42 protein-coding genes are annotated in these 46,155 nt (G+C 64.0%); 16 read left to right on the forward strand and 26 right to left on the reverse strand.

Going from position 1 to position 46,155, the window contains the following annotated elements:
• Nucleotides 1–1,076, reverse strand: a 1,076-nt coding sequence (locus EN990_RS21100; RefSeq protein WP_206526348.1) for an inverse autotransporter beta domain-containing protein, incomplete at its 3' end; no start/stop codon positions are given.
• A gap of 257 nt (nt 1,077–1,333) precedes the next feature.
• On the opposite strand from EN990_RS21100, the gene EN990_RS21105 reads away from it, so the two are divergent.
• Both EN990_RS21105 and EN990_RS21110 read left to right on the forward strand, forming a co-directional pair.
• The gene (locus EN990_RS21105; RefSeq protein WP_245461097.1) at nt 1,334–1,900 is read left to right on the forward strand and encodes an invasion associated locus B family protein; all 567 of its coding nucleotides are present in this window, start codon (nt 1,334–1,336) and stop codon (nt 1,898–1,900) included.
• Between the two features lie 68 nt (nt 1,901–1,968).
• Nucleotides 1,969–3,207, forward strand: coding sequence for a Xaa-Pro peptidase family protein (locus tag EN990_RS21110; RefSeq protein WP_127370022.1), 1,239 nt, complete (start codon nt 1,969–1,971; stop codon nt 3,205–3,207).
• Nucleotides 3,208–3,424: 217 nt separating this feature from the next.
• Here EN990_RS21110 and EN990_RS21120 read toward each other — a convergent pair whose 3' ends face one another.
• The 5 genes from EN990_RS21120 to EN990_RS21150 all read right to left on the reverse strand — a co-directional run bounded on the left by EN990_RS21120 (nt 3,425) and on the right by EN990_RS21150 (nt 9,441).
• The gene (locus EN990_RS21120) at nt 3,425–4,867 is read right to left on the reverse strand and encodes an amidase (protein WP_127384853.1); all 1,443 of its coding nucleotides are present in this window, start codon (nt 4,865–4,867) and stop codon (nt 3,425–3,427) included.
• Between the two features lie 205 nt (nt 4,868–5,072).
• Nucleotides 5,073–6,164: a Gfo/Idh/MocA family oxidoreductase gene (locus EN990_RS21125; RefSeq protein ID WP_063169586.1), complete on the reverse strand. Its 1,092-nt coding sequence runs from the start codon at nt 6,162–6,164 to the stop codon at nt 5,073–5,075.
• 359 nt (nt 6,165–6,523) lie between these two features.
• Nucleotides 6,524–7,687, reverse strand: a complete 1,164-nt coding sequence (locus tag EN990_RS21140) for an ABC transporter substrate-binding protein (protein ID WP_027162853.1) — start codon at nt 7,685–7,687, stop codon at nt 6,524–6,526.
• A gap of 69 nt (nt 7,688–7,756) precedes the next feature.
• On the reverse strand, nt 7,757–8,617 hold the full coding sequence (locus tag EN990_RS21145; RefSeq protein WP_013528757.1) for an ABC transporter permease: 861 nt from the start codon (nt 8,615–8,617) through the stop codon (nt 7,757–7,759).
• The gene (locus EN990_RS21150) at nt 8,614–9,441 is read right to left on the reverse strand and encodes an ABC transporter ATP-binding protein (protein WP_127368508.1); all 828 of its coding nucleotides are present in this window, start codon (nt 9,439–9,441) and stop codon (nt 8,614–8,616) included. Before EN990_RS21150 ends, EN990_RS21145 begins: the two co-directional genes overlap by 4 nt.
• Before the next feature lie 337 nt (nt 9,442–9,778).
• Here EN990_RS21150 and EN990_RS21155 point away from each other — a divergent pair, with 337 nt between their 5' ends.
• Both EN990_RS21155 and EN990_RS21160 read left to right on the forward strand, forming a co-directional pair.
• Nucleotides 9,779–10,723, forward strand: coding sequence for a MurR/RpiR family transcriptional regulator (locus tag EN990_RS21155; RefSeq protein WP_024504069.1), 945 nt, complete (start codon nt 9,779–9,781; stop codon nt 10,721–10,723).
• A gap of 114 nt (nt 10,724–10,837) precedes the next feature.
• A complete protein-coding gene (locus EN990_RS21160; protein WP_127368510.1) occupies nt 10,838–12,625 on the forward strand; it encodes an NAD(P)/FAD-dependent oxidoreductase in 1,788 nt (595 codons plus the stop codon).
• Between the two features lie 204 nt (nt 12,626–12,829).
• Here the strand turns inward: EN990_RS21160 and EN990_RS21170 are convergent, their stop codons facing one another.
• Entirely contained in the window at nt 12,830–14,065 is a 1,236-nt protein-coding gene (locus EN990_RS21170) for an amidohydrolase/deacetylase family metallohydrolase (protein WP_127368511.1), read from the reverse strand.
• Between the two features lie 26 nt (nt 14,066–14,091).
• Nucleotides 14,092–14,457: a RidA family protein gene (locus EN990_RS21175; protein WP_063169591.1), complete on the reverse strand. Its 366-nt coding sequence runs from the start codon at nt 14,455–14,457 to the stop codon at nt 14,092–14,094.
• Between the two features lie 220 nt (nt 14,458–14,677).
• On the opposite strand from EN990_RS21175, the gene EN990_RS21180 reads away from it, so the two are divergent.
• Nucleotides 14,678–15,163, forward strand: a complete 486-nt coding sequence (locus tag EN990_RS21180) for a hypothetical protein (RefSeq protein WP_127368512.1) — start codon at nt 14,678–14,680, stop codon at nt 15,161–15,163.
• A gap of 10 nt (nt 15,164–15,173) precedes the next feature.
• On the opposite strand, the gene EN990_RS21185 is transcribed toward EN990_RS21180, so the two are convergent.
• Nucleotides 15,174–15,809 carry an isoprenylcysteine carboxylmethyltransferase family protein gene (locus EN990_RS21185; RefSeq protein WP_127384852.1) on the reverse strand — a complete coding sequence of 212 codons (636 nt, stop codon included), beginning with the start codon at nt 15,807–15,809 and terminating at the stop codon, nt 15,174–15,176.
• A gap of 232 nt (nt 15,810–16,041) precedes the next feature.
• On the opposite strand from EN990_RS21185, the gene EN990_RS21190 reads away from it, so the two are divergent.
• The 3 genes from EN990_RS21190 to EN990_RS21200 all read left to right on the forward strand — a co-directional run bounded on the left by EN990_RS21190 (nt 16,042) and on the right by EN990_RS21200 (nt 19,041).
• Nucleotides 16,042–16,839, forward strand: a complete 798-nt coding sequence (locus EN990_RS21190; RefSeq protein WP_127370062.1) for a hypothetical protein — start codon at nt 16,042–16,044, stop codon at nt 16,837–16,839.
• A gap of 160 nt (nt 16,840–16,999) precedes the next feature.
• Complete coding sequence (locus EN990_RS21195) at nt 17,000–17,674, forward strand: winged helix-turn-helix domain-containing protein (protein WP_013528748.1); 675 nt, start codon at nt 17,000–17,002, stop codon at nt 17,672–17,674.
• A complete protein-coding gene (locus EN990_RS21200; protein WP_127384851.1) occupies nt 17,671–19,041 on the forward strand; it encodes a HAMP domain-containing sensor histidine kinase in 1,371 nt (456 codons plus the stop codon). Before EN990_RS21195 ends, EN990_RS21200 begins: the two co-directional genes overlap by 4 nt.
• A 51-nt stretch (nt 19,042–19,092) precedes the next feature.
• Here EN990_RS21200 and EN990_RS21205 read toward each other — a convergent pair whose 3' ends face one another.
• On the reverse strand, nt 19,093–19,521 hold the full coding sequence (locus tag EN990_RS21205; RefSeq protein WP_013528746.1) for an Lrp/AsnC family transcriptional regulator: 429 nt from the start codon (nt 19,519–19,521) through the stop codon (nt 19,093–19,095).
• Nucleotides 19,522–19,636: 115 nt separating this feature from the next.
• Here EN990_RS21205 and EN990_RS21210 point away from each other — a divergent pair, with 115 nt between their 5' ends.
• Nucleotides 19,637–20,740 carry a saccharopine dehydrogenase family protein gene (locus EN990_RS21210; RefSeq protein WP_024504078.1) on the forward strand — a complete coding sequence of 368 codons (1,104 nt, stop codon included), beginning with the start codon at nt 19,637–19,639 and terminating at the stop codon, nt 20,738–20,740.
• Nucleotides 20,741–20,780: 40 nt separating this feature from the next.
• Here the strand turns inward: EN990_RS21210 and EN990_RS36245 are convergent, their stop codons facing one another.
• The 6 genes from EN990_RS36245 to EN990_RS21240 form a co-directional block, all read right to left on the reverse strand.
• Nucleotides 20,781–21,404 (reverse strand): glycosyltransferase, encoded by a 624-nt coding sequence (locus EN990_RS36245; protein ID WP_281040665.1) that lies wholly within the window; start codon nt 21,402–21,404, stop codon nt 20,781–20,783.
• Complete coding sequence (locus EN990_RS36705; RefSeq protein WP_127368963.1) at nt 21,305–21,655, reverse strand: glycosyltransferase; 351 nt, start codon at nt 21,653–21,655, stop codon at nt 21,305–21,307. Before EN990_RS36705 ends, EN990_RS36245 begins: the two co-directional genes overlap by 100 nt.
• Nucleotides 21,656–21,827: 172 nt before the next feature.
• Nucleotides 21,828–23,225 carry a dihydrolipoyl dehydrogenase gene (lpdA, locus tag EN990_RS21225; protein WP_127368962.1) on the reverse strand — a complete coding sequence of 466 codons (1,398 nt, stop codon included), beginning with the start codon at nt 23,223–23,225 and terminating at the stop codon, nt 21,828–21,830.
• A 201-nt stretch (nt 23,226–23,426) separates the two neighbouring features.
• Entirely contained in the window at nt 23,427–24,743 is a 1,317-nt protein-coding gene (locus tag EN990_RS21230) for a dihydrolipoamide acetyltransferase family protein (protein ID WP_127384850.1), read from the reverse strand.
• A gap of 1 nt (nt 24,744) precedes the next feature.
• A complete protein-coding gene (locus EN990_RS21235) occupies nt 24,745–25,758 on the reverse strand; it encodes an alpha-ketoacid dehydrogenase subunit beta (protein WP_013528742.1) in 1,014 nt (337 codons plus the stop codon).
• 3 nt (nt 25,759–25,761) lie between these two features.
• Nucleotides 25,762–26,994 (reverse strand): 3-methyl-2-oxobutanoate dehydrogenase (2-methylpropanoyl-transferring) subunit alpha, encoded by a 1,233-nt coding sequence (locus tag EN990_RS21240; RefSeq protein ID WP_127368960.1) that lies wholly within the window; start codon nt 26,992–26,994, stop codon nt 25,762–25,764.
• Nucleotides 26,995–27,345: 351 nt separating this feature from the next.
• Between EN990_RS21240 and holA the strand changes: the two genes are divergently transcribed.
• Nucleotides 27,346–28,389 carry a DNA polymerase III subunit delta gene (gene holA, locus EN990_RS21245; protein WP_013528740.1) on the forward strand — a complete coding sequence of 348 codons (1,044 nt, stop codon included), beginning with the start codon at nt 27,346–27,348 and terminating at the stop codon, nt 28,387–28,389.
• 45 nt (nt 28,390–28,434) lie between these two features.
• On the opposite strand, the gene EN990_RS21250 is transcribed toward holA, so the two are convergent.
• From EN990_RS21250 to mnmE, 7 genes are all read right to left on the reverse strand, one after another.
• A complete protein-coding gene (locus tag EN990_RS21250) occupies nt 28,435–29,223 on the reverse strand; it encodes a DUF2182 domain-containing protein (protein ID WP_127369068.1) in 789 nt (262 codons plus the stop codon).
• A 33-nt stretch (nt 29,224–29,256) separates the two neighbouring features.
• On the reverse strand, nt 29,257–29,883 hold the full coding sequence (locus tag EN990_RS21255; RefSeq protein ID WP_127369069.1) for a DUF1326 domain-containing protein: 627 nt from the start codon (nt 29,881–29,883) through the stop codon (nt 29,257–29,259).
• 511 nt (nt 29,884–30,394) lie between these two features.
• Nucleotides 30,395–31,285 (reverse strand): ParB/RepB/Spo0J family partition protein, encoded by an 891-nt coding sequence (locus tag EN990_RS21260; protein WP_013528737.1) that lies wholly within the window; start codon nt 31,283–31,285, stop codon nt 30,395–30,397.
• Between the two features lie 63 nt (nt 31,286–31,348).
• Nucleotides 31,349–32,149, reverse strand: a complete 801-nt coding sequence (locus EN990_RS21265) for a ParA family protein (protein ID WP_013528736.1) — start codon at nt 32,147–32,149, stop codon at nt 31,349–31,351.
• A gap of 52 nt (nt 32,150–32,201) precedes the next feature.
• Nucleotides 32,202–32,834, reverse strand: a complete 633-nt coding sequence (gene rsmG, locus EN990_RS21270) for a 16S rRNA (guanine(527)-N(7))-methyltransferase RsmG (protein WP_024504087.1) — start codon at nt 32,832–32,834, stop codon at nt 32,202–32,204.
• Nucleotides 32,831–34,711, reverse strand: a complete 1,881-nt coding sequence (mnmG, locus tag EN990_RS21275) for a tRNA uridine-5-carboxymethylaminomethyl(34) synthesis enzyme MnmG (RefSeq protein WP_127388380.1) — start codon at nt 34,709–34,711, stop codon at nt 32,831–32,833. The genes rsmG and mnmG overlap by 4 nt, the downstream gene beginning before the upstream one ends.
• Nucleotides 34,712–35,013: 302 nt before the next feature.
• Nucleotides 35,014–36,345, reverse strand: a complete 1,332-nt coding sequence (mnmE, locus tag EN990_RS21280) for a tRNA uridine-5-carboxymethylaminomethyl(34) synthesis GTPase MnmE (RefSeq protein ID WP_127368866.1) — start codon at nt 36,343–36,345, stop codon at nt 35,014–35,016.
• A 64-nt stretch (nt 36,346–36,409) separates the two neighbouring features.
• Here mnmE and EN990_RS21285 point away from each other — a divergent pair, with 64 nt between their 5' ends.
• Nucleotides 36,410–38,428 carry a thioredoxin domain-containing protein gene (locus EN990_RS21285; protein ID WP_127368867.1) on the forward strand — a complete coding sequence of 673 codons (2,019 nt, stop codon included), beginning with the start codon at nt 36,410–36,412 and terminating at the stop codon, nt 38,426–38,428.
• Between the two features lie 200 nt (nt 38,429–38,628).
• On the opposite strand, the gene rho is transcribed toward EN990_RS21285, so the two are convergent.
• The 3 genes from rho to hemE form a co-directional block, all read right to left on the reverse strand.
• Complete coding sequence (gene rho / locus EN990_RS21295) at nt 38,629–39,894, reverse strand: transcription termination factor Rho (protein ID WP_013528732.1); 1,266 nt, start codon at nt 39,892–39,894, stop codon at nt 38,629–38,631.
• Nucleotides 39,895–40,123: 229 nt separating this feature from the next.
• Nucleotides 40,124–40,660: a protoporphyrinogen oxidase HemJ gene (gene hemJ / locus EN990_RS21300; protein WP_063173417.1), complete on the reverse strand. Its 537-nt coding sequence runs from the start codon at nt 40,658–40,660 to the stop codon at nt 40,124–40,126.
• Complete coding sequence (hemE, locus tag EN990_RS21305) at nt 40,660–41,691, reverse strand: uroporphyrinogen decarboxylase (RefSeq protein ID WP_063173418.1); 1,032 nt, start codon at nt 41,689–41,691, stop codon at nt 40,660–40,662. Before hemE ends, hemJ begins: the two co-directional genes overlap by 1 nt.
• A gap of 405 nt (nt 41,692–42,096) precedes the next feature.
• On the opposite strand from hemE, the gene EN990_RS21310 reads away from it, so the two are divergent.
• The 5 genes from EN990_RS21310 (at nt 42,097) to dnaQ (ending at nt 46,099) form a co-directional block, all read left to right on the forward strand.
• A complete protein-coding gene (locus EN990_RS21310; RefSeq protein ID WP_013528729.1) occupies nt 42,097–42,918 on the forward strand; it encodes a pyruvate, water dikinase regulatory protein in 822 nt (273 codons plus the stop codon).
• Between the two features lie 238 nt (nt 42,919–43,156).
• Nucleotides 43,157–43,756 (forward strand): Maf-like protein, encoded by a 600-nt coding sequence (locus EN990_RS21315; protein WP_127385365.1) that lies wholly within the window; start codon nt 43,157–43,159, stop codon nt 43,754–43,756.
• The gene (locus EN990_RS21320; RefSeq protein ID WP_013528727.1) at nt 43,749–44,591 is read left to right on the forward strand and encodes a shikimate dehydrogenase; all 843 of its coding nucleotides are present in this window, start codon (nt 43,749–43,751) and stop codon (nt 44,589–44,591) included. Before EN990_RS21315 ends, EN990_RS21320 begins: the two co-directional genes overlap by 8 nt.
• The gene (gene coaE / locus EN990_RS21325; protein ID WP_127370194.1) at nt 44,588–45,187 is read left to right on the forward strand and encodes a dephospho-CoA kinase; all 600 of its coding nucleotides are present in this window, start codon (nt 44,588–44,590) and stop codon (nt 45,185–45,187) included. Before EN990_RS21320 ends, coaE begins: the two co-directional genes overlap by 4 nt.
• 210 nt (nt 45,188–45,397) lie before the next feature.
• A complete protein-coding gene (dnaQ, locus tag EN990_RS21330) occupies nt 45,398–46,099 on the forward strand; it encodes a DNA polymerase III subunit epsilon (RefSeq protein ID WP_063169604.1) in 702 nt (233 codons plus the stop codon).
• The last annotated feature ends 56 nt before the right edge of the window (nt 46,100–46,155 follow it).

The following is a 46,155-nucleotide window of genomic DNA, read 5'->3' on the forward strand; positions in this document are numbered from 1 at the left end:
GCGTAGTAGAACTTGCCGAAGGCGGCATTGGTGGCGGCGTTGATGGCGACACGCGTCGTCGTGCCGCCGGTCAGCGTCTGCGACTGGACGCGGACGCCGATATCGCCACGCACGCGCTCGTTGACGCGCTTGCGCAGGCCTTCGCTGACCGGATAGACCGGCTCCGGCCCGCTATCGGCCCCATTGGCGGCGTGGTCCGAGCCGCTGCCGGGATTGAACGGGATGTTCAGCCGCACACTGCCGGCGAACTGGGTGTCGTCGCGATTGTCGTTGCGGACCTCGCCGGCGAAGACCAGTTCCGTGTTGCTGCCGAAGACATCGCCGATCGTATACTCGAAGCCGGCCTTGGCGCCGGTGACGCTGCCGTCGTCGCCATGCGGATCCTCGAAATGATAGCCGCCGATGTCGAGCCGCAGCGAATGCTTGTCGGGCAGGTTGACCGGCACCTGCGCGCCGATCTCGCCCTCGATGCCCCATGCCGCGTAATCGCGGTGGTCGAGGACCGAGATCTGCTCGATCAGCTGGTTGCTGACCATCGATAGGGTCGAACTGGTCGAGTGATCCGTCGAATCACCCTTGATCGGCAGATAGACGTTCACATGCGCATCGAAATGAGGCGTGATCGCCTCGGCGCCCAGCGTGGCCGCGGTGAACTGGGTGGAGTTGTAGTTCTCGAGATTGAGATAGGCGTAGCCGCCGATCATCAGGTCCGGGTTGACGATGCGGCGAATGCCGAGGCCGACATCCTGGCCGGAACCGTCCTTGAAATCGTGCTTGGCCCGGACATCCAGGAACAGCACGGATTCGGCCGTCTGCTTGAGCGGGATGAAACCTTCGAGCGCGCCGTTGCCGCCATTGTTGTCGGCGCCGATGATGGCGCGGATCTGCGGCTGCCATAGCCCGTTGGGATCGCCATAGGCGGCCATGCCTGAAAGGCCGAGCGCCAGCGTCGTCAGTGCCGTCGTCTTCCAGAGATGCCTGGCGATTCGCGAACGGCGATAGCCGGCGTGCACGCGGAAATCCTCCCCACGCGCCGCCATCTCACCAACTTGCCGAGGCGTCTCGGTAGTTCCCATCCCTGGCGAGTCCTTCGGGGACTGCACGCACCCCGTGTAAAATCTTACTCGAATTCTATTGTATAGCGAGTCTCCGGCGCTTCGATTTCTGAGGGCCTCCTGCAATATTGTTCGTTGTATCCGAAAAGCCACAGTAATTTCGCCGGCTTGCTTGCCTCCTGCTCGGCTTCCGGAACAGTCGCGGGTGTTGTATCAAGCCATGCTCGGGAGAATACCGGGCGCGGCGAGGAAACATGCAAGGCATCCGGCAAAACAACATGACATTTACTTTAGCAAAGCCTAATCTACTCGGCATGGCCGCGGGGCTGGCCGCCCTGTGGCTTGCTCTGGCCACCGGCCCAGCCCTCGCCGAAGATGCCAAGCCGGCCCAGCCAAAGCCGGCTGAAAGCAATGCAAAACCGGCCGATGCCAATCCGTGGGCGATGAACTGCTCCAGCGGTTCGGCGACCACCGAGCTTCAGTGCCAGCTTTCGCAGAACCTGACCGAGGCCAAGACCGGGCAGCGCGTGCTGACCGTGACCGTGCGCCGCGACAACGGCAATGGCAGCCTCGCCATGCTGCTTGCCCTGCCGCACGGCCTGTTCCTGCCGTCCGGCGCCTCCTTCCAGATCGATCAGGGCCAGAAGACGACGATTGCCATCCAGACCAGCGACCAGAACGGCGCCTATGCCGCCACGCCACTGTCGGCGGATCTCATCAAGGCCATGAAGTCGGGGACCAATCTGAACATCGGCATGGAATCGGTCACCCGCAAGCCGGTCACCATCCCGGTGTCGCTGGCTGGCTTCACCGCCGCCGTCGCCAAGCTGGAATCGATCAAGTAGCTGTTGTCAGCGGCTTGATTGTCGATGCCCGGAATGCTCCGTTGCCGCTTCGGACAGTGGAGAAACCCATGACAGGCTTTGTCGACCGCCAGCGCGCGGCGCAACTGATGGACCGCGCCGGCATCGAGGCGCTGGTGCTGTGCGCGCCCGAGGCCTTCCACTATGCGACCGGAGCCTCGATCGGCCCGGCGGGACTGTTCCGGCGCTCCGGCGCCGGCTTTGTCGTCATCCCGGCTGGCCGAGACCTGCCGATCGGCGTCGTGGTGGCGGACTTCAATGCGGGACAATTGCAGCGGGTTCTGCCGGACGCTGTCATCCGCAGCCACCCGATCTGGATCGAAGCCGCCACGCTGGACGCCTCGACGTCAGGGCAAGGGTTGCCGCAACGCATCGAGGCCGGCCTTGCCGGCCGGGCGCCTGGTTTTTCTCGGCCCGCGACATTCGAACTCGCCCGTGCCGTCGACGAGCTGAAGCAGATCCTGACCGGGTTTGGGCTCGGGCGCGCAAGGGTCGGCGTCGACCTCGATTTTGTTCCCGCCGCCGATTTCTCGGTCATGCAGGCGCTGCTGCCGGCCTGCACGATGGTCGACGGCTCGGCCGTGCTCGACAGGTTGCGGGCCATCAAGTCGCCGCGCGAGATCGACCTGCTGCAGCAAGGCATCATCCTGTCGGAAGCCGGGCTGGAGCGGCTGCAGGTCGATGCGATGGCCGGCATGCGCCAGGCCGATCTCATTGCCCTCTACCGGCAAGGTGTCGCCACGGCCGCGTCCGGCCTGTCTCATACGGTCCAAACTGCCGAATATGTGACGCTGGGCGCTCGGGCCAAAGATGCCGATGCGAAAGCGATGCCTGGCGATCCGCTGAAGTGCGACATGGTCTGCACGGTCGGCGGCTACGCCTCCGACATGTCGCGCAACTTCACCTTCGGGCCGCCATCCGCCGAGCAGGCCGAACTGCACGCCATCGCCGAGCGGGCCTTTGACGACGGCCTGGCGTCCCTTGATGCGGGAACCACGCTCGCCCACGTGCATCGCGTCGCCACCGACAGCCTGGCGCGGCAAGGGCTGCGCACCTACCGCCGCGGCCATTTCGGCCATGGCGTCGGCCAGTCGGTGTTTTCCGAACAATGGCCGTTCATCGCCGCCGACAGCGATGTCGTGATCGAAGCCGGCATGGTGCTGGCCTTCGAGATCCCGCTCTACATAGACGGCCTCGCTAGCTTCAATCTCGAGGACCAGTTCCTGATCACGCCGGACGGGCCCAAGCCGATGAACAGGCTGCCGCGACGGCTGGAGAGGATTGGATAACGAGGCGGGTCACTGCAGGGACAGCGCTCTACGCCCCCCTTGCCCTACCGGGCATCTCCCCCTCAAGGGGGGAGATTGGCAGCTTCGCCGTCTCGCCCACCTTACCGTGTAGATGATTTGGCGAAGGCTGTTGAGCGCGTAATCTCCCCCCTTGAGGGGGAGATGTCCGGCAGGACAGAGGGGGCGCCACGGAACTCGGCGGTGGGCTGCCAAGCACCTAACCACTCACCGCCGGCCTTCTCCCCCTCCACGGCATCTCTTGCTCCAGCTGCGCCGACGCGGCCAGCACCGTTGCCTCGTCGCCGTAGCGGCCGACCAGCTGCACGCCGATCGGGACGCCGTCTTTCGACCAGCCGAGCGGCAGCGAGATCGCCGGCTGGCCTGAGATGTTGAAGGGGAAGGCAAACACCGAGTCCGCCCATTTGGCGTTGTAGCGGTCGATATCGGTTTCCGACATGTCGTAATAGCCGAGCGGGCGCGGCAGCTGCGTCAGCGTCGGGGTGATGAAGACATCGTAGGCGCCAAGGTCGCCGACGATGTCGCGGCCGACCTGCCTGAGCTGCTCGACGTCGGAGATGTGCCTGGTGCCGCTGGTCGCACGGCCACGCTCGATGATCGCAAAGGTCACCGCCTCGACATCGCCCGGTGTCACCGGCCGCCCCATCACCGTTTCAAGGTAGTCGAAGGTCGCCGCCGTCTGCACGCAGGTCATGTTGGTGTAGGTCTTCCACACAGCATCGGCGTCGAGCGGCATGTCATGCTCCTCGACATGGTGGCCGAGCCGCTCGAGCGTCCCCACGGTCTCCAGCACCGCCGCCTTCACCTCCGGATCGATCGCGGTGCCGTTGGGCGGCGTGACGGAAAAGCCGATGCGCAGCTTCGTTGGCGCCCGCGCCGACAGGCTGAGCCAGCTGCCATCAGGAACCGGCGGCGTGTAGGGGTCGCCCGGCAGCGCGCCGGCGACCGCGTCGAGATAGGCCGCCGTGTCACGCACCGTGCGCGAGCAGCAAAGAAAATAGGCGCCGCCATACCAATAGTCGCCGAACGGCGCGAGGCTGACGCGGCCGCGCGACGGCTTCAGGCCGACGATGCCGCAGCAGGAGGCCGGGATGCGGATCGAGCCGGCGCCATCGCTGGCTTCGGCGATCGGCACCATGCGCGAAGCAATCGCCGCGGCCGCTCCGCCGCTGGAGCCGCCGGGCGTGATGCCTTCCTTCCACGGGTTCTTCGTCGCGCCGTAGAGCTTTGGCTCGGTGGTGATCGACCAACCGTTCTCCGGCGCGTTCGACTTGCCGACCAGCACCAGCCCGGCCGCCTTCATGCGGCGAACCACTTCGGTGTCGAAATCGGCGACGACATCTTTCAGGTAGAATGAGGAGTTGGTGTTCGGCGCCCCGGTCCAGGACGAGGCCAGCTCCTTGAGCAGGAATGGCACGCCGGCGAAGGGCGCTGATGTGTCGACCGTCTGCGCCTGGGCGCGCGCCATGTCGTAGAGGCGATGGATGACCGCATTGAGCGTCGGGTTGAGCCGATCGACCAGCGTGATCGCCGCTTCCACCAGCTCCGCCGGGGTAACGTCGCCGCGCTTCACCAGCGCCGCAAGGTCCAGCGCGTCGGACTCGGCATAGGTTTTCAGCAGACTGTCGGTGACGGCGGCCATATCTCTCTCCTTCGGCGGATAGCTTGTGTTGATGCTGCTCCTGCGGAGAACTGTATTGGGGCATCGGCCCCCTCACCCAGCCTCCGCTTCGCTCGGCTGACCTCTCCCCGAGGGGAGAGGAGACTTGCAGCGCCAGCGCCACCCTCTTCTCCCCAACGGGGAGAAGGTGGCCGCGAAGCGGCCGGATGAGGGGGCTGGCGCGACTTCAGGCCAGGTCGATGGTGCGCCCCAGTGCGATGCTCTGCTCGGCGGCCAGCACGATGCGCAGACTGTTGACCGCCGCATCCATCTGCTCGGTGAGGTCGAGATCCTCGCGGATGGCGCGCAGGAAGAAGGCCTGCTCGCGATCGCACAGTTCCTGGTGGCCGGGTTCGTCCTCCATGCTGACGATCTCGTCGGGTTTGGAGAAATTCTTGTCGCCGTCGACAGCGGCATAATGGATCTTCAGCGCATCGGTCTTGGTGTGGCGGTCGATGTCGGCGGAATTCGAAACCTCTGCCAGCTCGGCAACACTGCTTGCCTGCTGGCCGGCGACGATCGACACCGCGCCCTTGGGGCCGACGACGTCCTTCACGAAATAGGCCGTCTCGCTCATCATCGGGCCCCAGCCCGCCTCGTACCAGCCGACCGAACCGTCATCGAAGGTGACGTGCAGATGGCCGTAATTCTGCTTGTCGGCTTCCGCCCAGAGCTTGGCGCCGATGCCGTGCACGCGCACCGGCTTGGCGCCGGTCAGCTGGCACATGACGTCGACATAGTGGACGCCGCAATCGACGATCGGGATCAGCGAATCGATCAGGTTCTTGTGCCAGTGCCAGGCGCTGCCGCTGCTCTGCTGGTTGAGGTTGAGCCGCATCACCAGCGGCTTGCCGAGCGTCTTGCCGACCTCGATGAACTTGATCCACGACGGATGCACGCGCAGAATATAGCCGAGCACCAGCTTGCGGTTCTTGGCCCGCGCCGCCGCGACCACCTTCTCGGCATCCTCGTTGTTGGTGGCGAGCGGCTTTTCCATGAACACATGGCAGTTGGCGGCGATTGCCTTCAGCGCGTATTCGGCGTGGGTGTTCGGCCAGCTGTTGATCGAGACGGCGTCCGCTTTTGTTTCCTTCAGCGCCTGGTCGAAATCCTCGTAGAGTGGGTAGCCGGCTAACTCTTCCGGAATCTTCGTGTTGCTCTTGATCGACCGGCTCATGATGCCGACGATCTCGAAACCGTCGAGCCGGTGATAGGCGCTGGCATGCGACGCACCCATATTGCCGAGACCCACCACCAGCACTTTTACCTTGTCGGACACCGAATATCTCCCAGGTTTTGATTGAATTGTGCGCGGCGATCGGTTGCCGCTCGTATGTCTATCCGAGACAATCACCTCAGGTCAGCGCCGCCGCTCATTGCCCGGCCCTTTCCTCTCCCCCGTCGATCGGGGGAGAGGTGTCGAGCGAAGCTCGACGGAGTGGGGGTCGAGACCCTCGCCGCGCGCTTGAGGTCTCTTGCTCGTCAGATTGTGCCTGTCTTGTGGCGACTGCGCGTTTGACGAACGCCTTTCCCCACTCCGTCGCCGCTTCGCGGCGCCACCTCTCCCCCCTCCGGAGGGAGAGGAAAGGAGCCAAGGCAGGGTAATGGAGGGCGGCCGACATGACCCGTTGCGCAGCCCTACTTCACCGCCGAATCGAACAGATGCGCCTTGATCTTCTCGACATCGAGCGCGGCAAAACCTTCCGACAGCTTGACGCCGTCGGCATCGGCCTTGACCTTGGCCTTGTCGAAATCATTGGCCGGGCCGATCAGATCGTTGGTGCAGACATCCTCGGCCTTCACCGGAGCGGTGATCTGGCCGATCTTGTGGATTTCGTCGAAGAAGCCCTGCCAGCTCGCCATGTCGTGCGAGCCCCAGCCGCCGCGCTTGTCCATGTCGCCGCGGAAAACGTTGATCTGCTGCAGGATCGAGGTGGTGCCGAGCTCCGGCCCGAGATTCTTGGCCAGCGTCGGGAACTGCTCGAACACCGCTTCGACCGCCGCGCGTGGATTCTGGTAGCCGAATTCGAGGCCCATCGCCCAGCCGCGCAGGTACTTTTCCAAAAACGCCTTGCGGTCGGGATCCTCGAGATCGGCGGCACGCACGACGAAGGTGTTGGCCGGCAGCTTCGAATTCTGCACGCCGAGCCAGTATTCGAAGTCGAGCCCCTTGGCGATCCATTCGGCGCGCAGCCCTTCCCACGACAGGGCGGCGTCGCCCTGGCCGCCGGCCAGCGCCGTTCCCCAGGTCGGCCAGCCGGCCTCGACATATTTCACCTTCTTGATGTCGACGCCCTGCGCGGCCAGCAGCGGGTCGGTGATCGACTGCCAGGCGGCGGAGCCGAGCAGGATGGTCTTGCCTTCCAGCTTCTTCAGGTCGTTCGATCCCTCGCCCTTGCGGAAGGCGATGCTGAACGTGTCGCGCGCGCCCATATGGAACACCGACTTCAGCTTCATGCCGTTCTGGATGGCGAAGGAGAACACGCCGGGCGACGGGAAGCCCATATCGGCCTGGCCGACATCGACGAACTTCACCGTCGCGGTGCCGTCCGATGGTCCCGGCTGCATGTCGGTGTCCAGCCCGTCGAAATAGCCGGCCTTCTTGGCCGCCCAGTAGGGATAGTCGTCGAGCACTTCGAGCGTGCCGCGCGGCGAGATCCAGGTGAATTTTCCGTAGGGTTCGGCCCTGGCCTTCGGGCCGGTGGCGCCAAGCGCCGTCGCCGTCACCAGCCCGGCGCCGGTGACCTGCAGGAAGTAGCGGCGGCTGATCCCCGCCGGGTTGATCGAGTTCTCTTTGGTCATGGCATTCCCCTTTTTTGTTGATGTCAGTCTCTTGCCGCCCGCCTCCCGGGCGCCGTCATATCCCTGTGTTCAAGCCTCCCAGCTCGCCCATTTCTTGCCGATCAGGAAGAACAGCACGTAGATCAGGATGCCGAGCGTCGACAGGATCAGCACCACCGCGAAGAACTGCGGCATCTGGATCATCGACGAATAGGTGGTCAGCCGGTTGCCGAGGCCGAAACCGCCGCCGACCATTTCCGCGCCGACCGCGGTCAGCAGGCCGAAGATGGCGCCGATCATCAGCCCGACCAGGATCATCGGCAACGCCATCGGCGCACGGATCTTCCAGAAGATCTGCAGGGTGCTGGCGCCATAGGAACGCGCCAGCGCGATCTTGGCGCTGTCGACGCGGCGAAAGCCTGTCGCCGCATTGATCATCACCATCGGCCCGGCGGCCAGTGCCACCGCGATGATGCGCGGCGTGTAGCCGAAGCCGAAGCGCAGGATCAGAAGCGGCACCAGCGCCAGCATCGGCGTGGTGACCAGAAGCAGGATGTAAGGCGCGACGATTTTTTCCGCGAACGGGAATTGGGTGATGACGGCGGCCAGCACCAGGCCGATGATGGCGCCGATGGTGAAGCCGGACACCAGCTCGACCAGCGTGTAGCCGAGATGCGGCGCGATCAGCGGAAACTCGTCGAACAGCGCATAGGCGATCGAGCTCGGCGGTGGCATGATATAGAGCGGCACGTGGAACAGCCGCAGCGCCAGTTCGATGCCGCCGATGATGATCACCGCCACGGCAAGAATGGCCGCCACCTCCTTGCCCGACTTGATGCCGGGGCCGCTGGCGAAGGCGGACAGGTTGGTCAGGCTGACCTCATGGCCATCGCCCGCCTTGGCGCCCGACTTGGACTTTGAGAATTCCGGAATGGCATCGCCCCCGCTCACGGCCTGATCCTCACGATTTCGGCGCTCGGGCGCTCCGGCGCTTTTGGCCGCGTGCGTTCGCCGACAATGTCCATCTTGATCCGGTTGGTGAGGTCGAAGACCTCCTTCGTCGCCATGATCTCCAGCGAACGCGGCCGTGGGAACGGCACGCGGTATTCCTTGGCGACCCGTCCCGGCCGGGCGCTCAGCACCACCACCCGGTCCGAGAGAAAAATCGCTTCCTCAATCGAGTGGGTGATGAAGACGATGGTTGTCTTGGTGTCGAGCCAGATCTCCTCGACCAGCCGGTTCATCTCCTCGCGGGTGAAACTGTCGAGCGCGCCGAACGGCTCGTCCATCAAAAGCACCGAGGGCTTTAGCGCCAGCGCCCGCACGATCGCCGCGCGCTGCTGCATGCCGCCCGACAGCTCGCGCGGAAACTTGCCGCCGAAGCCATCGAGTCCGACCCGGTTGAGCAGATGCGCGATCCACGCCCGGTCCGGCTTCTCGCCCTTGATCTCGAAGGGGAAGCGGATGTTGGCGTCGAGGTTGCGCCACGGCAGGAGGTTCGCCTCCTGGAAGACGATGCCGATATCGGGATGCGGACCGGTGATGGCCTTGCCGTCGAGCCGGATCTCGCCGCTGGTCAGGCTGTGCAGGCCCGACATCGACCACAAAAGCGTGGTCTTGCCGCAGCCGGAAGGGCCGACGATCGAGACGATTTCATTGACGCTGACATCGACGCTGCAGCGGTCCAGCGCCAGCAGGTCGCCGGAGGCCGTGTGATAGATCTTGGTCGCTGCCTGCACGCCAAGCTTCGGCTTTTTTGCATCGCCCGTGTTCATCTGCCCCCCGGGAAGATTGCGCGATGATCCATTGGCTCATCCCCAGCGAAAATCAGTCTGTAACTATCCTACTTTCCTGTCAAGCGCCGACGATAGCAGCCGTATCACGAAAATCGATTAGTATACCTATCATGTTGTTTTAATGTCGGTTTTACGGCCTTGAAATGCATGTTGCTTTCCTACATACTTCGGAACTGACACGGACCGGAGAGGAACGGAGGAAGGTGAGCTTTCCCCAACGACACGCTGCGGTTGCGATCCGGTCGGGCACGTGGAGCCAGGGCGTGCAAACATGCTAAGACGACAGCCTCGCAACCCAGGGAAAGACCAGGACCCCATGACCGACGCTGGCAGCCAGGACGAGCCTGTTCCAGGCCCCGATACCGAGGGACGCGATCCTGTCCGGCGCATCCCCGACATCATCTCGCTGGTCAAGGATTCCTACAGCGAATTGCGCCCAGCCGAACGGCGTGTCGCCGATGTCGTTCTCGACGACGTCAAATATGCCGTCGACGCCTCCAACGCCGCCCTTGCCCAGCGCGCCGGGGTCAGCGAACCGACGGTGACCCGGTTCTGCCGCGCCATCGGCTGCGAGGGCGTGCGCGATTTCAAGCTGAAGCTGGCGCAGAGCCTCGTCGTCGGCGCGCTCTACCTGGCCAAGTCGCCTTCCGTCAGCAATGACAATGGCATGCCGTTCTGGAACGCCGTGTTCGGCGAGGCGCGCCGGGCGCTGCAGGAGGCCGAGCGGCAGCTCGACCCTGCGCAGCTGCAGAAAGCCGCCGAGCTGATCGCCAAGGCGCGCCAGGTCACGGTCTTCGGCCTCGGCGGCAGCTCCTCGGCGCTGGCGCAGGAAACCCAATACCGGCTGTTCCGCTACGGCATCACGGTCAGCGCCCAGTGCGATCCCTATCTGATGCGCATGACCGCCTCGACGCTCAAGCCCGGCGATCTGGTGATCGCCATTTCGGCGACGGGACGCACCCGCGAGGTGATCGAGGCCGTCGAGCTCGCCAAGCATTACCGCGCCAATGCGATCGCCGTGACCGCGCCCGACACCGAGCTCGCCCGCACCTGCGACGTCAGGTTGACGGTGGCGGTGCCGGAATATCCCGACACGCTGAAGCCGACGGCATCCCGCTTCGCCTTCCTGGCGGCGATCGACCTGCTGGCGGTGGCCTCCGCCTACAAGCTCGACGGCTCGGCCCGCGAGACGGTGCGCCGCATCAAATACAACGCCCAGATCCACCGCACCGGCAAGGAGATGGAGCCGCTCGGAGACTAGCTCCCTTCTCCCCGTTCACGGGGAGAAGGTGCCGGCAGGCGGATGAGGGGCAGCGCCGGGTTCGACAGTTGCCATTCCAACACAGATTAGACGCACGCAGGAAGAGGGAAAGAGATGCTCGAAATAGCACCCACGAAACAGGCAGCCGCATGGCTCGAATCCCTGGCGCAGGCACTCGCAGCCGGCGACGTGGCGGCGGCGAGCAACCTCTTCGTCGACGATTGCTACTGGCGCGATCTCCTGACCTTCACCTGGAACATCACGACCATGGAAGGCCGCGCGGCGATCGCCGACATGCTGGCGACGACGCTGGCGACGGCCAAGCCGAGCGCGTGGCGGCTGACCGGCGAGGCGACCTCGGACGACGGCACCATCGAGGCGTGGTTCAGCTTCGAAACCGTGGTGGCCAGGGGGGAGGGCATCATGCGGCTGCGCGACGGCCGCTGCCGGACATTGTTCACGGCGATGGCCGACCTCAAGGGCTTCGAGGAGCGCAAGGGCGCGGCGCGGCCGCTCGGCGTGCGCCACAAGGCCGATCCCCAGCGCGAGACCTGGTCGGAGGCGCGGGCGCGCGAGACGCGCGAACTCGGCACTGATGAACAGCCCTATTGCCTGGTCATCGGCGGCGGCCAGGGCGGCATCATGCTGGGGGCGCGACTGCGCCAGCTCGGCGTGCCGGCCATCGTCATCGAGAAGAATGCCAGGCCGGGTGACTCCTGGCGCAACCGCTACCGCACGCTCGTGCTGCACGATCCGGTCTGGTACGACCATCTGCCCTACATTCCCTTCCCCGAAAACTGGCCGGTGTTCACGCCCAAGGACAAGATGGGGGACTGGCTGGAAATGTATACGCGCGTCATGGAGCTCAACTACTGGGTCGCCACCAAATGCCTCAGCGCCAGCTATGACGAGGCCGAAAAAGTCTGGACCGTGGTCGTCGACCGCGTCGGCCGGCAGATCACGCTGAAGCCCAAGCACATCGTCTTCGCCACCGGCGCCTACGGCCCGCCACGGCGGATCGATCTGCCGGGTGCCGGCCGGTTCAAGGGCGAGTTGCTGCACTCCAGCCAGTATGCCAGCGGCGACAAATTCCGCGGCAGGAAGGTCGCCGTCATTGGCGCTGCAAGCTCCGGCCACGATGTCTGCGTCGACCTCTGGGAGAGCGGCGCCGAGGTCACCATGATCCAGCGTTCGCCGACGACAGTGGTCAAGTCGGACACGCTGATGGAAGTGGGCTTCGAGATCTTCTCGGAAGACGCACTGGCGCGCGGCATCACCACCGAGAAGGCCGACATGATCGTCGCCTCGACGCCGTTCGCGCTGGTGCCCAAGGGCCAGCGGGCGCTTTACGAGGTGATCAAGGCGCGCGACGCGGCCTTCTACGACCGCCTGCGCGCCGCCGGCTTCGCCATCGATTTCGGCGACGACGAGACCGGCCTGTTGATGAAGGCCTACCGCACCGGCTCCGGCTACTACATCGATGTCGGCGCCTCCGACCTGATCATCGACGGCAAGATCGGCATCCGCAGCGGCGTCGCCATCAAGTCGCTGACCCCGAGCGGCATCCTGTTCGAGGACGGCAGTGAACTCGCCGCCGACGCCATCATCGCCTGCACCGGCTATCAGTCGATGAACGAGAATGTCGCCGCGATCGTCTCGCGCGAAGTCGCCGACAAGGTCGGCCCGTGCTGGGGTCTTGGCTCGGGCGTCAAGGGCGACCCCGGCCCCTGGCAAGGCGAGCTGCGCAATATGTGGAAGCCGACGGCGCAGGAAGCGCTCTGGTTCCACGGCGGCAATCTGGCGCTGTCGCGCTTCTATTCCAAATATGTCGCGCTGCAGGTCAAGGCGCGGATGGAAGGCATTGAGACGCCGGTTTACGGGGCGGTGAGCAACGCCGGGTAAAGTCGACCCCCACTCTGTCGAGCTTCGCTCGCCACCTCTCCCCCGATCGACGGGGGAGAGGAACGGCGCGAGTTCATCGGCCTTGGCTCCCTTCCTCTCCCTCCAGAGGGGGGAGAGGTGGCGCTGCGAAGCGGCGACGGAGTGGGGGAAGCCGTTCGCCAAACGCGCAGCCGCCCCAAGACAGGCACAAGCTGGCGAGATCAGCTAGTCGTGCCGATGCCCAAAGTGCCTCGCCGCAACCTCGACATGGGTATGCGCGGCATGCGCCACAAACCGCTCAGTCTCGCTGACATCGTTGACCGCTTCGTTCGGCCACCAGGTGCCGCCGATAACGATGCCTTCGCACACCAGCCTCTGGTCGGCGACCAATGACGCGCCGACCGCGTCGACGAAGGTGAAGCGGCCCGGGCGCTGACGGAGCACGGCGACGTCGCCGACCGTGCCGATGGCCAGTGTGCCCAGGTCAGGCCGCGCGATCGCCTGCGCCGGCGCTTGCGTGGCGGCGCGCAGGACCTCGACCAGCGGCATGCCGAGCGCCAGGAGCTTCGACATGCAGACGAGGATGTCGAAGGCGGGACCGTCGACGCAGTAGAGATGCACGTCGCTCGAGATCACGTCGGGCGCCAGCCCTTCTTCGAGCATGGCGCGGGCGACGGCGAAATCGAACGAGCCCATGCCGTGGCCGATGTCGAAGATGACGCCGCGCTCGCGCGCCAGCCGCATGTCGGGCCGCACCGCGCCGGAAGCGAACACCGGCGCATTCGGGAAAGGCCGGAAGCAATGGGTGAGAATGTCGCCCTTGCGCAGGCGCGGCAGCACTTCCGAGCGGCCGGGCGGCGGTTCGTCGATATGCGCCATCAGCGGCAGGCCGGCCTGGTCGGCGGCCTCCAGCGCCAGATCCACCGGCGCGATGCCGCTGGTGCCGCCGGCATGCTTGCCCGAGCGAACCTTTACGCCGACCACGACATCGCGGTGCTCGCGCACCGCAGCCACAACCTCGCGCGGCTCGCAGAGCCTGAGATCGCTGCACTCGCCGACCGACACCGTCTGCGAGAAGCCGAAAATGCCGGCAAAGGAAATGTTGACATAGGCCAGGATGCGAACCTTCGAGCGCTCCATGACATGGCGGCGGAAGCCGAGGAAATTGCCGGCGCCCGCACTGCCGGCATCGATGAAGGTGGTGGTGCCGCTCTTGGCGGCCAGCCGGTCGGCATCGACGCCAAGCGACGTGCCGCCCCAATAGACGTGGCTGTGCAGGTCGACCAGGCCCGGCGTGACGATGCAGCCGGCGGCATCGACGATCTGCGCGGCGCTGTCCGCCGGGATATCGGCGTCGACCGCGGCAACGCGGCCATTGGCGATGGCGACATCGCGCAGCGAGTCGAGGCCAGCGGCCGGATCGATCAGCCGTCCGCCCTTCAGCAGGAGGTCGAATTGCATGGGGTAACCTCCGCTCGTTGCTTTGCTTACAGAGGCCGATAGGCGACCGCCTCGACCTCGATCTTGATATCGATCATCAGCCGCGATTCGACCGTGGTGCGGGCCGGCGGGTTCTTCGGAAAGTGCCTGGCATAGACCGCGTTGAAGGCGCCGAAATCGCGCGCGTCTTCCAGCCACACGGTGGTCTTCACCACATCGTCCATGGTGCAGCCGGCCAGCGCCAGCGCGGCCTTGACGTTGGCGAGCACCTGCTCGGTCTGTTCCGATATGCCGCCCTTGACCACGATGCCGTCGCTGCCGACGGGAACCTGGCCCGAGACATAGACGAGATCGCCTGCCCGCACGGCGGGCGACAACGGCACATGCGACGTTCCAAAACACTGTTTCGGCAAGGGACAAGCCTCCTCTGATGACAGGACGGGGTGCCATTGCAGCGCCCGCTTCGATCGACATTTACGCCGATCCGGCCGATCCTCATAGGGGCCTTGTTGGAAAGCAACATTCTTGGAAATCTGCGTTGCTTTATTACAAGAGCCCTTGCATCGTACGCGCTGACGGGCGGCTTGGAAGCCGCACCGCACAGACGCATTTGCCAGAGCGGAGATACCAGCAATGACCTACGACAAGAACCCGTTTCCATCAGGCGATGCCGATCGCCACGCGCTCTGGGAAATGCTGGTGCGGCGCGACATCGACGCTTTCATCGGCCAGGACTGGGCTATGGTCGAGGATGATTTCGTCGCCGAGAGCTTCTTCGGCATGCATGCGCATTTCCTGCACAACGCCGACGCCTGGCGGCTGCAGTTTCCAAGGCTCGAAGTCTATCGCGACGAATGGCTGCGCCAGGCCGAAGAGACGGCGGCGACCAAATTCGCCGAGCCGCTGCGCGAGGCGCTGTTTCGCGTCACCAACATGCGAGACATCGACGTCGACGGCGACCGCGCCGTGCTGCACAAGAAGTTCGACGGCTCGGTCGCCAAGGCGGACGGCAGCGTCGACCGGCTGAAATGGCAGACGCTGTATTTCTGCAGCAAGGTCGGCGGCAGCTGGAAGATATCAGGCTTCGTCGGCTACATGCCGCATCCGCTCGGCAGCTAGAGCCAGCTGATCAGTAGAGCGTGACGAAGGCCGGAAACAGCATGCCGGTCGCCCGGAAATGCTCGACCAGTTCGATGGCCGGGAAGATGGCGAGGAAATAGAGCCCGTCGAAAAACGTGCGCTTCAAAGCCCGCGTCGAGAACTGCAGTTCGTCATCGTCGCGGTAGAGCAGCGGGTTTGGCCAGAACCGGGGCGTGCTCTTGGTGTAGGCAAGATAGGCCGGGCCGAACTTGCCGAGCAGAAATTCGGCTTCCTTGCGCGCCGTGACGCGAAAGATGAAAAAGCTGGCAAGGCCCAGCGCCACGGCCGCCATCAGCGAGCCGTAGAGCAATCCAATGCCGACCGCGCCGACCGTCGAGAAGAAATAGAGCGGGTTCTGCGTGGTCGAGAACGGTCCCGTCGAGACCAGTTCCTCGTTCTTCTTGCCGCCGACATAGAGAATGCTCCACAGCCGCCCGACGACACAGACGAGCACCAGGCAAAAGCCGAAGAATTCGATCGTTTCGTGCCCGTCGGAGCCCTCGCTCAGCCCCGGCTTGGTGAGAAACAGCAGCAACACCGCCAGCGCCGCCGCAACTCGCACGAAGATCAGGCGCTTGCGCTGCTCGAAGGCCTGGGAAACCGGCTTGAGGGTAGCGTAGGTCATTTGGTGTTTCCTGGGGCACTGACGAGTGCCCGTGAGCAATGGGCATGACATTGATGCCGGATGAAAGGCGCACGCCCTCTATCGGCGCAGCGCCGGGCGTTCGTAAAGGACCTTTGCGCGGCCCACGACCATTCTTACGAATTTGTATGCCGCCGGACAGGCCGGCGTGAACTCGTTTGCTTACGCTGCGCGGATCGCCACCGCCGCAACCGTCGACCTCAGGACTTCAGCCATGCTCGCGCCCAACAGGCAACAACCCGCCCCACCGAGCCACAACAGGGTTCCCGACGTCACTCTCGATTTCTGGGTGATCAAGTTGATGGCGGTCACCACCGGCGAGACCGCGGCGGATTATCTTGCCGACACGATCGGGCTTGGGCTGACCGTCACCTCGCTGATCATGACCGGCATCCTGATCGCTGCCCTCGTCCTGCAGTTTGCGCAGAAGCGTTACGTGCCGTGGGCCTACTGGCTGGCGGTGGTGCTGATCAGCATCGTCGGCACCCTGGTGACGGACAATCTCGTCGACACTTTCGGCGGGCGCCTGCAGACCACGACCATCGCCTTCTCGGTTGCGCTCGCCGCGACATTCGCGGTCTGGTACGCCAGCGAACGGACGCTGTCGATCCACACCATCTTCACCACCAGGCGCGAAATCTTCTACTGGCTGGCGATCCTCTTGACCTTCGCGCTCGGCACCGCCGGCGGCGATCTCGTCGCCGAAAGCTTCGACATGGGCTACCTCACCACAGGCCTGCTGTTCGGCGGCGCCATCGCGCTCATCGTGCTGGCCTACTGGCTGCTCAATCTCGACGGCATCCTGGCCTTCTGGCTCGCCTATATCCTGACGCGGCCGCTCGGCGCCTCCTTCGGTGACCTGCTGTCGCGATCGGCCAGGCATGGCGGCCTGGGCTTCGGCACCATCTTCACCAGCCTGCTCTTCCTCGGCTGTATCATTGCGCTCGTCCTGCACATGACCCTGAAGGGGACAACCGACGAAGCCGATGAACTGTTGCTGGACCTGGACTAGGTGCAGGGCGGATGCGCTAGCATTGACAATTGCCGAAAACCCCACCGCTTCGGCCAATCGTGAACGTTCTAGCGCCACCATCCCTGCGCCTTCGTGACATCCTAGGAACAAGCCCGTGCCGGTGATAGCCTGTCCATCTCGGCAACGGACCGGACCTTTCATGCGACTGCTTCTCGTCGAGGACGACCACAGGACGGCCGACTATATCGTCAGGGGACTGACCGAGGCCGGCCATGTCTGCGACCTCCTGCGCAACGGCCATGACGGGCTGTTCGCGGCGACCCGGGGCAAATACGACGTGATCGTCGCCGATCGGATGATCCCCGGTCTCGACGGCCTGTCGATGGTCAAGGCGGTGCGCGCCGCCGGCGTGCGCACGCCGGCGATCTTCCTCACCTCCGTCGGCGGCATCGACGACCGCGTCGAGGGGCTCGAGGCAGGCGGCGACGACTATCTGGTCAAGCCCTTCGCCTTTTCCGAACTCCTCGCCCGCATCAACGCGCTTGGCCGGCGGCCGGCGGCGCAGGAGCAGAAAACCGTCCTGCGGGTCGCCGACCTCGAAATGGACCTGATCATGCGCCGCGTCACGAGGCGGGGCCAGCCGATCGACCTGCAGCCGCGGGAGTTCAGCCTGCTGGAAGTGCTGATGCGCGGCGAAGGCCGCGTCATCACCCGCACCATGCTTCTGGAGCGTGTCTGGGATTTTCATTTCGATCCCAGGACCAGCGTCGTCGAGACCCATATCAGCCGGCTGCGGGCCAAGGTCGACAAGCCCTTCGAAACCCAGCTCATCCACACCGTCCGCAACACAGGCTACAGCCTGCACGCGCCATGACCGGAACCTGGTCCCGCCTGCTGCGCAGCACGCCATTCCGGCTTGCCCTGACCTTCGCCTTCCTGTTCGTGCTGGCCTTCGTCCTGTCTGGCGCCATCGTCTACCAGATGATGAGCGCCGATCTTGCCGAGCGGCTCGACGACACCATCAAGGAAACCTACGCGGTCGTCGCCGCGACCTATGCCGAGAACGATCTCAAGGAGCTGGTTGAGACCGTCGGCAGCCACTCCCTGCGCAGCCTCAAGAAGGAGCAGCTGTTTTCGCTGACCGACGCAACGGGCAATCGCCTGGCCGGCAACTTCACCGCCGCGGGGCTCCCCGACGGCTTCTCGATGTTCGACACCGAAATGCCCGGCGTGCCGCCCGGCGCCGAGTACCGCGCCTATTCCGGCCCGGTCGGCGGCAACACGCTGACCGTCGCCTTCAGCCTTTCCGAGACGGAGGAGCTGGAGAGAATCGTGCTGATGAGCTTTGGCTGGGGAACCCTGATCATCACCGGGCTGGCGGTCGCCGGCGGCGCCCTGCTCGCCTCGCGCGTCCAGCGCCGTCTCGACGGCATCGCCGCCACCATGGTGGATGTCTCGCATGGACGGCTGGACACCCGCATTCCGCTGACCGGCAAGGGTGACGACATCGACATCGTCTCCAGCCAGGTCAATGCCGCGCTCGACCGCCTGTCGGCGCTGGTCGAAGGCATGAAACAGGTCAGCGCCAACATCGCCCACGATCTGAAGACGCCGCTCAACCGGTTGCAGATGATCCTCGACACCGCGTCGGAAAAGAACCTGTCGGGCCGGAAAATCGCCGCTGAACTGGCGGAGGCGCATGCCGAGAGCCTGCAGATCAACGAGACCTTCGATGCCCTGCTGCGCATCGCGCAGATCGAGGCCGGCGCCCGCCGGGCGCGGTTCACCGATGTCGATCTGGGCGAGGTGCTGCAAACCATCGCCGAGATCTATGCCGATGTTGCCGAGGACGACGGAAAGTCGCTGTCGTTGGCGCAACCACAGGAAACGACGGACCGGATCCATGGCGATCGCGAGCTGCTGACGCAGATGTTCGCCAATCTGGTCGAGAACGCGTTGCGCCATTGTCCATCGGGCACGACGATAAAGCTGTCGGTAGCGCGCCAGGACGAACGCGTCGTTGCGGGCGTCGCCGACAACGGTCCCGGCATTCCGGCGGCAGAGCGCGAGAAAGTGTTCCAGCGGCTCTACCGGCTGGACCACAGCCGCTCGACATCAGGCAGCGGCCTCGGGCTCAGCCTTGTCCGGGCCATAGCCGATCTGCACGGCGCATCGATCACGCTCGAGGATTGCCGACCGGGACTTGCGGTGGTGGTGCGTTTTCCGCTGGCTATGGATTAGCCGGCGAAACGGCTGGTGCTGTTCAAGCCCAGCTTGGGTTGAGAGGTCCCCTCACCTATCTATCCGCGTCGACAGGATGATCGATGACAGCGTCCGCTCGACTCCGTCCATGGCGCCGATCTGGTCGAGCAGCATGTCGAGGTCGCGGATCGATGGCGCGTCGACGATGACGATCATGTCGAAATTGCCGCTGACCGAATGCAGCGTCCGGACCGTCGCCAAACCGCGCAGGCCGCGCACCACCTTGTCGGCAAGCTTGGGCGTCACGGTGAGCAGCACATGCGCCCGCACCAGCCCCTGCTCATAATCCGGCGCCAGCCGCACGCCGTAGCCTGATATGATGCCGCGCTGCTCCAGCCGTTCGATCCGGCTCTGCACGGTTGTCCGCGAGACGCCAAGCCGCCGCGCCAGCTCGGCGGTCGAGGCGCGCGCATTCTCGCGCAGCAGCGAAAGCAGGGTCTGTTCGGCATCGCTGAGCATTTCGACGATTCTTCTCGGCGGACTGACCAATCAATGGGTTCGTTTCGTACAGAACCACGCTTCCTTTCGACGGGCAAGCTGCGAATCTGTGCTCACAACCAGTGAGGGATTTGTCATGAAGAAAATTGTCGTTGTCGGCGCCGGCAAGATCGGCTCGACCATTGCCGAGATGCTCGCCGCCACGGGAGATTATCAGGTCACGCTCGTCGACCGCTCGGCAGCACAGCTCGCTGCTGCCGAAGTCCCGGCCACGGTTGCGACGCTGGAGCTCGACATCGAAGCATCCGGCACGCTTGAAGCCGCACTCGCCGGCAAATTCGCGGTGCTCAGCGCCGCTCCCTTCCATCTGACCACCCGCATCGCCGAGGCGGCGGCCAGTGCCGGCGTGCACTATCTCGACCTGACCGAGGATGTCGTCTCGACCCGCCGCGTCAAGGAACTGGCGCGTTCGGGCAGAAGCGCCTTCATTCCGCAATGCGGCCTGGCGCCGGGCTTCATCTCGATCGTCGCCAACGATCTCGCCAGCCGCTTCGATTCTCTGGAAAGCGTGCGCATGCGCGTCGGCGCTTTGCCGCAATATCCCTCCAATGCGCTGAACTACAATCTGACCTGGAGCACCGACGGCGTCATCAACGAATATTGCGAGCCCTGCGAGGCGATCGTCGAGGGCGAGCTGGTCGAGGTGCCGCCACTGGAGGAGCGCGAGGAGTTCTCGCTCGACGGCGTCACTTACGAGGCATTCAACACCTCCGGCGGGCTCGGCACGCTGGCCGAGACGCTGAAGGGCAAGGTGCGCACGCTCAACTACCGCACCATCCGCTACCCCGGCCACGCCGCGATCATGAAGGCGCTGCTCAACGACCTCGGCCTGCGCCATCGCCGCGACGTGCTGAAGGACATTTTTGAAAGCGCCCTGCCGGCGACATTGCAGGACGTCGTCATCGTCTTCGTCACCGTCTCCGGCCGCAAGAACGGCCGCCTGCTGCAGGAGACCTACGCCAACAAGGTCTATTCCCAGCGTATCGGCCAGGTGGTGCGCAGCGCCATCCAGATCACCACGGCGTCCGGCATCTGCGCCGTGCTCGACATGCTGGCCGACGGCAGCCTGCCGGCGACCGGCTTCATCAAGCAGGAAGACATCGCGCTGGACGCATTTCTAGCCAACCGTTTTGGCCGCGCCTATGCCCAGCACGAAATGGTGAGCCGGCTGGCGGGGTGAAGCGCATAATCTCCCGCTTGAGGGGGAGATTAGCATCGAGCTATTTCCGCAAGACCATCGGCCGCCCAAGCAGAAACCGGACAAAATTGCCGGCGTTGCGCGAGGCCTTGGCCGAAGTCTGCGGCATCTGCTTTTGCGTAGTCTCTTTTCGAGCCGGCGCGCGCGCATTTGTCCCGGCACCGGGCCGGCCCACGGTGAAAGCCGGCTCGGCGACCGGCTTGCCGCGCAAGACATTGGCTGCATTGTTGTCATGAATGACGATGCACCATTGAGCCTCCTTCAAGGCCGCCCCGACGGTGTTGAAACGCATCGCCATCCTCGTGTGCTCGTCGCAATAGACCCCGTTCATGGACGGTGATCGCTTCTCGACCAGAGTGCCGAAGGCCGACGTTGGATATTCGTGCTGCGTGTAGTGGTTGGTTGCCGCATCGAAATTCTGGCCGTGCGGAAAGGCGATATAGAGCGGTTGCTGGTTCACCTCGCCCTTGGCGATTTCCCGGCGCGCGTAGAAATCGACACGCTCCATGAAGGTCGGCGCCAGCGCGTCATCGCTGTCGAGCCGAGTCAGCGAAACAAATTCGGCATCCGTGTCGCTTTGGACAAACGCATTGAAGGCGACATTGTAGTTCTCGCCGGCCTTGATGAGAACCGGCCTGACATCAATCCCGGCCGCGCAGGCGCAGACGATCCGGATGTAGTTCTCATGTGTTCGGAATCGAACGCAATCAGGACCGTAAAGTCCTTCTGCGACTGGCCCTCGAGCGAGGGCGCGCAATAGGTGTCGAACAGCGCCAGCCGCTCGACCAGCCACACCGGGTCGAGATTGGCTCTGCCGTGTCCATTCCATTGGCTCGGCATGAAGCCGGTGGCGGTGTTGTAGCGAATCGCCACGTATTTCTTCAGGTCGGTGCTCATGGGAGGAGACTAGAGCATGATCCCGAAGGGTGGAATCCGGTTCTCGGAAAACATGGTACGCGGCACTTTCCCGCCAATCGCTTTGGTCGCGCCTAGATGAGCGGCTGGCGAGTTGATCGATGGGCTGGCGAGGGAAGGAAGAGAGCTGGCTCGAACAGGTTCGCCCCTTTCCTCAAATATGCAGCGCGTGTCCCAGCGCCTTCAGCGCTGCTTCCTGGAATCCCTCGCCCTGCGTCGGATGCGCGTGGATGGTGCCGGCGATGTCCTCCAGCCGCGCGCCCATCTCCAGCGCCAGCCCGAACGCCGCCGCCAGTTCCGACACGCCCTGCCCGACCGCCTGGATGCCGAGCACCAGATGGTTGTCGGCGCGGGCCAAGACGCGGACAAAGCCGTCCTCGCCCAGCTTCGTCATCGCCCGGCCGTTGGCCGCGAACGGGAACATGCCGATCTTGATCTCGCCGCCGAGCGCCTTGGCTTCTTCCGGCGAAAGACCAGCGGTCACCAGTTCGGGATCGGTGAAGCAAACGGCGGGTATCGAACGCTTGTCCCAGCTGCGCTTGTGGCCGGCAACGATCTCGGCGACCATCTCGCCCTGCGCCATCGCCCGGTGCGCCAGCATCGGCTCGCCGGTGACGTCGCCAATGGCGAAGATGCCGCGCATCGAGGTGCGGCACTGGTCGTCGATGCGGATGAATTTGCCGGCCATGTCGAGGTCGATCTGCTCGAGCCCCCAGCCTTCGGTCACCGGCTTGCGGCCGACCGTCACCAGGATCTTGTCGGCGGCGACCTTGGCGCTCTTGCCGTCGGAGGTTTCGATCAGCAGCGCGTCGCCTTTGGTCGACAGTCCCTTGGCCTTGGCGCCCAGCATCACCTCGACGCCGAGCGCGGTGAGCCGCTTGACCACCGGCCGGGTCAGCTCCGCATCATACTGCGCCAGCACGCGCGGCAAGGCCTCGATCACGGTCACCTCAGCGCCCATCTTGGCAAATGCCATGCCGAGTTCCAGCCCAATATAGCCGCCACCGACGACCGCGAGATTTTTCGGCACGTCGCTGAGCGCCAGCGCCTCGGTGGACGAAATCGCCCGACCGCCAAACGGCAGGAACGGCAGCTCCACCGGCGCCGAGCCGGTGGCGATCACGATGGTTTCAGCACGGATCACTTGGCTACCCGTCTCGGTCTCGACCGCGACCGTCTTGCCGTCGCGAAAGCTCGCCCAGCCATGCACAGTTTTCACGCCTGCCTTCTTGAGCAGGCCGGCGACGCCACTGTTGAGCCGGCTGACGATGCCGTCCTTCCAGGCGACGGTCCGGGCAAGATCGAGCGTCGGCGCGGTGACCGAAATGCCGAGCGGGCTCTTGCCGCCCGCCATGTGCGACACCTTCTCGAACTCCTCCGCCGCATGGATCAGCGCCTTGGACGGGATGCAGCCGACATTGAGGCAGGTGCCGCCCGGCTTGCCGGCCTCGACGATCACCGTATCGACGCCGAGCTGTCCGGCCCGAATAGCGCAGACATAGCCGCCGGGCCCGGCGCCGATGACGAGCAGCTTGCAGGAGATTTCTTTCATGATGGCACGCTCTTTCTGGTGGCGAAGGCCCCCTCATCCGGCCGCCTCGCGGCCACCTTCTCCCCGGTGGGGAGAAGAGGCGAGCACAGACGCCGGCGACCTCCTCTCCCCTCGGGGAAAGGTCGGATTGCCCCGAATTGCCCTTCGCAATTCGGTTTTGGCAATCCGGGTGAGGGGGCCCTTGCGACCGTTCTCATCCCCTCAATCCACGAAAATCAGCGCCGGCGTTTCCAGCAGCGTCTTGATCCGCTGGATGAACACCGCCGCATCCCACCCATCGATCACCCGATGGTCGAAGCTCGACGACAGGTTCATCATCTTGCGCGGCATGAACTGGGTGCCGTCCCACACCGGCCGCACCATCATCTTGTTGACGCCGACGATCGCCACTTCAGGATGGTTGATGACCGGCGTCGTCGCCACGCCGCCCATGGCGCCGAGCGAGGTGATGGTGATGGTCGAGCCGGACAGCTCGTCGCGTGTTGCCGTGCCGGACTTGGCCGCCTCGGCCAGCCTGATGACCTCGGCGCCGCAATCCCAGATGTCGCGCGCCTCAGCGTGCCTGACCACCGGAACCACCAGCCCCGACGGCGTCTGTGCGGCGATGCCGATATGGATGCCGCCATGCTGATGGACGATGCCGGCCTCGTCGTCGAACAGGGAATTGAGATTGGGCTGGTCCGCGATCGCCTTGACCATCGCCCGCATCAGGAACGGCAGCAGCGTCAGTTTCGGCCGCTCCACGCCAGGACGCTTCTCCTTGTTGAGCGCCGCGCGCAATTCCTCCAGTGCGGTGACGTCGATCTCCTCGACATAGGTGATGTGCGGAATGCGCGATTTGGACAGCGACATCTTCTCGGCGATCTTGCGCCGCAAGCCGACCACCTTGATATCCTGCACAGCATCGTTGCGGGCGAGGCCGGATGCCTTTGCGACCTGCGGCCCGCGCGCCAGGAACGCTTCGATGTCCTCATGGCCGATGCGACCGGCCGGACCGGATCCGGCAACCTGCCTGAGATCGATGCCGGCTTCTTTTGCCCGCAGACGAACGGCCGGCGACGCCAGCGGTCTTTCGCCTTCAGGCCGCGGCGCGCCGGGGACGGAAGGCTGCGCCGTGCTTTTCTGTGAGGCTGCCGGTTTCGCCTTGGGCTCGTCGCTCTTTGGTGATGCCTTCACGACCGGCGCAGCAGCCTCGGGCTTCGGCGTCGGAAGTTTTGCCGGAGGCTCAGCGGACACCGCTTCCGCTTCGGCGCCTTGCGGCTTGGCGTTGCCCTCGCCCGCCACCTTCAGCCGCACGATGGGCGAGCCGATGGCCACCGTGTCGCCGATCTCGGCGCCCAGCCACAGGATCTCGCCATCGACCGGCGACGGGATTTCAACCGTCGCCTTGTCGGTCATGACGGCGGCGAGCACAGTGTCCTCGCGGACGATATCGCCGACCTTGACGTGCCATTCGACCAACTCGGCCTCGGCGACGCCTTCGCCGACATCGGGCAGCTTGATGATGTGTTCGCCCATCTCAGGCTCCCATGGTTTCAAGCAAGGCACGGCCAACGCGGGCGGGACCGGGAAAATAATCCCACTCCTGCGCATGCGGATAGGGCGTGTCCCAGCCGGCAACGCGAGCAACCGGCGCTTCGAGGTGATAGAAACAGTTTTCCTGCACCAGCGCCGACAGCTCGGCGCCGAAGCCCGAGGTCAGCGTCGCCTCATGCACGATGACGCAGCGCCCGGTCTTTTTCACCGAGGCGACGATCGTATCGAGATCGAGCGGCAGCAGGGTCCTGAGGTCGATGATCTCGGCATCGATGCCTGTTTCTTCGACAGCCGCCTGCGCGACATAGACCATGGTGCCGTAGGCGAGCACGGTGAGGGCCGAGCCTGCCCTGCGGATCGCCGCCTTGCCGAGCGGCACCGTGTAGTGGCCGTCGGCCACCTCGCCCAGCTCATGCTTCGACCAGGGTGTCACCGGCCGGTCGTGATGACCATCGAACGGACCGTTGTAGAGCCGCTTCGGCTCGAGGAAGATCACCGGATCCGGATCCTCGATCGCCGCGATCAAAAGCCCCTTGGCGTCGTGCGGGTTGGACGGTACCACCGTCTTCAGCCCCGACACATGGGTGAACAGCGCCTCAGGGCTCTGGCTGTGCGTCTGGCCGCCAAAAATGCCGCCGCCGGTCGGCATGCGCACCACGATCGGGCAGGTGAAATCGCCGTTGGAGCGGTAGCGCAGCCGTGCCGCTTCCTGGGTCAGCTGGTCGTAGGCCGGGTACATGTAGTCGGCAAACTGAATTTCCACGCACGGCTTCAAGCCATAGGCGGCCATGCCGATGGCCGAGCCGACAATGCCGGATTCGTTGATCGGCGCATCGAAGCAGCGGCTCTTGCCGTATTTGGCCTGCAAGCCCTGCGTGCAGCGGAAGACGCCACCGAAGAAGCCGACGTCCTCGCCGAACACGACGACTTTCTCGTCGCGCCCCATCGACACATCCATGGCATCGCGAATGGCCTCGATCATGGTCCGTCTCGGCATGGCTCAGACTCCCGCCTGTTGGCGCTGGCGTCTGAGATGCGGCGGCATTTCGGCGTAGAGCCCTTCGAACATGTCGCGCGTCGACGGCTTGCCGCCGGCATGCAGCGTGCCGTGGCCTTCGGCTTCCTTCTGCGCCGCGATAACCGTGTCGAGGATTTCCGCCTCGGCCTGCGCGTGACGCTCGTCCGACCAGACACCGAGCGCGATGAGATGGTTCTTCAGCCGCACGATCGGGTCGCCGAGCGGCCAAGCGTCGGATTCAGTCTTCGGCCGGTAGGCGGACGGGTCGTCCGAGCTCGAATGTGCGCCGGCACGGTAGGTGACATATTCGACCAGCGTCGGCCCGAGATTGCTGCGCGCCCGCTCCGCCGCCCATTTGGCCACGGCGTGGACGGCGAGGTAGTCGTTGCCGTCGACGCGCAGCGACGGGATGCCGAAGCCGAGGCCCCTCGCCGCGAACGTGCCCGAACCGCCGCGCGCGATGCCTTGAAAGGTCGAGATCGCCCACTGGTTGTTGACGACATTGAGCACGACCGGCGCCTTGTAGGTGGAGGCGAACACCAGCGCCGAGTGGAAATCGGACTCGGCCGTCGAGCCGTCGCCGATCCACGCGGCTGCGACGCGCGAATCGTTCGATATCGCCGAGGCCATCGCCCAGCCGACCGCCTGGATGTACTGCGTCGCCAGATTGCCGGAGATCGAGAAGAAGCCGTGCTCCTTCGACGAATACATGACCGGCAATTGCCGGCCCTTCAGCGGGTCGGCTTCGTTGGAATAGATCTGGTTCATCATCGTGACCATCGGGTAGCCATCGGCAATCAGCAGCCCGGCCTGGCGATAGGTCGGAAAGTTCATGTCGCCCGGCGCCAGTGCCTTGCGGAAGGCGCAAGCCACAGCCTCTTCGCCCAGATGCTGCATGTAGAACGAGGTCTTGCCCTGCCGCTGCGCCATCTGCATGCGCGCATCGAAGGTCCGCAGCGTCATCATGTGGCGCAGGCCGGTGAGAAGCTCGTCGCTGGACAGCAGGCCGGCCCACGGGCCGACGGCCTCGCCCGTGCGGTTCAGCACGCGGATGATCGAGAAGGCATGATCGCGGATGGTGCGCGGATCGACATCGATCTCCGGGCGCGGCACCGAGCCGGCCTTGGGGATCGGCACGTTGGAAAAGTCAGGCGTTCCGCCCGGCCGCACTTCCGGTTCCGGAACATGAAACCGCAACATCCCAGCATCGGCCATGACCTTTGTCCTCCAATGTTGCCTGGAACAGATATTTGCATATCTGCGCCGCCAGTGCGAATTTGTCGGGTAGCCTGCGGACGTCGGTCCCGGCCGCGCCGGCCGATCCAGCCTCCCGCACCCAAGATGAAGATATGTCCGCGAAATTTCTTGTCGATGTTGGGCGGTGGCGCGCAATTAGAGAGAAGGTTGGGCGAGGTTTGCCGGCAGATAAGGTGATTGGTCGACGAACTCGCGCCCTTCCTCTCCCCCGTCGATCGGGGGAGAGGTGTCGAGCGAAGCTCGAGGGAGTGGGGGTCGACGGTTCGCCCAAGCTGGATGCCGCCCCCACATCATGCTAACCAGCCCGCCATGGCACAGAAGAAAGCATATGAGGTCGATGGCTGGCTCGCGAAGCCGGACCAGCGGATCTCCATTGTCCTGCTTTACGGCCCCGATCGCGGCCTTGTCTCCGAGCGAGCAAAGGCCTTTGCCGGCAAGACCGGCCTGCCGCTCGACGATCCCTTCTCGGTGGTCAGGCTGGAGGGGTCGGAGGTCGACCGCGACGAGGGCCGGCTGCTCGACGAGGCCCGCACCGTGCCGATGTTTTCCGACCGGCGCCTGCTGTGGGTGCGCAATGCCAGCGGCCAGAAGGCATTGGCCGACGACGTCAAGGCGCTGACGGCCGAACCCGCGCGCGATGCGATCATTCTCATCGAGGCCGGCGACCTCAAGAAGGGTGTCGGCCTGCGCGCCATCGTCGAGGCGGCCGACAATGCCATGGCCCTGCCTTGCTATGCCGATGAAGCCCGCGACATCGACACCGTCATCGACGGCGAACTGGGCAGGGCCGGCATGTCGATGACCATGGAGGCGAGACAGGCGCTGCGCCGCAATCTCGGCGGCGACCGGCTGGCCTCGCGCGGTGAGATCGAGAAGCTTGTGCTCTACGCCCATGGCCAGACCGAGATCGGCCTGGAGGAGGTCAAAGCGATGTCAGGTGATGTCTCCGGCGCGTCTTTCGACGACGCGGTCGACGCGCTTCTCGAAGGCAAGATCGGCGACTTCGACACCGCCTTCACCCGCCATTGCCAGTCCGGCGGCCAGCCTTTCCTGGTGCTGTCCTCGGCAATGCGGCAGTTGCAGCAGATCCAAATCATGCGCGGCCAGATGGAGTCCGGCAACCGCAACGCCGCCTCGGTCGTTGCCGCCGCCCGCCCGCCGGTGTTTTTCTCCAGGCGCAAGCTGGTGGAGAAAGCGCTGGAACGCTGGAGCACCGAAGCGCTCGGCCGCGCACTGACCCGGCTGCAGACGGCGGTGCTGCAGACCAGGCGGCGGCCGGATCTTTCCGTCGCGCTGGCAAGACAGGCGCTGCTTGGCATTGCGGTGGAGAGCAGCAGGTTGGCGCAGCGGTAGGAGAGCGATCCTCCTCTTCTCGGCGCCGAGCGCTGCCTCCATCGGTCAATTCATTGTCATGGCGCCCACCTGCTGGAAGGTTGGCAGCGCCTGTGGAAAGACCAGCACCGCCGCGCCGTAAAGAAGCAGAGCGATACCCGACACCTTTGCGATCCCACCTCCGGACGGGAGGGTCTTTTCCGCAAAGATCAGCAAGGTGACCACGGCCATTGCGGCGACGTTCATGATCCCGAGAGGAAAGAGGGCGAGAAACAAAAGCCAGCAGCAGCCCAGGCAAAAAAGTCCATGCTCCAGGCCCATGCGAACCGCACCCCAATAACCATCGCGCCATGAGGTCAGGATGAAGCCAATCGGCGTGCGGCATTTGGCCAGACACAGATCTTTCAGTAGGGAGAGTTGATAGGCGCCCCCAATCATCAGCAGCGCGCCGCCGATACGCGCGGCCGTCGCAGCGGACAATCCCACATGCCCGGCAAGCATCTCCGCACCCGCCGCACCGGCAAAGGCGATAAAGCCCATCACGCCCCAAACCAGCATATACCCGGCCACGAACACCCAGCTCGAGACAAAGGTCTCGCCCCGGCTCTGTTTGCCGGCCTGGACCTGGTGAAACGTCAGGATCATGGGCGCGGCCGTCGGAAACATCATGGCAATCATCATGATCATCCAGATGGCAAGAAACAGCGGCGCCTTCATACCCATGGTGAGTGCGTACATTTCCATGCGCATGTCCGCGTCCATGGCCATCTGCTGCCAGACAAGCAGGGTCCACGCCGCCGCAGCGATAGCGATCAGCAGCGCGAGAATGATGTATCGCTGCAACGTCGGGGCCATGGACGAGGTCGTTCCGTGCTACGCTGCCAACGGCTACTGCTGCCCAGACCAATTGATCGGGGCGTAATGTCCGTTTCGGCGGGAATTGTCCCAGCTCATGCCATGATCGCTGAATGTACTGCCTTCCGCCCCCATCGCCAGGGCGAGCCAATCGGGATTGACAGGATGGCCGGTGGCCGCCCACATCTGCCCGTCCTCGCGCATTGTCGGCAGCGGCTCGACCGCCATCTGCATGACGCCCACAATCTCCGCCGACCGCTTCTTGCCGTCTATCCGGTAGCTTATCGGCACCTTCTTGGCGCCAAGATTCGTGCCAATCATGGGTGCCAGCACCGCCATAGGGCCGCCCGCAGCGCCGGTGAAGATGGCACCTAGCGCCTCTGTTTGCCTGTCATCGGCCCGTTCGTCGATATAGGCGGCGGCCGTCCAATTGCCGTTTGCCATAGGACCCGGCGTGTGAGCGACCATCGCGACACTGAGCCCATCCAATCGAACGTCGCCGTAGTTGCCCGTATTGATATGAAAGACCAAACCGACGTCGCAAACACCTTTCGTCGGCTTCGATGTCAGCTGCGCGTTGGTGGACAGCAGACAAGGACATACGACATCGCAGCTACAATTTTCGAAGTAACTTCCGGACAATTGCCAACGGACTGCCATTTGCACCTCCCACTTGCGTCAGGCGCGTCGGCATATCGCATTGGCGGGGCGGTGCCATTTCACGACTGTGTAGGAACGGCAAATAGCCCCCGCCTCGACTGACCGGCACGCTAGGGCCCATAATTTAAGCCATATCTAATATAGGTTACGCCGTTGCCTGGCACTGTCAAGCCGCGAGCGGCAGGGCTGGCGGCAGGCGCTGCTTGGGATCGCGGTTGAGAGCGCGAGGCTGGGGAGCGAGCCTGATCTCCCCCTCGAGGGGGAGATGTCGCCGAAGGCGACAGAGGGGGCCGCCGCGCGTGGGGCGCTGACCTCTTCTTCGTTCCCGCAGGGGCCCGGCGCTTGATGTGGGGCGACCCCTCTGGCCTGCCGGCCATTTCCCCTCAAGGAGGGAGATTCGCGGCGTCACCGATTTCGCCAATCACCAGCGCCCCAAAAGGAAAAGGCCGGCCAAACGGCCAGCCCCTTTCCACATGCGCAATCTCCGGTCTCAATATACTTCGCCGGCTAACTAACGCTCCTGCTTCAGCCTTCTGCACAGCTCATCAAGCTGCTCCAGCGACCGGTATGAAACCCGCAAAGTGCCGCCCTTGCCCTTGTGATCCACTGACACAATCATGCCGATCGTATCGGTCAACAGCTTTTCCAGCGCCAGCGTATCGGCGTCCTTTTGCTCCGGACTTGGCGCCGGCTTGGCTTCCTTGGTGCTGCTGGTGCCGGCCGGTATCTGGGCCAGCGCTTCGGCCTGGCGTACCGAAAGGCCCTCTTCGACGATACGCTTGGCAAGGCCGGCCGGATCTTCCGCCGTCACCAGCGTACGGGCATGGCCCGCCGACAGCGCGCCGTCGACCAGCATGTCGCGGATCACGTCCGGCAGCTTCAGGAGCCTGAGCGTGTTGGCGACATGGCTGCGGCTTTTGCCGATCACCTGGCCGAGATCGGCCTGGGTGTAGCCGTGCTCATCGATCAGCTGCTGGTAGCCAAGTGCTTCCTCGACCGCATTGAGGTCGGTGCGCTGGACGTTTTCGATGATCGCCAGCTCGAGCGCGGTGCGGTCGTTGACCTCGCGGATGATGACCGGGATCTCGGAAAGCCCGGCGCGCTGCGCCGCCCGCCAGCGCCGCTCGCCGGCGATGATCTCGTAACGGCCGGCCTGTGCCGGCGAAGGACGCGCCACCACCGGCTGGACGACGCCGTGTTCGCGGATCGACTGGGCAAGGTCGGTCAGCTCGGCGTCGCCGAAATGCCGCCGCGGATTCTTCGGATTGGGGGTCAGGAACTCGATCGGCACCTTGCCGTCGGCGCTCATGCCTGGTTTTTCAGGCGCAGCTGGGCGATCGATCTCGCCGATCAGCGCCGCCAGCCCACGCCCCAGTCTCTTTCTCGAAAGGTCTTCGCTCATCTTTATTCCAGGTTGCAGATCGTTTCGGTATCGAATCGGCTCTTTAAATTGCAGGGAGTCTAATCAAGCGGCGCGTAACTTGCGCTCGCGGCGGATCACTTCCGACGCCAGTTGCAGATAGGCCTGACTGCCCGAGCATTTCAGATCGTAAAGGATCGCCGGCTTGCCGTAGGACGGCGCCTCGGACACCCGCACATTGCGCGGGATGACGGTCTCGTAGACCTTGTCGCCCATATGCGCCCGCACATCCTGCACCACCTGGTTGGCGAGATTGTTGCGGCCGTCATACATGGTCAGCACGATGCCCTGGATGGTGAGATCCGGATTGATCGAGCGGCGCACCTGCTCGACCGTCTCCAGCAACTGGCTGAGACCTTCGAGCGCGAAGAACTCGCATTGCAGCGGCACAAGAACAGAATCGGCCGCAGCCATTGAATTCAAAGTCAAAAGGTTGAGCGAGGGCGGGCAGTCGATCAGCACATAGCCGAAAGGTGCGCCGCGCTCGGTCGCGGCGCGCAGCGCATTACGCAACTTGAGCACCCGGTCGGGCGCGGAGGCGATCTCCATTTCAATGCCGAGCAGGTCGAGCGTCGACGGCACGATCGACAGGCCGGGCACCGCCGTCGGGATGGCCGCGGCCTCCAGCTCCAGCTCGCCGGTCAGCACGTCATAGGAGGACACCGTCCGATCCTTGCGGTCGATGCCGAGACCGGTGCTGGCATTTCCCTGCGGATCGAGATCGACGATCAGCACCTTTTCGCCGATCGCGGCCAGCGCGGTCGCCAGATTGATGGCGGTGGTTGTCTTGCCGACGCCGCCTTTCTGGTTGGCTACGGTGATGATTCGGGGGCCATTCTTCATCATGGGTTTATGCCAGAAATTCATTTTGGGCGCCAAATCGCCTGTCAGTGACGGATCAGACAGGTCGCAGGTTGGACAATTCCAGGATGACGCCGCCAGCGTCGGTCACACTGGGATGTTCTACCAGATCGAAGGACCATCGGTGAACGCTTTCTTGCACTTCGGTGCGGTAATCCCGGCCTTTGTGGAACAGGCCGCGCGCGCCTGAAATCAGCCAGGGCGCCGACAGGTCCAGCAACGTCGAAAGCGGAGCCAGCGCCCGCGCCGTGACGATCTGCGGCGTCGAAACAAGCGCATGACTGTCGTCGATGCGGCGCGCCACCACCCGCGCCGGCAGGCTGAACTGCCCGACGACGGTCTGCAGGAAGGATGCTTTTTTGCGATTGCTTTCAATCAGATCGATGCTGGCGCCGTCGCGCTCGGCCAGCAGGAAAGCCATGACAAGGCCCGGAAATCCGCCGCCCGAGCCGATATCCACCCAGCGTGTGGCGGCAGGCTCTATGCGCGCGAGCTGGGCGCTGTCCAATATATGACGCTGCCAGACGTCGCCCGAGGTCGATTGCGCCACCAGATTGATGCTGCGATTCCACTTCTGGAACATCTGCTCGAACGCCACCAGCCGATCGAATGTTTCACGTGAAACCGGGCCTGCCGTGTCCTGCAGGCTCGCTAGGGTCATAGAACTCACGCAACATCCTTTTGCAGGCGCTGGGCGCTCTCCGCGTGACGGACATGCGCGACAATGATCGCCAGCGCCGCCGGCGTCATGCCTTCCATGCGCTGGGCATCGGCGATGGAGCGCGGCCGCCGCGCCTGCATCTTCTGCTTCAACTCGTTCGACAGACCCGGCACTCCGGCGAAATCGACCGTCTCGGGGATCAGCCGGCTCTCTTCATGCCGGATCTGCGCGACATCCGTCTTCTGGCGATCGAGATAGACCGAATATTTCGCCTCTGTTTCGAGGCGCTCCGCCGTTTTGCCGTCGATTGCCGCGAATCGCGAATCGATACGTCCCAACCGGGCCAAGTCGACGTCGGGATAGGACAGCAATTCATAACCGGACCGGCGCACGCCGTCCCGGTTGATTTCCAGCCCATGACGCGCCGCCTCGTTGGGCGTCATTGTGAGCAACTTCGCCAGCTCCCGAGCCTCATCCAGACTTTGCATGACATCCCCGTAGCGCTGCATCCGCTGCGCCGAGGCGATGCCCAGCCTGGCCGCCAGCGGCGTCAACCGCTCATCGGCATTGTCGGCACGCAACGACAGCCTGAATTCGGCCCGCGAGGTGAACATCCGGTAGGGCTCCGCAATGCCCCGGCTGGTCAAATCATCGACCATGACGCCGATATAGGCCTCGGTGCGGCTGAGCACGATCTGCTCGCTGCCCGCCGCCCGCCGCGCCGCATTGAGGCCGGCAAGCAAGCCTTGCCCGGCCGCTTCTTCATAGCCGGTCGTGCCGTTGATTTGCCCGGCGAGGAACAGGCCACTAACGCGCTTCGTCTCCAGCGTCTGATGCAGTTCGCGCGGATCGACATGATCATATTCAATGGCATAGCCGGGCTGCAGCATGACGGCCCGCTCCAGCCCCGGAATGGTTTTCAAGATGTCGAGCTGCACATCCTCGGGCAGTGAGGTCGAAATGCCATTGGGGTAGACGGTGTCGTCGTCCAGGCCTTCCGGCTCCAGAAAAATCTGGTGCCCGTCCCTGTCCCCGAACTTGACGATCTTGTCCTCGATCGACGGGCAATAGCGCGGCCCAACGCCTTCGATCGATCCGGAATACATGGCCGAGCGACCGAGATTGGCGCGTATCAACTCATGCGTCGCGGTCGTCGTCCGCGTAATGCCGCAATCGATCTGCGGCGTGGTGATACGGTCGGTCATCAGCGAGAACGGCACCGGATCCGCATCCGCCGCCTGGCTTTCCAGCGACGCCCAGTCGATGGTCCGGCCATCGAGCCGCGGCGGCGTCCCGGTCTTCAGCCGTCCAAGCTTGAAGCCGGCGCGGTCCATCGTTGCCGACAGGCCGAGGCTCGCCTGCTCGTTCATGCGGCCGGCGACGATCTTCTTCTCGCCGATATGGATAAGCCCGCGCAGAAAAGTTCCGGTCGTCAGGACGACCGCGCCACAGACCAGGCGCCGGCCGTCGGCTAGGAGAACCGCCGTGATCTGCCCGTCGGCGATCTCGAAGTCCAGAACCTCGCCTTCGACCACGTCGAGATCGTTCTGCTGCCGAATCGCTTCCTGCATGGCAAGGCGATAGAGCTTTCTGTCGGCCTGCGTACGCGGGCCGCGCACCGCAGGGCCTTTGCGGCGGTTGAGCAGGCGGAACTGTATGCCGGCCGCATCCGCCACGCGGCCCATGAGGCCGTCCATGGCATCGATCTCGCGCCCCAGGTGGCCCTTGCCGAGCCCGCCGATCGCCGGGTTGCACGACATCACGCCGATCGTGTCGAAACGCAGCGTCACCAAGGCGGTCCTGGCACCGGCGCGCGCGGCAGCGCTGGCCGCCTCGCAACCCGCGTGGCCGCCGCCCACCACAACCACATCATAGCGATTGGTCATTTCCAAACGTCCTGGACTCAGAAGAATGAGGGACACATGTCCCTGCGGAGCGACGCTGTCAAGAAAACTCCGCGACAAGTTTCACGTGAAACAGCCGCGCCGCCAGTTAGCTCAGTGTTTCACGTGAGTCATCGGGGCCGCCTGACACGTTTCGCGTGAGTCATGCAGGCGGCGCAGCGCGGTGGTGGCCCAGATGAAGCCTCCCCGCCTTCGGGGTTCGTCGAAAATCACGAAGGCATGCGGCAAAGCAACATACGATCTAAAGGCAGCTCACGCCGCAGCGACCCAATGTTTCACGTGAGTCATTTCCCGATGCAGAACTGCGAGAAGATCACGTCCAGCATGTCCTCGACGTCGATGGCACCGACGATTCGGCCGAGGCGATCGGCGGCGAGCCGCAACTCCTCGGCGCGCAACTCCTGCTCGTTCATCCGGCCGTCAGTGGCGCGATGCAGATGGCGGTTGGTCTCGCCAAGCAATTCGACGTGGCGAAGGCGCGACGGCAGGACATCGCCGACGCTGCCGGCTGCCTCCGCCGCCCGCTGACCGATCTCCGCCAGCAGTTCCTCCACGCCCGTCCCGTTCTTCACTGAAATGACAAGGTCGTAATCCTCCGTCGCGTCGCTCGCCGCGCGGCTTTCCAGCAGATCGAGCTTGGTGCCGACACGTAAGATCGGCGCTTCGGTCGGCAGCAGTCCAATCTCCCTGGGATCGGCGACATCCCTAAGCAAGAGCAAGAGATCGGCGCCATGCGCCTTGGCCCTCGCCTTGTCGATGCCGATCGCTTCGACCTTCCCCGGCGCATCGCGCAACCCGGCCGTATCCGTGAGCCGAACACGCAGCCCCTGAAGATCAAGTGTCACTTCAAGCAGGTCGCGGGTCGTGCCTGGTTCATCCGTTACTATAGCGGCATCGCGCCGCGCCAGAGCGTTGAACAGACTCGACTTACCGGCGTTGGGGGCACCGAGGATGACGACCTCGAATCCATCGCGAATGATCTCGGCGGCGCGAAATCCGGCGATGTGCCGGTCGATCTCGTCGATCATCGTTCTGACATCGGACCAGACCGTATCCGAAACGGAACCGGGGACGTCTTCCTCGTCGGCGAAATCGATCTCGGCCTCGATCATCGCGCGGGCATGGATCAGCCTGCGGCGCCAGCCGAGATAGAGTTCGCTTTGGGCGCCTCCGGCATTTTGGACCGCGAAGCGCCGCTGCGCCTCCGTCTCGGCATTGACGAGATCCGCCAGCGCCTCGGTCTCGACCAGGTCTACCTTGCCGTTCAGAAAGGCGCGACGCGTGAATTCGCCCGGTTCCGCGTGCCTGACGCCGCCAAAACCGGTCATCGTCTCCAGCATTTTTGCCACAACGGCACGGCCGCCATGAACGTGGAATTCCGCGACGTCCTCGCCGGTGAAACTGGCCGGGCCGGGAAAGAACACAACCAGGCCGGTATCGAGCAATGTCCCGTCAGACGCCCTGAATCGGCGCAGAACCGCCGCGCGGTCCTTAACCATAGTCCCAGCAATCGTTTCGACCACGAATCGAGTCTGCGGGCCGGAAATTCGGATGACGGCGACGCCGGCAGGCAGCCGGCCGCTCGACAGCGCTACGATGGAATCGCCTGAAATCATTTGCCCGCTCTACTGAACCGCCCTAGCTTCACGCCTATCAGCCAATCGCATACGAGTTTGCCCAGTGACGCTGCCCGCGCAAAACCTGCTTGCCGAAGAAGCCAGCCCCTATCTGCAGCAGCACAGCGGCAATCCCGTCCACTGGCGGGCTTGGTCGCCGGCTTCGCTCGAAGAGGCGAAAGCGCTGGATAGGCCGATCCTGCTCTCGGTCGGCTATGCCGCCTGCCATTGGTGCCATGTCATGGCGCATGAAAGCTTCGAAAACGATGGCGTCGCCGCCGTCATGAACCGTCTGTTCGTCAATATCAAGGTCGACCGCGAGGAGCGCCCGGACATCGACCAGATCTATATGGCGGCGCTGTCCTCGATGGGCGAGCAGGGCGGCTGGCCGCTGACCATGTTCCTGACCCCGGACGGCAAGCCGTTCTGGGGCGGCACCTATTTCCCGCGCGAGCCGCGCTACGGCCGCCCCGGCTTCATCCAGGTGATGGAGGCAGTCGACAAGGCGTGGCGGGAGAAGCGGGCGAGCCTCAACCAGAGCGCCGACGGGCTGACGACGCATGTCGAGACGCGGCTCGCCGGTTCGCATGCCAGAACCGTGCTCGACCGCGCCACGCTGGCGGAATTGGCCAAGGGTATCGACGGCATGATCGACCGTGATCTCGGCGGATTGCGCGGCGCGCCTAAATTTCCCAACGCACCGTTCATGCAAACGCTGTGGCTGTCCTGGCTTCGCGACGGCAATGCCGCCCATCGCGACGACGTCCTCAACAGCCTCGAGCAGATGCTGAGCGGCGGCATCTACGACCACATCGGCGGCGGGCTCAGCCGTTACTCGACCGACGCCGAATGGCTGGTGCCGCATTTCGAAAAGATGCTCTACGACAATGCCCAGCTCCTCCGCTTCTGCAACTGGGCCTATGCCGCAAGCGGCAATGAATTGTTCCGGGTGCGAATCGAAGAGACGATCGGCTGGCTGCTGCGCGAAATGCGCGTCGACGGCGGTGCCTTTGCCGCCAGTCTCGATGCCGACAGCGACGGCGAGGAAGGTCTGTTCTACACCTGGAACCGCCACGAGATCGAAGCCGCCCTTGGCGACGATTCCGCATTGTTTTTCAAGCACTTCACGCTCTCCAGCCCGCATGGCTGGGAAGGCAAGCCGGTCGTCCACCAAACGCTGTCTCAGCAATCGCAATATGTGATCCACCGCGAAGAGATCAGCGCGCGCAAGGCGAAACTCCTTGCTGTCCGGGAAGAGCGGGTCAGGCCCGGCCTTGACGCAAAGACCCTCATCGACTGGAACGGCCAGATGATCGCAGCGCTTGCCGAGGCCGGCCGGGCGCTGGCGCGGCCTGACTGGATCGATGTGGCGGCAAAGGCCTTTGCCTATATCAGCTCTGGCAGCCGCGACGGCCGTCTGCCGCATTCGATGCTCGGCGCCAGAAAACTGTTCCCGGCTTTGTCCAGCGACTATGCCGCTATGACCAACGCCGCGATCTCGCTGTTCGAGGCCACCGGGGATTGGAGCTATGTCGACCAGGCCGGCCAGTTTGTCGGGCAGCTCGAGCATTGGCACGCCGACGCCGAGAAGACAGGTTACTACCTGACTGCTTCCGACAGCACCGACGTGCCGATCCGCATCCGCGGCGATGTCGACGAAGCCATTCCCTCCGCTACCGGCCAGATCATCGAGGCGCTGGTCAGGCTCGCCTCCGTCACCGGCAATCTCGAGCTGCAGGAGAGAGCCTGGCACGTCGCCGAGCATGCCGCCGGCCGCGCGACGCAGCAGGCCTATGGCCAGGCCGGCATCGTCAATGCCTGCGCGCTGGCAATCGAGCCGCTCAAGCTGGTGTTGGTGGATGAGTTCACAGATCCAAAGCTCGTTCCGGTTGCGAATCGAACCCCGGACCCGCGCCGCATCGACATCGTCGTGCCGATCGGTACGGCAGCGAATCGACCCTTGCTACCCGGTGGAATCCTGCCGCCGACCGACAAGGCAGGTGCATGGTTGTGTACAGGGCAGGTTTGTTTGCCGGCGGTGACGGATGCTGAAGAGCTCGAGCGATTGTTGCGACGGCGATAGTTTTGCTAACCGCCGGCGAGAGACGCCCCCTCTGGCCTACCGGCCATCTCCCCCTCAAGTGGGGAGATCGGCAGCTTCGCTGTTCCGCTCACCTTACGGCGTTGATAATTGCCGAAAGCGACCAAGGGCATAATCTCCCCCTAGAGGGGGAGATGCCCGGCAGGGCAGAGGGGGGCGCGAAGGATCGCTACCCCATCCCCTTACGTGTTCATCGAATCGAAGAAATCCGCATTGGTCTTGGTCTGCTTCAGCTTGTCGATCAGGAACTCGATCGCGTCGGTGGTTCCCATCGGCGCCAGGATGCGGCGCAGCACGAAGATCTTCTGCAGGTCCTGCTTGGAAACCAGCAGGTCTTCCTTGCGGGTGCCGGACTTCAGGATGTCCATGGCCGGATAGATGCGCTTGTCGGCCACCTTGCGGTCGAGCTGGATTTCGCAGTTGCCGGTGCCCTTGAACTCTTCGAAGATGACTTCGTCCATGCGGCTGCCGGTATCGATCAGCGCGGTGGCGATAATGGTCAGCGAACCGCCTTCCTCGATGTTGCGGGCGGCGCCGAAGAAGCGCTTCGGCCGCTGCAGCGCGTTGGCGTCGACGCCACCGGTCAGCACCTTGCCGGATGACGGCACGACGGTGTTGTAGGCGCGGCCGAGACGGGTGATCGAATCGAGCAGGATGACGACGTCGCGGCCATGTTCGACCAGGCGCTTGGCCTTCTCGATGACCATTTCGGCGACCTGCACGTGGCGCACCGCCGGCTCGTCGAAGGTCGAGGAGATCACCTCTCCCTTCACCGAGCGCTGCATGTCGGTCACTTCTTCCGGCCGCTCGTCGATCAGCAGCACGATCAGATAGCATTCCGGGTGGTTGGCGGTGATCGAGTGGGCGATGTTCTGCATCAGAACCGTCTTGCCGGTACGCGGCTGCGCGTTGATCAAGGCGCGCTGTCCCTTGCCGATCGGCGCCACCAGGTCGATCACACGGGCCGAGATGTCCTTGGTGGTGACATTCTCGATCTCCATCTTCAGCCGCTTGGTCGGATAGAGCGGCGTCAGATTGTCGAAGTGGATCTTGTGACGGATCTTCTCGGGATCGTCGAAATTGATGGTGTTGACCTTGAGCAGCGCGAAATAGCGCTCGCCCTCTTTCGGGCTGCGGATCGGCCCTTCGACCGTATCGCCGGTCTTCAGCGAAAAGCGCCGGATCTGCGACGGTGAAATATAGATATCGTCGGGACCTGGCAGGTAATTGGCGTTGGCGGAGCGCAGGAAGCCGAAACCGTCCTGCAGCACCTCGACCACGCCATCACCGATGATCTCGATCTCCTGGGCGGCCAGCTTCTTCAGGATCGCAAACATCAGCTCCTGCTTGCGCATGACGCTGGCGTTTTCGACCTCCAGCGATTCGGCATAAGCGATCAGCTCTGGCGGTTTCTTGTTCTTGAACTCGGCGAGTTTCATTTCTTGCATAGACGGACCTTGAATAGATGGAGTCTGGGTAGGCTTTGGGAAAATATCGGCGGGATGCGACAAATGCCGGGCGCGGCCGAAAACAACGAGGGGCGGCGCATGACGGGAAGGAAGACCCGTCTTTTATCGTCGGTCGGGTGAAAGAGCAAGCTGCGTTTTGCATGGCCTATGAAGGCCTAAACGCATCAATGCCTGTCGTAGTCTCCTGGCCGTTTTTGGGTAACATGCATCAGAACGGCTTGACCACCACCAGGATGACGATTGCGATCATCAGCAATGTGGGGATCTCGTTGACCATCCGCCAGTGCCTGGCCGGTTTTTCATTACGGTCCTCGGCGAATTTGCGCACCGCACCGGCCAGATAGCCATGCATGGCCGACAGCAAAAGCACCGCTCCGATCTTGGCGTGAAGCCAGCCGCCCTGGAAACCAAAGCCTTTCCAGGCAAGCCACAGGCCGAACACCCAGGTGACGATCATCGCCGGATTAATGATGCCGCGCAGCAGGCGCCGCTCCATCACCTTGAAGGTTTCCGACTGCACCGAGCCCTTCTCGGCATCGGCGTGGTAGACCAGCAGCCGCGGCAGATAGAGCATGCCCGCCATCCACGAGATGACGGCGAGGATATGGATCGCCTTGGCCCAGGGGTAGAAACTGTCGGGTGCCGCGAAATACAAAAGCGCGGTGAAAACGATCAGCACGGCGATACCTGATATCATGCGCATCATCGCCTGGCCGGTGCTGTTCGTGTTGTTCATCTGAGCCATCAGCGTGTCGCGCTCCGCACCTGTTTCACCATCGCCTCGACATGGGCGATCGGCGTCTCCGGCGTGATGCCGTGACCGAGGTTGAAGATCAGCGGGCCGTCTCCCAGCGCTCTCAGGATCGCCTCGACGCCATCCGACAGCGCCTTGCCGCCAGCCACGAGCCGCAAGGGATCGAGATTGCCCTGAACCGCACCCGAGCGCTGCAATTCCTTCGCCGCAATCAGGGGCACCGTCCAGTCGATGCCCAGCGCCGTTACGCCGGTCTTCTGTCGATAGGTCCGGTAGCGCGCACCGGCGCCCTTGGGAAAACCGATGATCGGGACATCGGGATAAACCGCCCGCACCCGGCCAACGATCTCGGCCATCGGCTGAACGCAGAACAAATCGAAAGTTTCATCGTCCAGCACGCCGGACCAGGAATCGAAAATCTGCACCACATCCGCGCCCGCCTCGATCTGGCGGATGAGATAGGCGGCCGAATGTTCGGCAAGCACCTTCAGCAATCGTTGAAAGGCCACCGGCTCGCGATAGGCAAAAAGCCGCGCCGGCGCCTGGTCGGGCGTGCCATGGCCGGCAATCATGTAGGTCGCCACCGTCCACGGCGCGCCGCAGAAGCCGATCAGGGTTGTCTCGTCGGGCAATTTGGCCCGCAACCGGCGAACCGTCTCGTAGACCGGTTCGAGATTCACGTGAAACACCTTGCCCTCCAGAGCCAGAATCTCCGGCGCGGTGATCGGCGTCAGCAGCGGCCCTCTGCCCTCTTCGAAGCGGACGTCACGGCCAAGCGCATGCGGAACGACAAGGATATCGGAAAACAGGATCGAAGCATCGAAGCCGAAGCGCTCGATCGGTTGCAAGGTCACTTCGACGGCAAGGTCTGGATCATAGCAGAGATCGAGGAACGAGCCTGCTCGCCTGCGTGTCTCCCGATACTCCGGCAGATAACGCCCTGCCTGACGCATCATCCAGAGCGGAGGCGGAAAATGAGCCTTGCCCTTCAGGACATCCAGCATGATCCGGTTCTGGGGCATCGAGCGCTCGCTTCTCCCGGCCTCTTCTATAATCAAAGATTCTTATATCTAAGATTCTTCTGATTCTAAGAGTCTGTTGGTTCTGGTGATTGCCACCTGTCCCGCTTTGCCCCGGAAAACACCAGCCAACATATTGTCGCGTGCTTCTTTTTCCCAGATGTAGGGTTCTGGGGATAGGTCGGAATCGATCAATCGAGTCAAAGCGTTAGGCGGAGCGGTGAAAGGCAGGTCCTGTGGACGGACTGTAGGCGAAAAAAGCCGTCCCCAAACTTGTCCCCAGTCGCCCGACGAAGCTGACAGCGCATCGAATTGTGGACAAACTGCCATCTGATACAGTCGCCTCCGACCGACCCGTCTTTTCATCCCGCTTTATCCACAGAAGCCCACAGCCCCAGGTGACCCCCTGTGAACAAACCCCAGAGCTTCTTCCACCTGCACCTGATTTCCGACGCGACCGGCGAAACGCTGCTCGCCGCCGGCCGGGCGGCTTCGGCACAATACAAGGATGCGCGCGCCATCGAGCATATCTATCCGCTTATCCGCACCGAAAAGCAGGTGGCGAAGGTGTTCGAGGACATAGAGGAAGAGCCGGGCATCATCCTCTATACGGTCGTGGACCAGAAGCTGGCGCGCGGCATCGACGAGCGCTGCGCGGCCATGGGCCTGCCCTGTGTGTCGGTGCTGGAGCCGGTGCTGACCGTGTTCCAGTCCTATCTCGGCACCCCCGCCGGCCGCCGCGTCGGCGCCCAGCATGTTCTCGACGCCGAATATTTCCGCCGCATCGATGCGCTCAATTTCACCATGGACCATGATGACGGCCAGCTGCCGCTCAACATGGACGATGCCGATGTCGTGCTGATCGGCATTTCTCGCACGTCGAAGACGCCGACCAGCATCTACCTCGCCAACCGCGGCATCAAGACCGCCAACATCCCGATCGTGCTCGGTGTGCCGGTGCCGGAAAGCCTGGTTGCCGCCAGCAAGCCGCTCATCGTCGGGCTGATCGCCACCGCCGAGCGCATCTCGCACGTCCGGCAAAACCGCATCCTCGGCAACAGCAGCTCGTATGAGGCATCAGACTATGTCGATCGCGCGGCGATCAGCGAAGAGCTCGCCTACGCCCGTAAGATCTGCACGCGCCATGGCTGGCCGATGATCGACGTCAGCCGCCGCTCGATCGAGGAAACGGCGGCGGCCATCGTTGCCCTGCGGGGGAAGAATAGATAGGGCAGGTAAGATAAGTGAGCACCAGCACCCCTCATCCGACCTCGCTTCGCGAGGCCACCTTCTCCCACAAGGGGAGAAGGAAGAACGTGGCACCGTCGTCTCCGCAAGATACCGCCAGTTGGCGATTTGCAGCGGCGTACGCGCGGGACTTCCCTTCTCCCCTTGTGGGAGAAGGTGGCCGAGCGAAGCTCGGTCGGATGAGGGGTGCGTGACGGAGCGCCAACATGGGTGAATCAGCATGACCGAAAAACTTATCCTCGCTTCCGGCAGTCCGTTCCGCAAGGCGATGCTGGTCAATGCCGGCATCGATGTCGAGGCGGTGCCGGCCGATGTCGACGAGCGCGCGCTCGAGTCGCCTTTGCAGGATAGCGGCGTCTCGCCCGAGGACGTCGCCCTGGTGCTGGCCGAGGCTAAGGCGACCGAAGTCAGCGAGCGCAGGCCGGGCGCCCTGGTGCTGGGCTGCGACCAGACGCTGTCGCTCGGCGACGAGGTGTTCCACAAGCCGGCTGACATGGAGGGTGCCCGCCGTCATTTGCTGGCGCTGTCGGGCAAGACCCATCAACTCAACAGCGCCGCCATGCTGGTTCGCGACGGCAAGGTTTTGTGGCGCCATGTCGGCATCGCTTCGATGACCATGCGCAAGCTCGACCCCGCCTTCATCGGCCGCCACCTCGCCCGCGTCGGCGCCAAGGCGCTGGGAAGCGTCGGCGCCTATCAGATCGAAGGCGAAGGCATTCAATTGTTCGAGAAAATCGAGGGCGATCATTTCACCATTGTCGGCCTGCCGCTGTTGCCGCTGCTGGCCGAACTGCGAGACCTGGGGGCGATCGATGGCTGAGGCGTCGAAAAAAGCCTTCGTGTCGGGCCATCCGGTCAAGCATTCGCGCTCGCCGAAGATCCATGGTCACTGGCTGGCCAAACATGGCATCGACGGAAGCTACCAGGCCATCGATGTCGCGCCGCAAGACTTTGCCGTGTTCGTGGAAACATTGCAGGCAAACAATTACCGCGGTGGCAACATCACCATCCCGCACAAGGAAGCGGCCTTCGCATTGGCCGAACGCCGCGACCAGGCGGCGCAAGAAATCGGCGCCGTCAACACGCTGTGGTTCGAGGACGGCGTCCTGTGGGGCGGCAACACTGACGGTCACGGCTTTGCCGCCAACCTCGACGATCATGCACCGGGCTGGGCAAGCAAGGGTCCGGCGGTGGTGCTCGGCGCCGGCGGCGCGTCGCGCGCCGTCATCCATGCGCTGAAGGAGCGCGGCGTTGCCGACATCCGCATCGTCAACCGCACTCTGGCCCGAGCGCAGGAATTGCGCGATCGTTTCGGCACCGGTGTCTCGGCGCATGGCATGGCGGCGACCAACGAACTGCTCGGCGATGCCGGCCTGCTGGTCAACACCACCGCGCTCGGCATGCATGGCAATGAAGGCCTGTCGGCGGATCCCGCCCGGCTGCCCGACCATGCCATCGTCACCGACATCGTCTATGTGCCGCTGGAGACGCCGCTGCTCGCGGCCGCCCGCGCGCGAAATCTGAAGACGGTCGACGGTCTTGGCATGCTGCTGCATCAGGCCGTGCCTGGCTTCGAGCGCTGGTTCGGCATCAGGCCGCGGGTGACGGCCGAACTCCGGGCCCTGATCGTCGCCGATCTGGTGCCGAAGCCATGATCGTGCTCGGCCTCACCGGCTCGATCGGCATGGGCAAGTCGACCACGGCAAAAATGTTTGCCGAGGCCGGCGTGCCGGTCCATGATTCCGACGAGACGGTGCATCGCCTCTACGCGGGCAAGGCAGCCCCCCTGGTCGAGGCCGCCTTTCCCGGCACCACATCCGCCGGCATGGTCGATCGTGCCAAACTTGGCGCGCGCGTGCTCGGCGATGCCGCGGCGCTGAAGCGGCTGGAGACCATCATCCACCCGCTGGTGCGCGCCGATGCCGATGCCTTTCTGGCCAGGCATCGCGGATCAGGCGCGCCGATCGCCGTCCTCGACATCCCCCTGCTGTTCGAAACCGGCGGCCGCAACCGCGTCGACAAGGTCGTCGTCGTCACCGCCCCGGCCGCGACCCAGCGCGAACGCGTGCTGGCACGGCCCGGCATGACGGAAGAGAAGCTGGCGTCGATCCTGGCCAAGCAGGTGCCGGACGCGGAAAAGCGCCGTCAGGCCGATTTCATCGTCGACACCGGACAGGGGATGGACGCCGCGCGGGCGGAGGTCGCTGCAATCATCAGCCAGCTGATAGGGGTTGGCAAGCCAGGTGGTTGAGCCCACCGCTCGACCGCCAGCTGTCGATGTGAGAGCCGCTTATCTGCCTGCCGGCTTCGCTCGACACCTCTCCCCCGATCGACGGGGAAGAGGAAAGGTGCAGGGCGATGAGGGGCGGCGCAAACCTGTGCGATTGCCCTGGCCATCATAGTTTCTCATTGCCATTTTGTTCCGCTCTCATGATTCTGCTCCTTTGGAGCGACTGATTCGATGCGTGAGATCATCTTCGACACGGAAACCACCGGCCTCGATTCGCGCGACGACCGCGTGATCGAGCTGGGCGGCGTCGAACTGGTCAACCGTTTCCCGACCGGCAGGACCTTCCACCACTACATCAACCCGCAAGGCCGCGCGATCCATGTCGAGGCACAGGCGGTGCACGGCATCAGCGCGGCGGACCTCGCGGGCAAGCCGACCTTCGCCGAGATCGTACAGGAGTGGCTGGACTTCACCGACGGCGCCAAGCTGGTCGCCCACAACGCCACTTTCGATGTCGGCTTCCTCAACGTCGAATTCGGCCGGCTGGGTCACCCTGTCATCGACAACGGCGTCGTCGTCGACACGCTGGCGCTGGCGCGCCGCAAGCACCCGATGGGTCCTAATTCGCTCGATGCACTCTGCCGGCGCTACGGCATCGACAACACCAAGCGCACCAAGCACGGCGCCCTGCTCGATTCCGAATTGCTGGCCGAAGTCTATATCGAGCTGATCGGCGGCAAGCAGGCGGCCCTCATCCTCGACAGCGCCACCGCGCCGGCCCAGGGCGAGAATGTCCGCCAGATCGAAATCGTCGTCGCCCCGCGCCCGGCGCCACTGCCGCCGCGCGTGACAGAAGCCGAACGTGCCGCGCACGCCGGCATGGTCGGGACATTGGGTGAAAAGGCGCTGTGGCTGAAGGTTCACGGGAACTAAAATCGTCCCGTTGGCGATCCTTGGCGCCCCCCTCTGCCCTGCCGGCGCCTCAATCG

It is taken from the genome of Mesorhizobium sp. M7A.F.Ca.US.005.03.1.1 (genome assembly GCF_003997975.1).
GTDB classification, from domain to species: Bacteria; Pseudomonadota; Alphaproteobacteria; order Rhizobiales; family Rhizobiaceae; genus Mesorhizobium; species Mesorhizobium ciceri.

Bases quoted from the DNA above. Each gene is read 5' to 3' on its own strand.
- EN990_RS21110 (WP_127370022.1), top strand. From the start codon at position 1,969: ATGACAGGCTTTGTCGACCGCCAGCGCGCGGCGCAACTGATGGACCGC.
- EN990_RS21195 (WP_013528748.1), top strand. From the start codon at position 17,000: ATGCGACTGCTTCTCGTCGAGGACGACCACAGGACGGCCGACTATATC.
- lpdA (WP_127368962.1), bottom strand. From the start codon at position 23,225: ATGAAAGAAATCTCCTGCAAGCTGCTCGTCATCGGCGCCGGGCCCGGC.
- EN990_RS21265 (WP_013528736.1), bottom strand. From the start codon at position 32,149: ATGATGAAGAATGGCCCCCGAATCATCACCGTAGCCAACCAGAAAGGC.
- EN990_RS21210 (WP_024504078.1), top strand. From the start codon at position 19,637: ATGAAGAAAATTGTCGTTGTCGGCGCCGGCAAGATCGGCTCGACCATT.
- EN990_RS21170 (WP_127368511.1), bottom strand. From the start codon at position 14,065: ATGCAATTCGACCTCCTGCTGAAGGGCGGACGGCTGATCGATCCGGCC.
- hemE (WP_063173418.1), bottom strand. From the start codon at position 41,691: ATGCCCCAGAACCGGATCATGCTGGATGTCCTGAAGGGCAAGGCTCAT.
- EN990_RS21260 (WP_013528737.1), bottom strand. From the start codon at position 31,285: ATGAGCGAAGACCTTTCGAGAAAGAGACTGGGGCGTGGGCTGGCGGCG.
- EN990_RS21140 (WP_027162853.1), bottom strand. From the start codon at position 7,687: ATGACCAAAGAGAACTCGATCAACCCGGCGGGGATCAGCCGCCGCTAC.
- EN990_RS21120 (WP_127384853.1), bottom strand. From the start codon at position 4,867: ATGGCCGCCGTCACCGACAGTCTGCTGAAAACCTATGCCGAGTCCGAC.
- EN990_RS21315 (WP_127385365.1), top strand. From the start codon at position 43,157: ATGACCGAAAAACTTATCCTCGCTTCCGGCAGTCCGTTCCGCAAGGCG.
- EN990_RS21240 (WP_127368960.1), bottom strand. From the start codon at position 26,994: ATGGCCGATGCTGGGATGTTGCGGTTTCATGTTCCGGAACCGGAAGTG.
- coaE (WP_127370194.1), top strand. From the start codon at position 44,588: ATGATCGTGCTCGGCCTCACCGGCTCGATCGGCATGGGCAAGTCGACC.
- EN990_RS21205 (WP_013528746.1), bottom strand. From the start codon at position 19,521: ATGCTCAGCGATGCCGAACAGACCCTGCTTTCGCTGCTGCGCGAGAAT.
- EN990_RS21150 (WP_127368508.1), bottom strand. From the start codon at position 9,441: ATGAACACGGGCGATGCAAAAAAGCCGAAGCTTGGCGTGCAGGCAGCG.
- EN990_RS21190 (WP_127370062.1), top strand. From the start codon at position 16,042: ATGCTCGCGCCCAACAGGCAACAACCCGCCCCACCGAGCCACAACAGG.
- mnmE (WP_127368866.1), bottom strand. From the start codon at position 36,345: ATGATTTCAGGCGATTCCATCGTAGCGCTGTCGAGCGGCCGGCTGCCT.
- EN990_RS21230 (WP_127384850.1), bottom strand. From the start codon at position 24,743: ATGGGCGAACACATCATCAAGCTGCCCGATGTCGGCGAAGGCGTCGCC.
- rho (WP_013528732.1), bottom strand. From the start codon at position 39,894: ATGCAAGAAATGAAACTCGCCGAGTTCAAGAACAAGAAACCGCCAGAG.
- EN990_RS21250 (WP_127369068.1), bottom strand. From the start codon at position 29,223: ATGGCCCCGACGTTGCAGCGATACATCATTCTCGCGCTGCTGATCGCT.
- EN990_RS21185 (WP_127384852.1), bottom strand. From the start codon at position 15,809: ATGACCTACGCTACCCTCAAGCCGGTTTCCCAGGCCTTCGAGCAGCGC.
- EN990_RS21105 (WP_245461097.1), top strand. From the start codon at position 1,334: ATGACATTTACTTTAGCAAAGCCTAATCTACTCGGCATGGCCGCGGGG.
- holA (WP_013528740.1), top strand. From the start codon at position 27,346: ATGGCACAGAAGAAAGCATATGAGGTCGATGGCTGGCTCGCGAAGCCG.
- EN990_RS21235 (WP_013528742.1), bottom strand. From the start codon at position 25,758: ATGCCGAGACGGACCATGATCGAGGCCATTCGCGATGCCATGGATGTG.
- hemJ (WP_063173417.1), bottom strand. From the start codon at position 40,660: ATGGCTCAGATGAACAACACGAACAGCACCGGCCAGGCGATGATGCGC.
- EN990_RS21320 (WP_013528727.1), top strand. From the start codon at position 43,749: ATGGCTGAGGCGTCGAAAAAAGCCTTCGTGTCGGGCCATCCGGTCAAG.
- EN990_RS21160 (WP_127368510.1), top strand. From the start codon at position 10,838: ATGCTCGAAATAGCACCCACGAAACAGGCAGCCGCATGGCTCGAATCC.
- EN990_RS36705 (WP_127368963.1), bottom strand. From the start codon at position 21,655: ATGAGCACCGACCTGAAGAAATACGTGGCGATTCGCTACAACACCGCC.
- mnmG (WP_127388380.1), bottom strand. From the start codon at position 34,711: ATGACCAATCGCTATGATGTGGTTGTGGTGGGCGGCGGCCACGCGGGT.
- EN990_RS21200 (WP_127384851.1), top strand. From the start codon at position 17,671: ATGACCGGAACCTGGTCCCGCCTGCTGCGCAGCACGCCATTCCGGCTT.
- EN990_RS21180 (WP_127368512.1), top strand. From the start codon at position 14,678: ATGACCTACGACAAGAACCCGTTTCCATCAGGCGATGCCGATCGCCAC.
- dnaQ (WP_063169604.1), top strand. From the start codon at position 45,398: ATGCGTGAGATCATCTTCGACACGGAAACCACCGGCCTCGATTCGCGC.
- EN990_RS21155 (WP_024504069.1), top strand. From the start codon at position 9,779: ATGACCGACGCTGGCAGCCAGGACGAGCCTGTTCCAGGCCCCGATACC.
- EN990_RS21255 (WP_127369069.1), bottom strand. From the start codon at position 29,883: ATGGCAGTCCGTTGGCAATTGTCCGGAAGTTACTTCGAAAATTGTAGC.